At 65.4% G+C, this 57264-nt stretch carries 50 protein-coding genes and 1 riboswitch (2 of these 51 only partly in view); of the genes, 33 read left to right on the plus strand and 17 right to left on the minus strand.

The window, feature by feature from the left end:
• From murC to ftsZ, 5 genes are all read left to right on the plus strand, one after another.
• Window positions 1-574: the end of a UDP-N-acetylmuramate--L-alanine ligase gene (murC, locus tag C8C94_RS22680; RefSeq protein ID WP_055399560.1), read on the plus strand. Its footprint begins 860 nt before the window's first position; the window shows 574 of its 1434 coding nt (coding positions 861-1434); the start codon falls outside the window, past its left edge; its stop codon occupies window positions 572-574.
• Complete coding sequence (locus tag C8C94_RS22685) at window positions 571-1560, plus strand: D-alanine--D-alanine ligase (protein ID WP_055399558.1); 990 nt, start codon at window positions 571-573, stop codon at window positions 1558-1560. The genes murC and C8C94_RS22685 overlap by 4 nt, the downstream gene beginning before the upstream one ends.
• A complete protein-coding gene (locus C8C94_RS22690) occupies window positions 1560-2375 on the plus strand; it encodes a cell division protein FtsQ/DivIB (RefSeq protein WP_121422313.1) in 816 nt (271 codons plus the stop codon). The genes C8C94_RS22685 and C8C94_RS22690 overlap by 1 nt, the downstream gene beginning before the upstream one ends.
• A gap of 107 nt (window positions 2376-2482) precedes the next feature.
• Window positions 2483-3712 (plus strand): cell division protein FtsA, encoded by a 1230-nt coding sequence (gene ftsA, locus C8C94_RS22695; RefSeq protein WP_008903721.1) that lies wholly within the window; start codon window positions 2483-2485, stop codon window positions 3710-3712.
• A gap of 235 nt (window positions 3713-3947) precedes the next feature.
• Window positions 3948-5189 carry a cell division protein FtsZ gene (gene ftsZ / locus C8C94_RS22705; RefSeq protein WP_055399554.1) on the plus strand — a complete coding sequence of 414 codons (1242 nt, stop codon included), beginning with the start codon at window positions 3948-3950 and terminating at the stop codon, window positions 5187-5189.
• A 122-nt stretch (window positions 5190-5311) separates the two neighbouring features.
• Here ftsZ and C8C94_RS22710 read toward each other — a convergent pair whose 3' ends face one another.
• Window positions 5312-7099 (minus strand): methyl-accepting chemotaxis protein, encoded by a 1788-nt coding sequence (locus tag C8C94_RS22710; RefSeq protein ID WP_121422315.1) that lies wholly within the window; start codon window positions 7097-7099, stop codon window positions 5312-5314.
• 215 nt (window positions 7100-7314) lie between these two features.
• Between C8C94_RS22710 and lpxC the strand changes: the two genes are divergently transcribed.
• The 4 genes from lpxC (at window position 7315) to C8C94_RS22725 (ending at window position 12442) form a co-directional block, all read left to right on the plus strand.
• A complete protein-coding gene (gene lpxC / locus C8C94_RS22715) occupies window positions 7315-8238 on the plus strand; it encodes a UDP-3-O-acyl-N-acetylglucosamine deacetylase (RefSeq protein WP_121422316.1) in 924 nt (307 codons plus the stop codon).
• Between the two features lie 7 nt (window positions 8239-8245).
• On the plus strand, window positions 8246-8422 hold the full coding sequence (locus tag C8C94_RS25770) for a hypothetical protein (RefSeq protein WP_176888338.1): 177 nt from the start codon (window positions 8246-8248) through the stop codon (window positions 8420-8422).
• Between the two features lie 42 nt (window positions 8423-8464).
• A riboswitch (TPP riboswitch) is annotated at window positions 8465-8588 on the plus strand.
• Between the two features lie 108 nt (window positions 8589-8696).
• Entirely contained in the window at window positions 8697-10589 is a 1893-nt protein-coding gene (thiC, locus tag C8C94_RS22720) for a phosphomethylpyrimidine synthase ThiC (protein WP_121422317.1), read from the plus strand.
• A gap of 197 nt (window positions 10590-10786) precedes the next feature.
• Window positions 10787-12442: a methyl-accepting chemotaxis protein gene (locus tag C8C94_RS22725; RefSeq protein ID WP_055398550.1), complete on the plus strand. Its 1656-nt coding sequence runs from the start codon at window positions 10787-10789 to the stop codon at window positions 12440-12442.
• Between the two features lie 249 nt (window positions 12443-12691).
• Here C8C94_RS22725 and C8C94_RS22730 read toward each other — a convergent pair whose 3' ends face one another.
• The 10 genes from C8C94_RS22730 to gspG form a co-directional block, all read right to left on the minus strand.
• Window positions 12692-14080, minus strand: coding sequence for a GspE/PulE family protein (locus tag C8C94_RS22730; RefSeq protein WP_121422318.1), 1389 nt, complete (start codon window positions 14078-14080; stop codon window positions 12692-12694).
• Window positions 14081-14093: 13 nt separating this feature from the next.
• Entirely contained in the window at window positions 14094-16706 is a 2613-nt protein-coding gene (gspD, locus tag C8C94_RS22735; protein WP_158603840.1) for a type II secretion system secretin GspD, read from the minus strand.
• 4 nt (window positions 16707-16710) lie between these two features.
• Entirely contained in the window at window positions 16711-17520 is an 810-nt protein-coding gene (gene gspN / locus C8C94_RS22740; RefSeq protein WP_121422320.1) for a type II secretion system protein N, read from the minus strand.
• Between the two features lie 28 nt (window positions 17521-17548).
• Window positions 17549-18106: a type II secretion system protein GspM gene (gene gspM / locus C8C94_RS22745; protein ID WP_121422321.1), complete on the minus strand. Its 558-nt coding sequence runs from the start codon at window positions 18104-18106 to the stop codon at window positions 17549-17551.
• Window positions 18103-19371, minus strand: coding sequence for a type II secretion system protein GspL (gspL, locus tag C8C94_RS22750; protein ID WP_121422322.1), 1269 nt, complete (start codon window positions 19369-19371; stop codon window positions 18103-18105). Before gspL ends, gspM begins: the two co-directional genes overlap by 4 nt.
• An 82-nt stretch (window positions 19372-19453) precedes the next feature.
• A complete protein-coding gene (gene gspK, locus C8C94_RS22755; protein ID WP_121422323.1) occupies window positions 19454-20440 on the minus strand; it encodes a type II secretion system minor pseudopilin GspK in 987 nt (328 codons plus the stop codon).
• 128 nt (window positions 20441-20568) lie between these two features.
• Entirely contained in the window at window positions 20569-21246 is a 678-nt protein-coding gene (locus tag C8C94_RS22760; protein ID WP_233573549.1) for a type II secretion system protein J, read from the minus strand.
• An 82-nt stretch (window positions 21247-21328) separates the two neighbouring features.
• Entirely contained in the window at window positions 21329-21715 is a 387-nt protein-coding gene (gene gspI / locus C8C94_RS22765) for a type II secretion system minor pseudopilin GspI (RefSeq protein ID WP_055398542.1), read from the minus strand.
• Window positions 21712-22227: a prepilin-type N-terminal cleavage/methylation domain-containing protein gene (locus tag C8C94_RS22770; protein WP_233573550.1), complete on the minus strand. Its 516-nt coding sequence runs from the start codon at window positions 22225-22227 to the stop codon at window positions 21712-21714. Before C8C94_RS22770 ends, gspI begins: the two co-directional genes overlap by 4 nt.
• 31 nt (window positions 22228-22258) lie before the next feature.
• Window positions 22259-22699, minus strand: a complete 441-nt coding sequence (gspG, locus tag C8C94_RS22775; RefSeq protein WP_121422325.1) for a type II secretion system major pseudopilin GspG — start codon at window positions 22697-22699, stop codon at window positions 22259-22261.
• 72 nt (window positions 22700-22771) lie between these two features.
• Between gspG and C8C94_RS22780 the strand changes: the two genes are divergently transcribed.
• A complete protein-coding gene (locus tag C8C94_RS22780; RefSeq protein ID WP_121422326.1) occupies window positions 22772-23227 on the plus strand; it encodes a type II secretion system protein N in 456 nt (151 codons plus the stop codon).
• A gap of 31 nt (window positions 23228-23258) precedes the next feature.
• Here the strand turns inward: C8C94_RS22780 and C8C94_RS22785 are convergent, their stop codons facing one another.
• From C8C94_RS22785 to ilvA, 3 genes are all read right to left on the minus strand, one after another.
• Window positions 23259-23840, minus strand: a complete 582-nt coding sequence (locus tag C8C94_RS22785; protein ID WP_370449770.1) for a histidine phosphatase family protein — start codon at window positions 23838-23840, stop codon at window positions 23259-23261.
• Window positions 23831-24637: an adenosylcobinamide-GDP ribazoletransferase gene (gene cobS, locus C8C94_RS22790; RefSeq protein WP_121422328.1), complete on the minus strand. Its 807-nt coding sequence runs from the start codon at window positions 24635-24637 to the stop codon at window positions 23831-23833. The genes C8C94_RS22785 and cobS overlap by 10 nt, the downstream gene beginning before the upstream one ends.
• An 83-nt stretch (window positions 24638-24720) precedes the next feature.
• Window positions 24721-26283 (minus strand): threonine ammonia-lyase, biosynthetic, encoded by a 1563-nt coding sequence (gene ilvA / locus C8C94_RS22795; protein ID WP_121422329.1) that lies wholly within the window; start codon window positions 26281-26283, stop codon window positions 24721-24723.
• Between the two features lie 356 nt (window positions 26284-26639).
• Here ilvA and C8C94_RS22800 point away from each other — a divergent pair, with 356 nt between their 5' ends.
• Window positions 26640-27089, plus strand: a complete 450-nt coding sequence (locus C8C94_RS22800; protein WP_055398537.1) for an OsmC family protein — start codon at window positions 26640-26642, stop codon at window positions 27087-27089.
• Between the two features lie 191 nt (window positions 27090-27280).
• Here C8C94_RS22800 and coq7 read toward each other — a convergent pair whose 3' ends face one another.
• Window positions 27281-27898, minus strand: a complete 618-nt coding sequence (gene coq7 / locus C8C94_RS22805; RefSeq protein WP_121422330.1) for a 2-polyprenyl-3-methyl-6-methoxy-1,4-benzoquinone monooxygenase — start codon at window positions 27896-27898, stop codon at window positions 27281-27283.
• Window positions 27899-28213: 315 nt separating this feature from the next.
• Here coq7 and C8C94_RS22810 point away from each other — a divergent pair, with 315 nt between their 5' ends.
• The 8 genes from C8C94_RS22810 (at window position 28214) to C8C94_RS22845 (ending at window position 38437) form a co-directional block, all read left to right on the plus strand.
• Window positions 28214-29266: a porin gene (locus C8C94_RS22810; protein ID WP_121422331.1), complete on the plus strand. Its 1053-nt coding sequence runs from the start codon at window positions 28214-28216 to the stop codon at window positions 29264-29266.
• 362 nt (window positions 29267-29628) lie between these two features.
• A complete protein-coding gene (locus C8C94_RS22815) occupies window positions 29629-31209 on the plus strand; it encodes an ABC transporter substrate-binding protein (protein WP_121422332.1) in 1581 nt (526 codons plus the stop codon).
• 152 nt (window positions 31210-31361) lie between these two features.
• Window positions 31362-32342: an ABC transporter permease gene (locus C8C94_RS22820; RefSeq protein WP_121422333.1), complete on the plus strand. Its 981-nt coding sequence runs from the start codon at window positions 31362-31364 to the stop codon at window positions 32340-32342.
• A gap of 148 nt (window positions 32343-32490) precedes the next feature.
• Window positions 32491-33708: a M20 aminoacylase family protein gene (locus tag C8C94_RS22825; RefSeq protein WP_121422334.1), complete on the plus strand. Its 1218-nt coding sequence runs from the start codon at window positions 32491-32493 to the stop codon at window positions 33706-33708.
• Window positions 33709-33793: 85 nt separating this feature from the next.
• A complete protein-coding gene (locus C8C94_RS22830) occupies window positions 33794-35374 on the plus strand; it encodes an ABC transporter substrate-binding protein (protein WP_029413932.1) in 1581 nt (526 codons plus the stop codon).
• Window positions 35375-35505: 131 nt separating this feature from the next.
• Entirely contained in the window at window positions 35506-36417 is a 912-nt protein-coding gene (locus C8C94_RS22835; RefSeq protein ID WP_055398531.1) for an ABC transporter permease, read from the plus strand.
• A 26-nt stretch (window positions 36418-36443) separates the two neighbouring features.
• A complete protein-coding gene (locus C8C94_RS22840; protein WP_121422335.1) occupies window positions 36444-37430 on the plus strand; it encodes an ABC transporter ATP-binding protein in 987 nt (328 codons plus the stop codon).
• A complete protein-coding gene (locus C8C94_RS22845; RefSeq protein WP_121422336.1) occupies window positions 37427-38437 on the plus strand; it encodes an ABC transporter ATP-binding protein in 1011 nt (336 codons plus the stop codon). The genes C8C94_RS22840 and C8C94_RS22845 overlap by 4 nt, the downstream gene beginning before the upstream one ends.
• Before the next feature lie 153 nt (window positions 38438-38590).
• Here the strand turns inward: C8C94_RS22845 and C8C94_RS22850 are convergent, their stop codons facing one another.
• Window positions 38591-39511, minus strand: coding sequence for a LysR family transcriptional regulator (locus C8C94_RS22850; protein ID WP_056745237.1), 921 nt, complete (start codon window positions 39509-39511; stop codon window positions 38591-38593).
• Between the two features lie 161 nt (window positions 39512-39672).
• Here C8C94_RS22850 and C8C94_RS22855 point away from each other — a divergent pair, with 161 nt between their 5' ends.
• The 12 genes from C8C94_RS22855 to C8C94_RS22910 all read left to right on the plus strand — a co-directional run bounded on the left by C8C94_RS22855 (window position 39673) and on the right by C8C94_RS22910 (window position 54592).
• Complete coding sequence (locus tag C8C94_RS22855; protein WP_121422337.1) at window positions 39673-41799, plus strand: 3-hydroxyacyl-CoA dehydrogenase NAD-binding domain-containing protein; 2127 nt, start codon at window positions 39673-39675, stop codon at window positions 41797-41799.
• A 102-nt stretch (window positions 41800-41901) separates the two neighbouring features.
• Window positions 41902-43077 carry an acetyl-CoA C-acyltransferase gene (locus C8C94_RS22860; protein ID WP_121422338.1) on the plus strand — a complete coding sequence of 392 codons (1176 nt, stop codon included), beginning with the start codon at window positions 41902-41904 and terminating at the stop codon, window positions 43075-43077.
• A gap of 44 nt (window positions 43078-43121) precedes the next feature.
• On the plus strand, window positions 43122-44330 hold the full coding sequence (locus C8C94_RS22865) for an acyl-CoA dehydrogenase family protein (protein ID WP_121422339.1): 1209 nt from the start codon (window positions 43122-43124) through the stop codon (window positions 44328-44330).
• Between the two features lie 10 nt (window positions 44331-44340).
• Window positions 44341-45474 carry an acyl-CoA dehydrogenase family protein gene (locus tag C8C94_RS22870; RefSeq protein ID WP_121422340.1) on the plus strand — a complete coding sequence of 378 codons (1134 nt, stop codon included), beginning with the start codon at window positions 44341-44343 and terminating at the stop codon, window positions 45472-45474.
• Window positions 45475-45478: 4 nt separating this feature from the next.
• Entirely contained in the window at window positions 45479-46315 is an 837-nt protein-coding gene (locus C8C94_RS22875; protein ID WP_121422341.1) for an oxepin-CoA hydrolase, alternative type, read from the plus strand.
• Window positions 46312-47559 (plus strand): CaiB/BaiF CoA-transferase family protein, encoded by a 1248-nt coding sequence (locus C8C94_RS22880; protein WP_121422342.1) that lies wholly within the window; start codon window positions 46312-46314, stop codon window positions 47557-47559. Before C8C94_RS22875 ends, C8C94_RS22880 begins: the two co-directional genes overlap by 4 nt.
• Before the next feature lie 78 nt (window positions 47560-47637).
• A complete protein-coding gene (locus tag C8C94_RS22885; RefSeq protein ID WP_121422343.1) occupies window positions 47638-48645 on the plus strand; it encodes a tripartite tricarboxylate transporter substrate binding protein in 1008 nt (335 codons plus the stop codon).
• Window positions 48646-48683: 38 nt separating this feature from the next.
• On the plus strand, window positions 48684-49688 hold the full coding sequence (locus tag C8C94_RS22890; protein ID WP_121422344.1) for a tripartite tricarboxylate transporter substrate binding protein: 1005 nt from the start codon (window positions 48684-48686) through the stop codon (window positions 49686-49688).
• A gap of 47 nt (window positions 49689-49735) precedes the next feature.
• Window positions 49736-50485 (plus strand): electron transfer flavoprotein subunit beta/FixA family protein, encoded by a 750-nt coding sequence (locus tag C8C94_RS22895; protein WP_121422345.1) that lies wholly within the window; start codon window positions 49736-49738, stop codon window positions 50483-50485.
• Window positions 50486-51418 carry an electron transfer flavoprotein subunit alpha/FixB family protein gene (locus C8C94_RS22900; RefSeq protein ID WP_121422346.1) on the plus strand — a complete coding sequence of 311 codons (933 nt, stop codon included), beginning with the start codon at window positions 50486-50488 and terminating at the stop codon, window positions 51416-51418.
• Window positions 51419-51544: 126 nt separating this feature from the next.
• Window positions 51545-52528 (plus strand): tripartite tricarboxylate transporter substrate binding protein, encoded by a 984-nt coding sequence (locus C8C94_RS22905; protein WP_121422347.1) that lies wholly within the window; start codon window positions 51545-51547, stop codon window positions 52526-52528.
• A gap of 288 nt (window positions 52529-52816) precedes the next feature.
• Entirely contained in the window at window positions 52817-54592 is a 1776-nt protein-coding gene (locus C8C94_RS22910; RefSeq protein ID WP_147433297.1) for a hypothetical protein, read from the plus strand.
• 48 nt (window positions 54593-54640) lie between these two features.
• Here C8C94_RS22910 and C8C94_RS22915 read toward each other — a convergent pair whose 3' ends face one another.
• Window positions 54641-55486: a MurR/RpiR family transcriptional regulator gene (locus C8C94_RS22915; protein ID WP_055394300.1), complete on the minus strand. Its 846-nt coding sequence runs from the start codon at window positions 55484-55486 to the stop codon at window positions 54641-54643.
• A gap of 229 nt (window positions 55487-55715) precedes the next feature.
• Between C8C94_RS22915 and C8C94_RS22920 the strand changes: the two genes are divergently transcribed.
• Both C8C94_RS22920 and C8C94_RS22925 read left to right on the plus strand, forming a co-directional pair.
• Window positions 55716-56744 carry an ABC transporter substrate-binding protein gene (locus C8C94_RS22920; RefSeq protein ID WP_121422349.1) on the plus strand — a complete coding sequence of 343 codons (1029 nt, stop codon included), beginning with the start codon at window positions 55716-55718 and terminating at the stop codon, window positions 56742-56744.
• A gap of 99 nt (window positions 56745-56843) precedes the next feature.
• Window positions 56844-57264 carry the 5' end (the start) of an ABC transporter permease gene (locus C8C94_RS22925; protein WP_370449771.1) on the plus strand. It continues 1718 nt past the right edge of the window, so only the first 421 of its 2139 coding nucleotides appear in the window; its start codon is at window positions 56844-56846; its stop codon lies off the right edge, out of view.

The raw sequence follows: 57264 nt of genomic DNA on the forward strand, positions 1-57264 counted from the left end.
GTCGGCCATTGCCGTGGCCGTGGAGCTGAACATTCCGGACGAAGCCGTACAGCGTGCGCTGGCGGGCTTCAAGGGCGTGGGCCGGCGCTTCCAGCGTTATGGCGACCTGCCCGCCAAGGACGGCGGCCAGTTCACCGTGATCGACGACTACGGCCACCACCCGGTGGAGATGGCGGCCACCTTGGCTGCCGCACGGGGTGCCTTCCCGGGGCGCCGCCTGGTGCTGGCTTTCCAGCCGCACCGCTACAGCCGCACGCGCGATTGCTTCGAGGATTTTGTGAAGGTTATTGGCAATGCCGATGCCGTGCTGCTCACCGAGGTGTATGCCGCTGGGGAGGCGCCTGTGGTGGCCGCCGATGGTCGATCGCTGGCCCGTGCGCTGCGCGTGGCGGGCCGCGTGGAGCCGGTGTTCATCGACAACGTGGCCGACCTGCCGCAAGCCATTGCCGACAACGCGAAGGACGGCGACGTGGTGATGTGCATGGGCGCAGGGTCGATTGGCGCCGTACCTGGCAAGGTGGTGGAGATGCTACAAAATAGTGAGCTTTCAGCGCTTGAAGGGAGCGCGCTATGACCGTTTTTGATTCCAATTTTGATGTGAAATCGCTGGGCAAGGTTGCCGTACTGATGGGCGGCGACTCGGCCGAGCGCGAGGTCTCGCTGATGTCTGGCAGCGGCGTGCTGCAAGCGCTGCGTTCGCGCGGGGTGGATGCCCATGCCTTCGACCCCGCGCAGAACGCACTGGGTGACCTGAAGCGCGACGGCTATGCGCGCTGTTTCATCGCGCTGCACGGCCGTCATGGCGAGGACGGTACGGTGCAGGGCGCACTGGAGCTGCTGCGCATCCCGTACACCGGCCCCGGCGTGATGGCCTCGGCCATCGCGATGGACAAGGTCATGACCAAGCGCGTGTGGCTGGCCGAGGGCCTGCCCACACCGCGTTATGTGTGGCTGGCGCCCGACCGCCAGCAGCGCGAGGTGGTGCGCACCGTGCCCGATGAGCTGGGCCTGCCCCTCATCGTGAAGCCGCCGCGCGAAGGCTCCTCCATCGGCGTGACCAAGGTGCGTGGCTACTCGGACATGCAGGAGGCCGTGCAGCTGTCTGCCCAGTACGACCCCGATGTGTTGTGCGAAGAGTTCATCGAAGGCGAAGAAGTGACCTGCCCCGTGCTGGGCCAGGGCGCCAGTGCCCGTGCGCTGCCAGTGATCCGCATCGTGGCGCCCGATGGCGCCTACGACTACCAGAACAAGTATTTCACCGATGACGTGAAGTACCAGTGCCCGAGCGGCCTGCCCGAGGCTGAGGAGCGCGAGATCCAGCGCATCGTGCTGGAGGCTTACCGCACCCTGGGCTGCCGGGGCTGGGGCCGTGCCGACCTGATGATCCGCGCCAGCGATCGCAAGCCCTTCCTGCTGGAGATGAACACGTCCCCCGGCATGACCGGGCATTCGCTGGTGCCCATGTCCGCACGGGCTTCGGGCATCAGCTACGAAGAGCTGTGCCTGCGCATCCTGGCCGATGCCGCCTTGGACACACCGACAAGGTCGAAGGCCGACTGATGACCCAAACGTTGCCCGCACCGCTGGACGTCAAGCTCATGAACCTGACCGCATCGGTCTTGTTCGTGGGCTGTGTCCTGCTTGTGTTGGCGGCGGGGGCCTGGTGGGTGCTGCGCTACCCCGGTTTTGCGATTGCGCGCATCGTGGTGCAGGGCGAGCTGGTGCACAACAACGCGGTGACCTTGCGGGCCAATGTCGCGCCGCACCTGGTGGGCAATTTCTTCACGGTGGATTTGCGTGCCGCGCGCGAGGCTTTCGAGCAGGTGCCCTGGGTGCGCCGCGCCCAGGTGCGGCGGGTGTACCCCGGCAGCCTGCGCGTGGAACTGCAGGAGCATGACGCGGTGGCGTACTGGGGGCCGGACACCGGCTCTGCACTGGTCAACAGCCAGGGCGAAGTGTTCGAGGCCAACGTGGGTGATGTGGAACAGGACGGCCTGCCGCGCCTGCTGGGACCTGCGGGCAGCTCCCCCGAGGTGCTGCAGATGTTTGGACTGCTGCAGCCGGTGTTCAAACCGCTCGGGCTGGAGGTGGAAACGCTGGAGCTGACGGGGCGGGGCGGTTGGCGGGCCACGCTGGACAGCGACGCCGTGGTGGAGCTGGGCGGCGGCACACCGCAGGAGGTGGTGCAGCGCACGCAACGCTTCACGCGCACCCTGACACAGGTGGCTGCGCAGTACGGGCGGCGTGTGGATGCCCTGGAGTCCGCCGACCTGCGGCATGCCGGGGGCTACGCCCTGCGCATGCGCGGTGTGACCACGGTGGTGACCGATACCGCAGCGGCGGCTGCTTCGGCCAGTGCCGTGCGCAGGAGGTAATGGCATGCAGCAACAGCAACAGCGCTGGTATGTGGAGCGGGACGCAGGTGGGTTCGTGAATGGGGCCGTGGGGCGGCGGGACAGAACAGAGAAGGGCAGAGACTGATATGGCAAGAGAATACAAAGACGTTGTGGTGGGGCTGGATATCGGCACCGCCAAGGTCATGGCCGTGGTGGCCGAGGTCCTGCCCAATGGCGAGCTCAAGCTTGCAGGCTTGGGCGTGGCCCCGAGCAATGGCCTCAAGCGCGGCGTGGTGGTGAACATCGACGCTACCGTGCAAAGCATCCAGCAGGCCCTGAAAGAGGCCGAGCTGATGGCCGACTGCAAGATCCAGCGTGTGTACACAGGCATCACCGGCAGCCATATCCGGGGGCTCAACTCCAGCGGCATGGTGGCCGTGAAGGACAAGGAAGTCACCTCTGCCGACGTGGCGCGCGTGGTCGAGACGGCCAAAGCCATCAACATCAGCAGCGACCAGCGCCTCTTGCTGGTGGAGCCGCAAGAGTTTGTGATCGACGGGCAGGATGTGAAAGAGCCCATCGGCATGAGCGGCATCCGCCTGGAGGCCAAGATCCACATCGTGACCGGTGCGCAGAGCGCGGCCGAAAACATCATCAAGTGCGTACGCCGTTGCGGCCTGGAGGTCGAGCAGCTCATGCTGAACCCGCTGGCCAGCAGCCAGGCGGTGCTGACCGACGATGAGCGCGAGCTGGGTGTGGTGGTGGTGGACATCGGCGCGGGCACGACGGATGTGGCCATCTTCACCGGTGGCGCGATCCGCCACACCGCAGTGATTCCGATTGCGGGCGACCTCATCACCAGCGACATCGCGATGGCGCTGCGTACTCCCACCAAGGACGCTGAAGACATCAAGGTGGAAAGCGGCTACGCCAAACAACTGCTGGCCGACCCCGAGGCGCAGGTGGAAGTGCCGGGCCTGGGCGACCGCAGCCCGCGCATGCTGAGCAAGCAGGCGCTGGCCGGTGTGATCGAGCCGCGGGTGGAAGAAATTTTCTCGCTCGTGCAGCAGGTGGTGCGCGAGTCGGGCTATGAAGAAGTGCTGTCGTCGGGCATCGTGCTCACAGGCGGCAGCTCGGTGATGCCCGGCATGATCGAGCTGGGCGAAGACATCTTCCTCAAGCCCGTGCGCCGAGGCATTCCCAAGTATTCCAGCGCGTTGTCTGACATGGTGGCCCAGCCCCGTGCTGCTACCGTCATGGGCCTTCTCGAAGAGGCCCGGCTGGCCCGTTTGCGCGGCTTCAAGGTGGCGCAAAAGAGCGGGTCCATGAAGACGGCGTTCGGCCGTTTCAAAGATTTCATCGTGGGGAATTTTTGACCATGAAATACCCAGGAATGAGCGCCGCCGGGCCGCCTCAAGGCGCGAAGGCCCCCTTGGGGGGCAGCGCAGCACACGCAGTGGCAAGCGTGGGGGCCTTGTGGTTAGCCCGTGGTAGCCCGCACGGCACTGCGCGAGAGCGATGGCGATGTACAGGACCGCCTCGTTCTCCAGCCACCAGTACCCCCTTCCCCATATGGCAATTGCCTACGAATTTAGAAACAGGAGCTCCAAGATGACCATCGAAATGATCGAAGCCGAAGAATTCAACCAGGGCACCCAGATCAAGGTGATCGGTGTGGGCGGTGGCGGCAGCAATGCCGTCGAGCACATGATTTCCCGCAGCGTGCAGGGCGTGGAGTTTGTCAGCGCCAATACCGACGCGCAGGCGCTCACGCGCAGTTCGGCCCACCGTGTCATCCAGCTGGGTGGCAGTGGTCTGGGGGCAGGCGGCAAGCCTGAAAAGGCGCGCGATGCAGCCGAAGCGGCAGTTGAAGACATCCGCGACGCCATCCAGGGCGCGCACATGCTGTTCATCACGGCCGGCATGGGCGGCGGCACGGGCACGGGGGCTGCCCCGGTGATCGCGCGCATCGCCAAGGAGATGGGTATTCTGACCGTGGGTGTGGTGACCAAGCCTTTCGACTGGGAAGGTGGCCGCCGCATGAAGAACGCCGACGAAGGCCTGGCCGAGCTGGAAGCCAATGTGGATTCGCTGATCGTGGTGCTCAACGAAAAGCTGCTCGATGTGCTGGGCGATGACATCACCCAGGACGAAGCCTTTGCACACGCCAACGATGTGCTCAAGAACGCCGTGGGCGGTATCGCTGAAATCATCAACGAGTACGGCCAGGTGAACGTGGACTTCGAAGACGTGCGCACCGTGATGGGCGAGCCCGGCAAGGCCATGATGGGCACTGCCACTGCCAGCGGCCCCGACCGCGCCCGCATCGCTGCCGAGCAGGCCATTGCCTGCCCGCTGCTCGAAGGCATCGACCTGTCGGGAGCCAAGGGCGTGCTGGTGCTGGTCACCGCGAGCAAGGGCAGCCTCAAGCTGTCCGAGTCGCGCCAGGCCATGAACACCATCAATGCCTACGCATCGACCGACGCTCATGTGATCTTCGGCGCTGCCTACGACGAAACCCTGGGCGACGAGATCCGCGTGACCGTGGTGGCCACAGGCCTGTCGCGTGCCAACGCACGCCGCCAGCCCATCTCGGTGGTGCAAGGTGGCCTGCGCACGGGCACGGACAATATGGCCTACCAGATGCCCATGGCCGGTGTGGGAACGCTGGGGGGGGCTGTGGGTGTGCAAGGCGGCCACACGGGCAGCGCGCAAGCCGACTACGGCAGCATGTCGGTGCCCAGCGTGTGGCGCACCAACCGCACCCAGGCTGCGGCCCGTGTGGACGCGCTGTCCTCGGGTGGCATGGATGACCTGGAGATCCCGGCCTTCCTGCGCAAGCAAGCCGACTGATCGACAACAGGCTCTTCCATGGGCCGCAAGACAAGAAGCCCTGCCAGCACAAGCTGGCAGGGCTTCTTTTTTTGCAGCGAGGTTTGCTTGCGCTGTGCTTGTGCTGCTTCAGGTCCTTGTGGTCAGAAGGACTCCCAGTCGTCGTTGTTGTTGTCCGCTGCAGGTTTGGGGCTGCTGGCCTTGGGCGGCAGCGCCGCTGCCGGGGCCTTGGCGGGCGACGCAGGGCGGGGTGCAGCGGCCTTGGCCAGTGCGGGGCGTGGTGCGGCAGCGCGTACGGGAGCGGGTGTGGGGCGGGGTGTGGCCGCAGGGGCGGGCCGGCTTGCCGGGGACGGCGCTGGGGCATTGCTGCCATTGACCCGGAACAGCGCGACCACCTGGGTGAGCTTCATGGCCTGCTCGCGCAGACTGTCTGCGGCGGCAGTGGATTGCTCCACCAAGGCAGAGTTCTGCTGCGTCATCTGGTCGAGCTGGTTCATGGCCGTGTTGACCTGGGCAATGCCCTGGCTCTGCTCGGACGTGGCTGAGCGGATTTCGCCAATGATGTCGGTCACGCGCTGAACGCTTTCCACGATCTCGGTCATGGTGGCGCCCGCATTGCCCACCAGCTGCGTGCCCGATTCCACCTTTTCGACCGACGCGCCAATCAGGGCCTTGATCTCCTTGGCGGCTTCGGCACTGCGTCCGGCCAGGCTGCGCACCTCGCTGGCCACCACGGCAAAGCCCCGGCCTTGCTCGCCCGCGCGGGCCGCCTCGACGGCGGCATTCAAGGCCAGGATATTGGTCTGGAAGGCGATGCCATCGATCACGCCGATGATGTCGCTGATCTTGTTGCTGCTGGCGTTGATGTCCTGCATGGTGGCCACCACCCGCGACACCACTTCGCCCCCACGCGCCGCGACCGCAGCGGCCGATGTGGCCATCTGGTTGGCCGTCTGGGCGGAGTCCGAGGTCTGCTTGACGGTACTGGTCAGCTCCTCCATGCTGCTGGCCGTGCTTTGCAGGTTGCTGGCGGTGTCTTCGGTGCGGTGGGCCAGGTCGTTGTTGCCCTGCGCGATTTCGCTCGACGCGGTGGCGATGCTGTCGGTGGCGGCGCGGACGTCGGTGACCAGCTTGCGCAGCGAAGTGACCATGTGGGCGAGCCCGTCGAGCATCGAGCCGGGGTGGGCCGTGGGGATGTGTGTATCGAGATTGCCTTCGGCCACTTCCGACATGATCGCGATGGCGTCAGTAGGCTCTCCCCCGATCTGGCGCAGCACGGAGCGCGATACGAACAGGCCGATGGCCCCCACCACAAGAATCACCACCACCACCATGGCCAGGCTCGACAGCAGGGCCTTGCGCAGCAGCATGTCCACGTCATCGGTATACAGCCCCGAGCCCACCATCCAGTTCCACCCGTCTACACGGACGATGTACTGGAGCTTGGGCACCGGGGTGGTCTGGTTGGGGCGGGCAAACATGGTGGGGACAAACGCCTTGCCATCCTTGCTGCTGCGCATGCCGTTCACCAGCAGGGCGATGATGTCCACCCCCGAGCCGTCCTTGACCTTGCCCAGCATGTTCTGCCCATCCCACTCGGGTTTGAAGGGGTGCATCACCCCCACGCCCTCGGTGGTCCAGATGTAGAAATACTCGGTCTTGCCCTCGGGGCCACCATAGCGCGCAATGCGCAGGGCGTCCTTGGCGGCCTTTTGGGCCTCCTCCTGGGGCATGGCGCCGCTGGCGGCCTTGGCCTGGTAGGCGGCCACTATGCTGTGGGCGGACTGGACGGCGGTGGTCAGCAGCTCTTTTCGGGACTCGGTGATGAGTCGTCGCTCCTGCAGGAGGGAGGTGACGGCCATGATCAGCAGCGCGACAAGCGCAGTGCCGATCATGAGCATGATTTTCATTTTGAAGCTGAGCTTGCTCATGGGAGTCTCCTGGGGGGCATTTGTGGTGTGTTCATGTTGTATCTTTTCAAGGCCCTCTGGCCCCAAATTGTGCGGCGAACCCGGTGGCCTGCGCAGTAGGTGAAAACGCGGCGGTAGCTCTACGTACGGGCCCCAAGCGCTCCGGGCATGGCGTCTGCAAGGCGGGCAAGACCTCAACCCGTGCGGGACAGGGCGCCAGAAACTAAAATGGAGGGATGCTCCAGCAACGCACCCTCAAGACACTGACCCGCGCCGTAGGCGTCGGGCTGCACAGCGGCCAGCGGGTCGAGTTGACGCTGCGGCCCGCGCAGCCGGACACGGGGATTGTCTTTCGGCGGGTGGATCTGCCACAGCCCGTGGACATCCCGATCCGCGCCGAGGCCGTGACGGACACCCGGCTGGCATCCACCATCGCGGTCGGCAATGCCAAGGTGCACACGGTGGAACACCTGATGTCGGCCTGTGCCGGGCTGGGGCTGGATAACCTTTATGTGGACATCACGGCCGAAGAGGTGCCTATCCTCGACGGATCTTCCGCATCTTTCGTTTTCCTGCTCCAGAGCGCAGGGGTCGAGCTGCAAAACGCGCCCAAGCGCTTCATCCGCGTCCTGCGGCCGGTGGAGGTCCGCGAGGGCGAGGGAGCCAATGCCAAATGGGCACGTTTGACGCCTTACCACGGCTACAAGCTCAGTTTCGAGATCGACTTTGACCACCCGGCTGTGGACTCCACCGGCCAGCGTGTGGAGTTTGACCTGGGGCAAGGCAACTACAGCCGCGACATTGCCCGCGCCCGCACCTTCGGCTTTACCCGCGATGTGGAGATGATGCGCTCCAACGGACTGGCGCTGGGCGGCGGGCTGGACAACGCCATCGTGATGGACGACTACAAGGTGCTCAACAGCGACGGCCTGCGCTACGACGACGAGTTCGTGAAGCACAAGATCCTGGATGCCATGGGCGACCTTTACCTCATTGGCAAGCCCCTGTTGGCTGCGTACAGCGCTTTCCGCTCGGGCCACGCCATGAACAACCTCTTGCTGCGCGAGCTGCTGGCCCAGCGCGATGCCTGGGAGGTGGTCACGTTCGAGGATGAGCGCCAGGCCCCCACCGGCTTCGCTCAGCCCGCGCGCGCCTGGTAGCACGCACATGTTGATCTTTCGCTGGCTGGCCATGCTGCTGCTTCTGGCGGCTGCCGTGTCGTTTGCGTTTTATGCCGGTACGGGGCAGGCGCGCTACAAGCGCCTGGGGCTCATCATCCTCAAGTGGACGGTGATTGCCGCCGTCTTTTTCTTTGCGGTGATCCTCATTGGCCGACTCGCGTGATGCGCGGGCTCTGCAACGCAGTTTTTTCTCTGGCCTATACTCGCGCCTGCTCCGGGGTGTGCTGATGCGCTGAGATGCAAGAGGCCTGAAGAAATTCAGGCCAGCTTGCGAACCCGACGAACTTGATCCGGTTCATACCGGCGGAAGAAGAGCCGACCTCCTTGTCCCCGTGCCCGCAGTCCCTGTGGGCACGTCATGCCCCAGGCGCTGCCGCCCCTGGAGGGCGCACAGGTCCATTCCGGAGCAGACCCCACCGGAACCAGGAGACCTGCCCATGAACGCCCCCGATCCCCTCGCTCGCGAGAAATTTGCTGAATTGCTGGCGCTGACGCGCGAGCCCTTCCCCGCATCGCGCAAAGCCTATATTCCCGGCCAACTGCACACCGACCTGCGTGTGCCCGTGCGCGACATCGCGTTGACCAACGGCGAGCTGGTCAGCGTGTACGACACCTCCGGCCCTTACACCGACCCTGAAGCCGTGGTCGACGTGCGCAAGGGCCTGGCCAGTGTGCGCGGGGGCTGGATCACCGGCCGTGGCGATGTGGAGCACTACGAAGGCCGCGCGCCCGTGGCGCTGGACGATGGGCAAAAGAGCGAAGACGCCACGCGCCTGGCCCAGCTGCGCGCCGAGGCCGCCGCCCTGCAACGCAAGCCCCTGCGCGCCAAGGCCGGTGCCAATGTCACGCAGATGCACTACGCCAAGAAAGGCATCATCACGCCCGAGATGGAATACGTGGCCATCCGCGAAAACGGCAAGCGCGAGTGGATGGAGCAGTACATGGCTGACGCAGGCCGCGAGCAGCGCCTGATGGGCAACCCGATGGGCGCGAGCATCCCGCGCATCATCACCCCCGAATTCGTGCGCGACGAAGTGGCGCGCGGCCGCGCCATCATCCCCGCCAACATCAACCACCCCGAAGTGGAGCCGATGGCAATCGGCCGCAATTTGCTGGTCAAGATCAACGCCAACATCGGCAACTCGGCCGTCACGTCGAGCATTGAAGAAGAAGTGGAAAAGCTTGTGTGGGCGATCCGCTGGGGTGCCGACAACGTGATGGATCTGTCCACCGGCAAGAACATCCACACCACACGCGACTGGATCGTGCGCAACTCGCCGGTGCCGATTGGCACGGTGCCGATCTACCAGGCGCTGGAAAAGGTGGGCGGCGTGGCCGAAGACCTGACCTGGGAAATCTTCCGCGACACGCTGATCGAGCAGGCCGAGCAGGGCGTGGATTACTTCACCATCCACGCCGGTGTGCGCCTGGCCTACATCCACCTCACGGCGCAACGGCGCACGGGCATCGTCTCGCGCGGCGGCTCCATCATGGCCAAGTGGTGCATGGCACACCACCGCGAGAGCTTCCTGTACGAGCACTTCGAGGACATCTGCGACATCATGAAGGCGTACGACGTCTCGTTCAGCCTGGGCGATGGCCTGCGTCCCGGCTGCGCGTCTGACGCCAATGACGAAGCGCAATTCGCCGAGCTGCACACGCTGGGCGAACTCACGCAAGTGGCTTGGAAGCATGACGTGCAGACCATGATCGAAGGCCCCGGCCATGTGCCCATGCACATGATCCAGGCCAACATGACCGAGCAGCTCAAGACCTGCCACGAAGCGCCGTTCTACACCCTGGGCCCGTTGACCATCGACATCGCACCGGGCTATGACCACATTGCCAGCGCGATTGGCGCGGCCATGATCGGCTGGATGGGCACGGCCATGCTGTGCTACGTGACGCCCAAGGAGCACCTGGGCCTGCCCGACCGAGATGACGTGAAGCAGGGCATCATTGCCTACAAGATCGCCGCCCACGCGGCCGACGTGGCCAAGGGGCACCCGGGCGCCCGCTCGCGCGACGATGCGCTGAGCCAGGCGCGCTTCGACTTCCGCTGGCAGGACCAGTTCAACCTGGGCCTGGACCCGGAAACAGCGAAGGAGTACCACGACGAAACCCTGCCCAAGGACTCGGCAAAGGTGGCGCATTTCTGCTCGATGTGCGGCCCCAAGTTCTGCTCGATGAAGATCACGCAGGAAGTGCGTGACTTTGCAAAGCAAAAGGGTGTGGCCGAGGCTGAAGCCCTGGCCCAGGGCATGCAGACCAAGGCGGCAGAGTTTCAGAAGGGCGGGGGCGAGTTGTACATCCCCCTGAAGCCCGTTTGAGAACAGTGCAATAAGCGCAGCTACTGGCCCCGAGGATTCCCTGAAGCAGGGCCTCGGGGCCGTGCTTACCCTGTGCGGTGGATAGCCCCGCCCGGCATATAGTCCCGCCCACCCCCGGTTCAGAAGACCGGGAGGAAGGGCGTGTGGCACTAAATTTGCTATGCTGAGTTATCTGTTAAAAAATGTAAGGAAGAGCCATGAATGCTCTCGGCCGCTTCTCTATCCGCACACGTCTTTACTTCGGAACCGTTTTTTCGCTGATTCTTCTGATCGTCATTGGCGCCATGGGCTATGTGGCCCTGGACCGCACCCGGGGCACATTGCAGGAGCTGTTTTCGCAGCGGGTGCAAACCCTGACCGATATGTCCGACCTGCGCACGACCCTGGGTGACCTGCGCCGGACCGAAAAAGACATCATCATCAATTTCAACAACTCGGTCGAGGTCTCTGCCCTGCGCGAGTCCTGGGCCAAGACCCTGGCTGCCCTGCGCAAGAGCCTGGCCGAGGTGCGCCAGGTGCAGTCGGGCGATGCAGAGTTTGTGGCCTCCATCGACAAATCCCTGGACGAGATCAAGCAGTACGAAACCGGCATTGCCCCCATCTTCGAGAAGATCGAGGGCGCGCAGCTCGATGGTGCGGGGGGCGGTGCCTACGCCGACCGCCTGAAGGTCCACATGGAGGCCACCGACAAGCTGTTCTCCAGCCTGGCCAGCGCGGCCCGCTCGCAGATGGACGAGGCCCGTGCGGGGGTTGAATCGCGCACTTCCACCATGTCGGCGTTGATTGGCATCGGGCTGGTGCTGGGGTTGGCGGTGCTGATTCCGCTCACCTTCTTCAGCGTGCGCTCCATCACCAAGTCGCTGGGGCAGGCGCAGGAACTGGCCGACCGCATTGCCAGTGGTGACCTCTCTCGCGATGTGGCGGCCATGAACCAGGACGAGGTGGGCCAGTTGGTGTCAGCCATGGGCCGCATGCAGGACGCCTTGCGGGGCCTGGTGCGCCAGGTGCAGGACGCGGCAGGCAACATCACCACCGCCAGTTCCGAGATCGCCAGCGGCAACCATGACCTGAGCCACCGCACCGAGCAGACCGCGGCCAATCTGGAGGAAACCGCTTCGTCCATGGAGCTGCTGACCAGCACCGTGCAGCAAAGCGCCCAGTCCTCCCGCCAGGCCAGCGACTTCGCTTCGTCGGCCGCCGAAGTGGCCGCACGCGGTGGTGCCGTGGTGTCGCAGGTGGTGACCACCATGGACCAGATCACCACCAGCTCGCGCAAGATTGCCGACATCACCGGTGTCATCGACTCCATTGCCTTCCAGACCAACATCCTCGCGCTCAACGCGGCCGTGGAAGCCGCGCGCGCCGGTGAACAGGGCCGGGGCTTTGCCGTGGTGGCCAGCGAGGTGCGCAACCTGGCGCAGCGCAGCGCCGAAGCGGCCAAGGAGATCAAAGGCCTGATCGGTTCGTCGGTGGAACGCGTCGAAGACGGCTCGCGCCTGGTAAGCCAGGCCGGCCAGACCATGACCGAGATTGTGAGCAGCGTGCGGCGCGTGTCCGACATCATTGCGGAGATCACCGCTTCGTCGGCCGAGCAAAGTGACAACATCGGCCAGATCAGCCAGTCCGTGAGCCAGCTCGACCAGATGACGCAGCAGAACGCCGCGCTGGTGGAAGAGTCCACCGCTGCCTCTGAATCGCTGCGCGAACAGGCGCTGCACCTGAGCAGTGCGGTCAGCCAGTTCAAGCTGCAGGACGGCGGGGCTCCTGCACCCTCAGTCTTCAGCGCGGCAGCGGCGCCCGCTGCGCCAGCCGTGGCCCAGGCGCAGCGCAGGCCTGCGCTGCGCATACGTTAATTTTGAACATTTTTTGACCGCTAGGGACCCTCTGCACGAATCACCGCGCCGTGTGCATCTGCGGTCTCGGGCGGTCTGCGGCGTTGCAAAACCTCGCAATAGCTACGGCTATTGCTGCGTTTTGCGCCTTGCAGCCCATCACGATCCGCAGCGCACACTTGCCGCTCGATTCGTGCAGAGGATCCCTAGCGCTTATCTATTAAGCGCTAGTTGCTATTAAAATAATATCAAACTGGCCTCTGCGGCTGGCTAGTCCCGCGTCACCCGCAGCACTTCCTCGCGGCTGGTGATGCCTGCTGCAATCAGCCGTTCCCCATCCTCGCGCATCAGCGCCATGCCGTCGGCCAGCGCGGCGGTGCGGATGTCGGCTTCGGACGCCTGGTTGTGGATTTGCGCGCGGATCGCGTCGGTGGTCACCAGCAACTCGAACACACCGGTGCGGCCCGTGTAGCCCGTCTGGCCGCAGTGCTCGCACCCGCTGCCGTGGCAATGGCTGCAGTATTTGCGCACCAGCCGCTGGGCCAGCACGCCGAGCAGGGACGACGACAACAGGAACGGCTCCACCCCCATGTCGGTCAGCCGCGTGACGGCGCTGGCTGCGTCGTTGGTGTGCAGCGTGGCCAGCACCAGGTGGCCCGTGAGTGAGGCCTGGATGGCGATCTGTGCGGTTTCGAAGTCGCGGATTTCGCCGATCATGATGATGTCCGGGTCCTGGCGCAGGATGGCGCGCAGGGCCTTGGCAAAGGTCAGCTCGATCTTGCTGTTGACCTGCGTTTGCCCCACCCCGGGCAGCTCGTACTCGATGGGATCTTCCACCGTCATGATGTTGTTGCGTGTGGCATCGAGCCGACCCAGCGCCGCATACAGCGTGGTCGTCTTGCCCGAGCCGGTGGGCCCTGTCACCAGGATGATGCCGTGCGGCTGGCTGATCAGCCCCTCGAAGCGGCGCAGCGTCTCACCCTGCATGCCCACGGCTTCCAGGCTAAGTTTGCTTTCGCTCTTGTCCAAGAGGCGCAGCACCGCGCGTTCGCCATGGGCGCTGGGCAGGGTGGAAACGCGTACGTCGATGGCGCGGGTGCCCAGGCGCAGGCTGATGCGGCCGTCCTGCGGCAGGCGTTTCTCAGAGATGTCCAGGTCGGCCATGATCTTCAGGCGCGAGATCAGCGCGGCGTGCAGTGCGCGGTTGGGTTGCACCACCTCGCGCAGGGTGCCGTCCACGCGAAAACGCACGCTGGAATGGCGCTCGTAGGGCTCGATGTGGATGTCGCTCGCGCCGTCGCGCGCGGCCTGCGTGAGCAGGGCGTTGAGCATGCGGATGATGGGTGCGTCGCCAGCCGATTCCAGCAGGTCTTCCACGGCGGGCAGCTCCTGCATCATGCGCGAGAGGTCCGCGTCGCTCTCGACCTCGCTCACCACGGTGGCGGCGCTTGATTCGCTGTGCGAATACACGGCGCTGATGCGCTGGGCCAGGGCCGGGGCGTCCAGCGGCAGCAACTGCTGCACCGGGTGTTTGCGCAGCACTTCGGACAGCGCACCGGCGTCGGGGTGGGGGCCATGCCACAGCACCAGCTGGTGGCCGTCGTCCTCCAGCAGCAGCTGGGCGGTGCGGGCAAAGGCGTAGGGCAGGGGGTGGCGCATGGGCGTGGGTCCGTCAGAGCGCCTTGGGCGAGACCGTGGCGTTGAGTGCCAGACTGCGCACGGTGGCGGCAGCGGCGTTGGCCGCATCTTCGGTGTTGTAGGGGCCCACACGCACGCGGGTGAGCGTGCCCCGGTTGGTGTCTACCGCCTGGATGGACAGGGGCAGTGCCGTGCTGCGCAGCTTGGTCATGGCGCTGCGCGATTCCGCGTCCTTGCCGAACACGCCCACGTTCACGTAGTACAGCGGCGCGGGGACCTGCGCCTGGGCCGTGGGGCTGGACTGCTCCACAGGCGCGCTGCTTTGGGGAGCGGTACCCGGTGTGGGTGGGGGCGGCGCTACAGGGGTGAGCTGCTGCATGGGAACGGGCACCGGCGCGGCGGGCTGCACAGGCATGGGGCTGGCGACCGAAGGCGCCCGCTCGGGCAGCGAGGGAAGGATGGGGGCGCCAGAGACCGACTTCATGACGGTGCTGGCGGCGGGCTGCGTGGCCTGCTGCAGCGCGCGGATCGCTTCGTAGCGGTCCATCATCAGTGCGTCGCTGGTGGCGTTGTCACGCACCACAATGGGGCGCAGGAAGACCATGAGATTGGTCTTGTTGCGCGAGCGGGTTTCGCTGCGGAACAGGTTGCCCACCACCGGCAGGTCGCCCATCACCGGCACCTTGTCCTGGCCTTGTTGGTAGCTGTCTTCCAGCAGGCCGCCGATCACGATGATGCTGCCGTCGTCCACCACCACGTTCGACTCGATGGAGCGCTTGCTGGTGCTAGGGCCGTTGGCATTGCTGAGGGTGGCGGTGTCGATCTTGGACACCTCCTGGTAGATCGCCATCTTCACCGTGCCGTTTTCGCTGATTTGCGGACGCACCTTGAGCATCAGGCCCACGTCCTTGCGTTCCACGGTCTGGAACGGGCTCACGGTGCTGCTGCCCGTGGTGTTGGCGTACGAGCCGGTGACGAAGGGCACGTTGTTGCCGATGATGATGCGCGCTTCCTCGTTGTCCAGCGTCATCAGGTTGGGAGTGGAGAGCACGTTGGCATCGCCGCTGTTCTGCAAAAAGTTGGCCAGTGCGCCCAGGTAGTACTGGCCGTTGATGCGTGGCGCCAGCGCCAGGTTCATGCCCTGACCCAGCGTGCCCGCCGCCGTGGCGATGCTGGATGCATTTCCTGTCGCCAGTGCCGCAGTGATGCCCAGGATGTTGGCGCCCGCCTGTCCGGAATTGGTGCCGATCACGCCCACGGTGCCATCGCCTTGTTTGCCCAGGATGCCTTGCCACTGGATGCCGAACTCGGCGAGCTTGTTGGCCGAGACTTCCACGATCAGGCTTTCCACCAGCACCTGTGCGCGGCGTCCGTCGAGTTTGTCGATCACTGCACGCAGCTGGCGGTACAGGGGCTCAGGCGCCGTGATGATGAGCGAGTTGGTGGTGGGGTCGGCCTGGATCTGGCCGCCCGTGGACGGCTGGTTGTTGTTGGTGCTGCTGGTGCCCATGCCACTGCTTCCCGAGCCCAGTCCCCCACTGCTGCCACCTGATAGACCGCTGCCTGTGGACAGCATGTTGCCGCTGGTGCCGCCACCGCCCAGGCCTCCACTGGGCGCGGCCGGTGCGGCGCTTGCGCCCGCGCTGCCACCGCCCGTGTTGCCGGTGCCGCCCATGGCTGCCATGGCGGCACGCAGCGTGGTGGCCAGCTTGGTGGCGTCGGCGTTCTTCAGGTACACCACATGGATGTTGCCGGTGGACGCACTGCTGCCGGGCGCAGGCGCCTGGTCCAGCTGTGCCACCAGCGCGCGCACCTGGGCCACACGGGCCGGGTTGGCGGCGCGCAGGATCAGCGCGTTGCTGCGCGGCTCGGCAATCAGCGTGGTCTTGAACGAGGTGTCCGCCTGCCCCTGTGCGGCGACCGGCGCGGCACCGCTGCCCCCGTCGATCAGGCGCGCCACCAGGGGTGCAAGGTCGGTGGCGACGGCGTTGCGCAGCGGGATCACTTCCACATCGCTGGCGTTGGAGACATCCATGGCCGCCACGATGCGCGCCAGGCGCTGCAAGTTGTCCGCGTAATCGGTGATCACCAGCGAGTTGTTGCCGGGGTTCACGTTGATGGTGTTGTTGGGGCTGATCAGCGGGCGCAGCACGGGCACCAGATTGGCGGCGTTTTCAAAGTTGAGCTTGAAGATCTGGGTGACGATCTGACCGCCACCGGGCGCGCTGCCAGAGCTGCCCTGCACCACGCTCACGCTGCCGCCTTGCAGCTTGGCGTCGGCCTCGGGCACCACCTTGTACAGGCCTGCAGCCTCCACCACCGTAAAGCCCTGCAGCCGCAGCGCGGCCAGGAACTGCTGGAAGGCGGCGGCGGGCGACACGGCGCGTTCGGTGACCAGGTTGAGCTGGCCCTTCACGCGCGGGTCGACCACCACGTTGCGGCCCGTGATGGTGGCCATGGTGCGGGCCACGGCTTCGATCTCGGCGTTGGCGAAGTTCAGGGTGACGGGCTCGCCGGCGCGCACGCTGCCGGTGCCGGTATCAATGGCGGTTTGGGCAATAATTTGGCCGCTCGCGCACGCCAGTAGTGCGCTAGCTGCTATTGCTTTAAGAGCAAAACCCAGACGTGGTGACAACAAGGAGTTCATAGGTTCAACCCATGGTGATGATGGAGCGCGCGCCGTTGCGCCGTCCAATGATGTTCAGAAGATTCGACAGGGCGGCTTCGCGCTCGGGGGTGGCGCTGGCCTCGCCCGCAAAGCGCAGCCGGTTGCCCACCCACTGGCCGGTGCCGTTGAGCTGCAGGTGCCCGTCCAGCGTGCTCAGCGTGAGCGTGGGCGCCTCGCCGCCCTGCACCGCAAGGCGGTAGCTGCCCATGGGGCGCAGGGTGGACAGGCGGGACGACATGGCCCGTGCATCCAGCTGCACCTGGCCTGCCAGGGACATGCGTCCGGCACTCCAGCGCATGGTGAAGCCACGGGTCTGCAGCGCCAGCTGGCCCTGGGGCTGCAGCGTGTTCCAGGGCGTGCCCAGCCCGGTCAGCACGGAGGCCGGCCACAGGCTCTCGCCGTCGATGATGGTCAGGCGCGTACCGGACCAGCCGGCACTCGCCTGCAGTCGCAGGGGTGTAGGGGTGCAGCAGCTGGCATTCAGTTGCGCGTGCAAGCCACCCCAGCCGGGGCGGATGCGCCAGTCCAGGCGGCTGGGCAGGGCGGCGCTGTCCTGGCTGGCCGAGCCCCCCGTCAGCACCAGTTGGGCCGAACCTGTCCAGACCGTACCGCGTGCCTGCAGCAACTGTACCTGTCCGCCCGTTGCGCTGGCGACGCTTTGTGCCAGCCAGTGCGCGGGTGCAAACGCCACCACGGCGGGCACTATGCCCGCCACAGCGCCGACCAGCGCCCAGCCCCATGCGCTGCGGGGAGTGCGGGGTACGGGTTTTCGGTGTCGTGAGGAGGTGGCCACGGGAGAGAGCGTCTGTGCGGGGGCTGATTCAGGGCTGGGCAGGCGGCAGGGCCAGCACCAGGGTGCCGTCCCAACGTGGCATCGCCGTGGCCGCGTTGCCCAGTTTGACCGGTGCCGGGGCGTTGGGCGCGGAGCCTGCAGGGGCAGCGCTGCGCGTCAGGCGCGCCTCCACCGGGGCGGCGCGGGCGTTGCTGCGTGCCTGGGCCAGCCATTGGGCCAGCGCATCGGCGGGAGCGCCTTTGAGCGTGACGGTGGCGCGGTCTCCCACCACATTGAGCTGGGCCGTATTGCCCAGGCGCTGTGTGAGCGCGGTACGCAGCGCACCGACGGAATCGCCGCGCGTGTTGCGCGGGGCCGACTGCAGCTGCTGCGCTTCGGCGCGCAGGCCTTGCATGCTCTGCAGCTGTGAGTCCAGCTCGGCATGGCGCGCGGGTGCGGCGCGCAACGTGGACAGGGCCGGGGCCACGGCCAGCCACCACAGCAGGGCAAACGCGACGAGGCCACCTGCGGCCAGGACCAGGGTCTGCTCACGGGGGGCCAGGGCCTGCCAGCGGGCGCGCAGGGCGGGAGAGGTGATGACAGTCATGGTGTGCCTTCAGCGCGCAGCAGCAGGCTGCCGTCGTCCAGCCGGGCCCGGTAGCCCGCAGCCTGCAGGCGGGCCGAGAGCACGGTTTCTTCATCGGGGGCCAGCGTGACGCCGCGCAGGCGCAGCTCGCCGGGGGCGTATTCGATGCCCGTGGGCTGGCGGCCGCTGGGGAGGGAGGCTCCGGCGGCGGCAAGCAGGGGCTCCAGGTCGCGGGCCGAAACGGCGCCGGCCGCCTGCCGCAGCTGGGCCAGTTCGCGCTCCATCTGCACCGGGGCATCCACCACGACTTGCACTTTGGGGAAGGTCTGCGTCAGCGTCGACCGCACGGCCGCCTGTTTGGCGGCCAGCGCCTTGCGCTCCTGCCAGGCCCAGGCATTGAGCCCCACCAGATGCGCCACCACCAGCAGTGCTGCGCCCCAGCGCGCTGCGCGCCACTGCGGGGCGTTCAGCAGTGCGCTGGCCAGGCTGCCCGCCTTGCGCAGCGCCCGGGTGCGGCCGGTGCTGGCCAGATCGAACTGGGCCAGATCCCAGTCGCCACGCGCTGAGTCCAGCGCCCGCTGGCTGGCCGTGTGCAGAGCCACGCGCTGGCCCAGCGTGCGCTCTGCCAGGGCCGCGACCGCAGGCTCGGCGCGCACCACGGGCGCATCGTCTCCGTCCGTGGCCGCATCCTGGGGGAGCCCGGCACGGGCCAGCATCACGGAGGCAATGGACAGGGGCAACACGGCCACCCCGTGGTCGGCGCCCTGCCCAGTCAGCACCACGCAGGCGTCTTCGGGGGTGCCCAGGGCGCACAGCTCGGGGCGGCCACTTTGGGTGGGGCCGGGGGCGAATTCAGGCACGACACGCGACACGCGGCGACCAGCGGCTTCCAGGGCCTGCAGGTTGTCGCGCAGCCAGGTGCGGTCGCACACCGCCACCCACACGGGTTCTCCGGGATTGGCATCCGGCTGGATGGCAAAGTGCAGCTGCGATGCGTCGTCGAGCAGGCGGTCTTCAAGCAGACCCTCCAGCACCGACCGCAGGCGCGGTGTCTGCTGGCCCGCGCCCAGTGCCAGGCCGGGCGGCAGTTGCACCCGTTGCCAGGACAGCGCCCGGGCGGGCACCACGGCCACCACTTCGCCGCCGGGGCGCGTGGGTTCGGGCAGCAGCGCGGCCGGGGCAGTGGCGTGGCGAAGGGCAGTGTGGCCGTCCGCCGTCAGCGTGTAGCTGTACTCGGTGGCCGGCCCCGGACGGGCCGGCGGCAGGAAAAGGATGAGGGTGCTCATGGACAGGTTTTGCGGGCCATTTTAGGGGGCGGGCTTGACAGTGCGGGCCGAACCTGCGGATGTGTTGCAGATGTGTCAGATTTCAGCGCTGCGCCTCCCGAGCGCCCGGGGCGGTTTCGCGGTCAAAAGCACCCCGTTCGCGCCACAGTGTGGTGACCTCGATGCCCTGTTTGCGCACCAGGGATCGCTCGTCCACCATGGCATCGCCCAGGCGCAGGCGGCCGCGCACCTCAAAGTACGAAGAGGCCACGGCATGGGCGCCTTCATTGATGTCGATGCTGGCACCCAGCAGGTCGCGCACCTCGCTGAGCGTGCGGAAATGCCGGGCCTCGCGGGCCTGCAGCATCTTTTGGGCGCTGGCCATGTCCAGGCCGTCGATGGCGGCCAGCAGCACGTCGATGTCGGCGGTGTTGAGGTTGACCGGCGCGCGCACGGGCAGCAGCGTCACGTGGGACGCCAGGCGGGCCACGGTGGTGGGCGCCAGGCCCAGCCAGCCCAGTTGCGACATGGTGGGGGGCAGCAGCGGGGCGTTCGTGCTGTCGGTGCCGGTGGTGGCCTGCGCGCGCCGCAGGGCGTCGGTGAGCAGGCTCAGCTCCTGCAGCGGCAGGCCCAGGCGCTCGAACAGCCGCGTGAACTGCCGCAGTGCCAAGGTCTGAACATTGCCGTTGTCGACCAGGTTGGTCAGATTCAGGCGGCCCTGCATGTCCGAGATCTGCCCCGACAAAAAGGCCTCGGTGGTGTCGGTGGTGGCGTCGTCCACCTGGCTGACGTTCTTGTCGGCCGCGAGAAAGGTGGACAGCCGTGCCTCCTGCAGCGGCACGGCCCAGGGCTCGGCCAGGTGGTCCGCACCGCCCGAGCGCCCGTCTTCGCGCAGGATCAGGCGAGACCAGTCGAGCGCGCCGACCAGAATCCAGGTGGACTGCACGCGGCCGCGCTCGGCCGTCTCGACCTCGACCGCGCGCCATTGCTGCCACATGGACGCCGCTGCAAAGGTCGCCACGAGGGTGACCGTGAGCATGGCCAGCAGCAGCGCCGCACCGCGTTCCCTGCGGACCGGGCGTGGCCCCATGTGGAATCCCCGTGGGGCGCTGTGAAACTGGCGCGGCCCAGACCAGTGCCACCGTGGAGCTGGCTTTGCCAGGCCACCGATTGCGTCTCCTTGGGGGGAGGCGGCGCAGCCGCTCAGGGGGGGGCTGATCATGTCCGACCCCCACCCAGCACGGGGTTCACCCAATCGCGTGTGAGCCGCCCCACCAGGGCCTGACCGGGCGGCAGGGTGATCTGCAGGCGCACGCCGTCGGGGATGGCCGAGGTGCCCACCGGGGTGGTGCCACTACTGGACAGCGGATTGGACCACGCACCGCCCCGGTAGTAGAAGATCTGCCAGTCCTCCAGCGGCAGCAGCGTCATCTCATGGCGCCGCTCGGCGTCGCCCGGGCTGCGCGCCCACTGCGCGGCCAGCTGCCACGCCTCCTGCCATTCGGCGCGCGTGCGCACCGGGGGCGACTGCCAGCGCATCCACTGGCCCACACCCTGGCCGCCCCGGCGCGTCCAGGCCACCACCAGGGCGCCCTCGTCGGGCACTGCGCTGGTGCGCCGCGTCAAACGCAGCACCTGGCCGTCCCAGTCGAGCGGCGTGGTGTTGGCAATGGGCAGCAGTGCATCCAGGTCCGTGCCCCACTGGCCCAGGGCAGACTGCAGCACCAGCATCTCGTCGGCCCGCTGGCGCGTGATCTCCTGCGCCCGCACCATCCCATCCAGCCCCCGCCAGCTCAGGATGGCCAGCAGGCTCATCACCGCAATGGCCAGCAGCAGCTCCACCAGCGTGAAGCCGCGCGCGCCTTTCAAATCCGGCGCGGCGCGAGGCCAGTGCACCCGTGGAACTGGCTCTGCCAGGCCACCGGGTGCGTCCCCCCCAAGGGGGGAAGGCGCGAAGCGACTCAGGGGGGACATCTGGTCAATACCTTCCGATGATGGTCGAGATGCGCAGGATCGAGTTGTCGCCATCCAGCACCTGCGCGTCCATCCGGCGAAAGCTCGGGTTGGGCGTGGGCCGCACGATCAGGGCCACGGTGAGTTGGCGCCCGGCCTGTTCGCAGGTGACCTGGCTGTCGCCCACGCTGGGCATCTGGCGCGACAGGCGCGCATAGACCAGTTCGTTCTCGGCGCACAACTGGGCCAGCACGATGTCTGACTGGCGCAGCGCGTTGCGTGTGAGCGCCGTGGTGGCCTGCAGCCCTGCCATCAGTGCAATAGCCACGATGCTGAGCGCCACCAGCACCTCCACCAGCGTGAAGCCGCGCTGCCGCCTGCAACGGCGTTGGGGGGGCAGGGTGGACTTCATTGGACGGTCTCGACGGTGAAGGGGCGCACCCCGTCGGTGGCAATGCGCAGCGTGCGCTCGGGATAGACCTGGTGGGTGATCAGCACCTGCTGGGGGCCAATGAGGGGCTCTGGCCCCAGCACCAGCAGCGTGGGCGCGCGCACCGTGGTGCCCGCATCCAGCCACTGGCCGGGCATCGCCGCCAGTGCGCTGGGCGGCAGGCCCTCGAACCGGAACCCTCCGGCATCGGCACGCCAGCGCACGGGCATTCCCCCGGCGCGCGACTGCGCACGCGCAGATTCCAGCAACGCCGCCAGCCGGGCTGCCTCGCGCTCGACCAGCGTCTGCCCGCTGTCGCGCATGGCGATGCTCACACCGGCGGTGGCCAGGGCAATGATGCTGATGACCACCAGCAACTCAAGGAGGGTGAAGCCCCCCTGAGCCGCCGCGCGGCTTCCCTTCGGGGGGGAGATGCCGAGGGCCTGGCGAAGCCAGTTCCACGACATCCCTGGCCGAGGGAGCGCCAGCTTCATGGAGCAGGGGTCTGTCGCGAAGAGCCGGTCGTCATTGCCAACTGCCAATATCAGCATCCTTGCCTTCACCGCCCGACTGCCCATCGGCGCCGAACGACATCACGTCGATCTCGCCCTTGATGCCAGGGTTCAGGTACTGGTACGGACGGCCCCAGGGGTCGTTGGGCAGTTTTTCGAGGTACAGCTTCCAGTTGTTGGGCACGGGGCCCGAGCTGGGCTTGACGATCAGCGATTGCAGGCCTTGCTCGGCCGTGGGGTAGCGCTGGTTGTCCAGGCGGTACAGCTTGAGCGCCTGCATGATGTTGGTGATGTCGGTGCGGGCAGCGGTCACGCGGGCGTCGTCGGCGCGTTCCAGCACATTGGGCACGATGAGGGCGGCCAGCACGCCGATGATGACGAGCACCACCATCAGCTCGATGAGGGTGAAGCCACGGGCCACGTTCGTGGCCAGGCGGTGGCGGGCGGAGCGCAAGAGGAGGGGGAAAGAAGTGTTCACTGCTGGCGGTCTCTCGGATGGTCGAATCGCGTGAATCATAATCCCCGCATGGTGACCAATACGTACAGCAAATGGGGCGTCCGCCTGGGGACTCTGGCGCTATGGGCCGCCGCAGGCGCCAGCGTGGTTTTTTGGGGGCTGCGCCTGTCGGCCCCTGCGGCCGGAGCGGCTGCGCCCGTGGTGCTGCCACCCCCCGTGGCGCCCGATGCGCAGGCTCTGGCCCGGCTGCTGGGGGCTGCGCCCGCTGCCCCGGGGGTGGTCGCAGCCGCCCCGGTGGCAACACTGGCCAGCCGCTTCTCTCTGATCGGGGTGCTCTCGGGCCGCAACAGCGGGGGCGGCGCCGCGCTGATCGCGGTGGATGGCAAACCCGCCAAGCCGTTCCGCGTGGGTGCCGCGGTGGATGACGGGCTGGTGCTGCAGGCGCTGGGTCCGCGCCAGGCGCAGCTGGGGCGCGATGCTGATGGCCCCGCCACGCTGACGCTGGACATGCCGCTCAAGCGTTGATGCTTGATGCCGGGGCAGGGGGCTCCGGCTCCTATCCCAGTTCGATCCTCTCCCACTGGCCCCAGCCCGGCGCGGCAACGGGCCATTCTTCCGAGCGCGGCAGCACGCCGTTGCCGTGCGCCTTCAGCCACGCCACGCTGCGGATGACCCCGGCGTGGGTGATCCACACCACATCCTGTGTGGCCCCGGGGTCGTGGTCCTGCAGCGCAGCCGCCACGCGGGCCAGCACCGCCGTCAGGTTTTCCCCCAGGCCAGGGCGGTAGCTCGCGAAGGCGGCCGTCCAGGCGTCGATGTCGCTGCGGGCAATGGACTCCCAGGCCTGCCCCTCCCAGCTGCCAAAGTCCATTTCGCGCAGGCGGGCGTCGGGTTTTGATGCCAAATCGGGCCGCAGCGCTTGAAGCTCTTGCGCAAGCTGCTCGCATCTTTGTAGCGTGGAGTGAATCACCCGCGCCTGGGGTGGCACCGCGGCGGCCAGGTGTTCTGCGGCAGCGCGCGTGGCGGCGGGGTCGGCGGGGATGTCCAGCGCCCCATAGCAGGTGCCGGGTGCCACCAGCGGCTGGGCGTGGCGCACCAGCCAAAGGCGAGTTTTGGGGGGGGCGCCGGTCACATCCAGCGCAAGGCCAGCGCCGCGCCCAGGTAAAAGCCGATTTCGCTGACCTGCTGCGTGGCACCCAGGCAGTCGCCGGTAAAACCCTGCAGCCTGCGCGCGAACCAGCGGGCCATCCAGGCGGCGGCAAGGGCGCTGCAGAGTACAGATGCTATAAAATAGATAGCTGATTGCGCTTGATAGACAAGCGCTAGCGGCATAAAACACCACAAAAATGCCGCCAGCAGCGCGCCGCCCGAAATCTGGTCGGCCAGCGGTTTGCTTTTGGACCGGGCGGTGTCGCCCACATGCGGCAGGCTGCGCACGATGAGCAGCGGCCAGAAACGCGACAGCACATGCGCCCCCACCAGCGCGGCCACGGCAGCCAGCAGGCTGTGGGCCCCCAGCAGCGCCAGCAGGCTGAGCTTGGCCAGCAGCGCCAGCACCAGCGCCATGGCCCCGAAGGCGCCGATGCGCGAGTCCTTCATGATGTCGAGTGCCCGCTCGCGATCTGCGCTGCCGCCCAGGCCATCGGCCACATCGGCAAGCCCATCCTCGTGAAAGCCGCCGGTCATCAGCACCGTGGCGATGGTGCAGAACACGGAAGCCACGGCCGGGGCCAGCGGGTTGGGCGCCAGGGCCCAGTGCAATGCGGCATAGACGCCCGTGGACAGCAGCGCGGCCAGCCAGCCAATGCCCGGAAAGTGCGCCGCGCTGGCCCGCAGCATGGCGGGGCTGTAGCCGACCCAGTCTGCCAGCCGACCAGTGACCGGGATTCGGGTGAAAAACTGCACGGCCAGCAGATAGTGGCGCAGGGCTTGCATGGGTTGGCTGGGGCTATGTCAGATTTGATAGCTGCCAGCGCTTGATGGATAAGCGCTGGAGGCCAATTTGGCCCATATTCTGGTTACTTGGATCGCAGGAACAGCCGGTAGGCCGGGTTCAGCGTCTCTTCCACATACGGATAGCCCAGCGTGGCCAGGAAGGCGTCGAACGTGGCGGCGTCTTCGGGCGGCACCTGCATGCCCACGAGGATGCGGCCATAGTCGGCGCCCTGGTTGCGGTAGTGGAACAGGCTGATGTTCCAGGTCGGCTGCATCAGGCTCAAAAACTTGAGCAGCGCGCCGGGCCGCTCGGGGAAGGTGAAGCGCATCAGGCGCTCGTCCTGCGCGAGCGCCGAATGCCCGCCCACCAGGTGGCGCAGATGCTCCTTGGCCAGTTCGTCGTGCGTCAGGTCCAGTGCCTCGAAGCCGTGGCGGCCGAAGTTCTTGGCGATTTTCTCCGACTCGCCCTTGCCATTGGTGGTGATGCCCACGAACACATGGGCCTGGGCGGCATCGCTGATGCGGTAGTTGAACTCGGTCACGTTGCGCGGGCCACCCGGCAGGCCGCCCACCACCTCGCAAAAGCGGCGGAAGCTGCCGCGTTCTTCGGGGATGGTGACGGCCAGAAGCGCCTCGCGCTCCTCGCCCACTTCGGCGCGCTCGGCCACAAAACGCAGGCGGTCGAAGTTCATGTTGGCGCCGCACAGGATGGCGGCATAGGTTTCGCCCTTGGTTTTCTTTTCAGCAACGTACTGCTTGATGGCCGCCACGGCGAGAGCCCCTGCGGGTTCGACGATGCTGCGCGTATCCACAAAGATGTCCTTGATGGCGGCGCAAACGGCGTCGGTGTCCACCGTGATGAATTCGTCCACCAGGCCGCTGTGGGCGATGCGGAAGGTCTCCTCGCCCACCAGCTTGACGGCGGTGCCGTCCGAGAACAAACCCACGTCGGCCAGCGTCACGCGCTCGTGCGCCTTGACGGACTGGATCATGGCGTCCGAGTCGTTCATCTGCACGCCGATCACCTTGATCTCGGGCCGCACGGCCTTGATGTAGTTGGCCACGCCTGAGATGAGCCCGCCGCCGCCAATGGCCACGAACACGGCGTCGAGCTGGTTGCTGCCCAGGCTTTGCAGCTGGCGCAGGACCTCCATGGCGATGGTGCCCTGGCCGGCAATGACGTCCGGGTCGTCGAACGGGTGCACGAAGGTCAGGCCCTGTTCCTTCTCCAGCTTCACCGAATGGCCGTAGGCATCGGAATAGCTCTCGCCAAACAGCACGACCTCGCCGCCCAGAGTCTTCACGGCGTCGATCTTGAGCTGCGGCGTGGTGGTGGGCATCACGATGACGGCGCGCGTGCCCAGCTTGTGGGCGCTCATGGCCACGCCTTGCGCGTGGTTGCCGGCCGAGGCGCAGATCACCCCGCGTGCCAACTGCTCGGGCGTGAGGTGCGCCATCTTGTTGTAGGCACCCCGCAGCTTGAAGCTGAACACGGGCTGCTGGTCTTCGCGCTTCAGGAGTACCTTGTTGTGCAGGCGGCGGCTGAGGTTCTTGGCGGGCTCCAGCGCCGACTCCACCGCCACGTCGTACACGCGGGCAGTCAGGATTTTCTTGAGGTAGTCGGCGGGGGTGAGGTGCTGGGTCATGGCAGGGCAGGTGGGCCGCCACGGGGCAGCGGCGGGGGTCCACATCATAGGGCGTCGGTTTTTTGGGGGGCGATGCGCCGCTGAGGGAAGCTATCGAGGCCAGTTCAGCCAAAAAAAAGCCCCAAGCCGTGAGGCCTGGGGCTAATCCATCCTTTGAGGAGATGGAGGAGACAATCGGTGCGGGACAAGTGCCGAAAACCGGGCTTCTTGCCATCTGCCTTTTCCATCCAGAAAAAGCAGCGCTTAGTGGAAGTTTAGCGCGAGTCTTGTTGCATTGCAGCAAAATCAACACCAAATTTTTATTTCGCCGGGCCATTCCGTGCGAAAAAAACCACGCACCAAAAAGGAGATACACCATGGAATGCACAGTCAGCTGGACCGGAGGCACAGGAACCCGTTCTGGGATGGGTTTTGTGGCAGAAACCGGCAGCGGCCACGTTTTGACTATGGACGGCGCGCCCGATGCCGCCAATCCGGCCAACGGCGGGCTGAACCTGGCGCCCCGGCCCATGGAGACCGTGCTGGCCGGCACAGGCGGCTGCACGGCCTACGACGTGGTGCTCATCCTCAAGCGGGGCCGTCACGATGTGCGCGGCTGCAGCGTCAAGCTGACCACCGAACGCGCCCAGACGGACCCCAAGGTGTTCACCAAGATCCATATGCATTTCACCGTGACCGGCAAGGGTATCCCGCCCGCTGCGGTAGAGCGCGCGATCGCCATGAGCCATGACAAATACTGCTCGGCCAGCATCATGCTGGGCAAGACGGCGGAGATCACCACCGGGTTTGAAGTGGTCGAAGCATGAGGTAGACCTCCCCCTGAGTCGCCTGCGGCGCCTTCCCCCCCTCTCGCTGTGCGGGAGGGGGCCGCACCCGGTGGCCTGGCAAGGCCAGTTCCACGGCGTCTGCTGGCTTGGGCTGCGCCAGTTTTTGAGGTCGTCGCGCGCGCGATGCACCCTGGCGCACGCGGTCAGTGCGTGCGCAGTGCGGCCAGTGCTCAGAGGTAGTGCGCGGTGGTGGTCATCACCTTGGCTGCTACCTTCATCGCCGCCCGGGCCGGGGGCGGCAGTTCCAGCGCTCCGGATGCCCGTGCCTGGGCGGCATGGCGCTCCTCGTCGTCCTTCATTCGGGCCACCACGGCCCGTGAGGGCAGGTCTTGTGCGGGAAGCCGTGCGAGGTGGCTTTGAAGGTGCGCCGCCACCTGATTTTCCGTTTCCGCCACAAAACCCAGACTTGCCCGGTCGCTGACCTTGGCAGCGACCAGCCCCAGCGCGAAGGCGCCCGCAAACCACAGGGGGTTCAGCAGGCTGGGCCGGGCGCCCAGCGCGTCCAGGCGCTGCTGGGTCCAGGCGAGATGGTCTGTTTCTTCGCGGGCGGCCTCCAGCAGGTGGGCTTGGAGCGCGGGGTCGCGCGTGATGGCTGCCTGCGCGGTGTACAGGGCTTGTGCGCAGACTTCGCCCACGTGGTTGACACGCATCAGCGCCCCCGCCAGCTTCTTCTGGGTGGGGTCGAGCGCTCCTTCGTCCATGCCGCGCGCCGGCGTGGGCTCGGATGCACGGGGTGTCGCAAAAAGTGTGCGCAGTGCGGTGTCAGCCGCAATTAGCAAAGAGTCCATGGAGGCTTTCAGGTTGGCAAGAGCGCAGAAACACAATTTTCACTTGGATACAAATCTCAGGCGCTGGCAGGAGCTGCTACAGGGCGCAGCAGATCGATTTTGCCGGGGTTCATGGAAATGTTGCAACACTGCAACGATTTTTCCCTTTCGGGTCGATTGTGGGTGAATTCCTTTGCGAAACCTGGCCGGGTCTGGTGCAATAAGAGCAACTTCCCCACCAGGAGGTTGGCCCGGGGAACCGGCGGGACTGTGCAGGTGCTTTCACCATAGACCCCCCGTACCGGAGCCCGATGTTTAACCTTGGAGTAACTCGCAATGAAAAAATCCCTGATTGCCCTGGCTGTGCTGGCTGCTTCCGGCGCTGCAATGGCTCAATCGTCCGTAACCCTGTTCGGTATCGTTGACGCTACCTACGCATACGGTTCCGGCAGCGTCGCCAACAAGTCCCAACTGACGAACTCCGGCTACAACAGCAGCCGTCTGGGCTTCCGCGGTGTTGAAGATCTGGGTGGCGGCATGTCCGCTTCGTTCTGGCTCGAAGCTGGCGTGAACAACGACAACGGTTCCGGTGGCACCACCAGCACCAACAACCAAGGCGCAAGCGGCGTCACCGGCGGTGGCGGCTTGACCTTCAACCGTCGTTCGACCGTCAGCCTGAACGGCGGCTTCGGTGAAGTGCGTCTGGGCCGTGACTACACGCCCCAATTCTGGAACCTGACCGTGTTCGATCCGTTCGGCACGAACGGTGTTGGCACGACCCAAACCCTGAACTCCAGCCTGGGTGGCCCAACCACCGTGCGCGCTTCGAACTCCATCGGCTACTTCCTGCCTGGCAACCTGGGCGGTTTCTACGGCCAAGCCCAGTACTACATGGGTGAAAACCTGAGCAACGCAGCCAACAAGAAGGACGGCAACGGCCTGGCTCTGCGCGCTGGTTACGCCAATGGCCCCATCAACGTGGCTCTGGCTTTCTCTGACACCAAGTTCCTGTCGGGCAACATCAAGGCTGTGAACCTGGGCGGTCAATACGACCTGGGCGTGGCCAAGATCATGGCTCACTACAACCAAGACGACGTCAAGGGCGGCGCTGAAGGTAAGGGCTTCCTGATCGGTGGTCTGGTGCCCGTGGGCGCTGGCGAAATCCGTCTGGCTTACTCCACCTACAAGATCGACCAAGTTGGTGCTGACCCACGTTCGAACAAGATCGCTCTGGGCTACGTGCACAACCTGTCCAAGCGCACGGCTCTGTACGCTACGTACGCTCACGTGAGCAACAAGAACGGCGCTGCTCAGTCCCTGAACGGTTCCGTGACTGCTGCTGGCGACAACTCCAACGGCTACGACTTCGGTATCCGTCACAGCTTCTAATATCGAGACTGGCTTCTGGCCAGTTACCGGTATCAAAGCTAAAAAAGCCGCCTTCGGGCGGCTTTTTTTTTGTCTGCTGATTTGTGCTTGGTGGTTGGTTGTGCGGACTTCCTGCATGTAACTCCGGGTACATCCGCCCTACGGATCGGTCGGTTGATGTCGGGCAATGGCGTCCTTCGCACTGTCTCCGAGGTTTCTTCCTCTTGTTTGCTTTGGTGCAGATTCTTGGCACCATCCTTGCGTGCTGCTTCCCTACAAAATCAGCCCTTAGAGGCCCTTCGTAGTGCCCGGGATTCAGGGATTTCCCGTTGGCTATAGAGCAACCTTTACTGCATAGTAAAACTTTTATTCAAGAGGGTTCCATGAAACTCAAATACAGTCTTTTGTCGGTGGCTGCGGCCGCTGCACTGCTTGCAGCGCCAGCCCTGCATGCCAAGCCCTTCAAATGGGCAAGCCAGGGGGAAATCGCGACCTGGGATATCCATTCCCAGAACAACGCGCTCCAGAATGGCATCCATGCGAATGTGTATGAAAGCCTGGTTTACTACAACAGCAAGACCTTTGACGTAGAACCCGTGCTGGCAACGGCCTGGAAAGAAATCAGCCCCACGCAGGTGCGTTTCACCCTGCGCCAAGGCGTGAAGTTCCATGATGGCTCGGCCTTCACCGCCGACGATGCGGTGTATTCGCTGCAGCGCGCGATGGCCAAGACATCGAATTTCACCCCCTACATCCAGGGCATCAGCAAGATCAACAAGGTGGATGCGCAAACCATCGACGTCATCCTGACCGCACCCAACCCTGTGCTGCTGCGCCAGATGACCGAACTGCGCATGATGAGTAAGGCCTGGGCGGAAAAGAACAAGTCGGTCGAGCCCAAAGACATCAAGGGCACCGACGAAAACTTTGCCCACCGCAATGCCATGGGCACCGGTCCTTACACGCTGGAATCGTGGCAGCCTGATGTGAAGATGGTGTTCAAGCGCAACCCCAACTGGTGGGGCAAGATGGACGGGAACGTGACCGAAATCGTCTACACCCCGATCAAGTCTGCTGCCACACGCATTGCAGCCCTGCTGTCGGGCGAAGTGGACATGGTGCTCGACCCCACTCCCCAGGATCTGGGCCGCTTGCGCGCCAGCCCCGACCTCAAGGTGATTGACGGCATTGAGAACCGCACCATCTTCCTGGGCATGGATCAATTCCGCGACGAACTGCCAGGCTCCAACATCAAGGGCAAAAATCCGCTCAAGGACGTGCGCGTGCGCAAGGCCCTGTACCAGGCGATTGACGCAGAAACCATTTCCCGCAACATCATGCGCGGCCTGGGCAAGCCCACGGGCACCATCGTGGCCCCACAGGTGGCGGGTTATACCGAGGCCGTTGGCAAGCGGTTCCCCTATAGCGTTGAAGCCTCCAAGAAGTTGCTGGCCGAGGCTGGTTACCCCGATGGTTTTGAGGTGGACTTTGCCTGCCCCAACAACCGCTACATCAATGACGAAGCCATCTGCCAGGCCGTGACCGCCATGTGGTCGCGCGTGGGCGTGAAGGCCAAGCTGCGCACGCTGCCCCTGGTCAATTACTTCCCGATGATCCAGCGCTACGAAGCCAGCATCTACATGCTGGGCTGGGGAGTGCCGACCTTCGATGCGCTGTACAGCCTGCAATCGCTGGTCCGCACTGTGGGCCAAGGTGGTGACGGCAACTACAACGTGGGCCGCTACAGCAACCAGCGCATGGACTATCTGGTGGACCGCATCAAGGCAGAAACCGATGCACCCGTGCGCGCCCGCATGCTGACGGAAGCGCTGCAATTGTCCAACGACACCGTGTCCCACATTCCTCTGCATGACCAAGTGATCCCATGGGCCGTGAAGAAGAACATTGAACTGGTTCACCGCGCGGATAACCGCGTGGACATGCGCACCGTCAAGGTGAATTGACCGGTGCGTGACACACTGAGAGCAAGGGCCCCGAGGCCCTTGCTTTCTTTGTTTTGCTTTCTGGTCCGGTTTGACGACCGCATATTGCCTGCCAGCGCCCTGCCATCAAAAGTGGCTGTGGCGTTCCCATCGAACACTCAATCGACTCTCCGATGCTCGCCTTTATATTGCGCCGCCTGATACAGGCTGTGATTGTCATGGTCACGGTGGCCTTCATCTCCTTCATGCTGTTCCAGTACGTGGGAGACCCTGTGGTGTTCCTGCTGGGCCAGGACGCCACCCCCGAGCAGATCCGCGAACTGCGCGCCTCGCTCGGTCTGGACAAGCCCTTTTTCGTGCAGTTCTGGCATTTTTTGGTCAACGCAGCCCAGGGCGAATTCGGCCTGAGCCTGCGCCAGGGTGCCAAGGTTTCGCGACTGATTGCAGAGCGCTTTCCCGCCACACTGGAGCTGGCTTTGGTGGCTGCTTTCCTGGCCCTGGTCATTGGCGTGCCCATGGGCGTGTATGCAGCCCTCAAGCGCGGCACCTTCACAAGCCAGCTGTTCATGACCATCTCACTGCTGGGCGTGTCGCTGCCAACGTTCCTGATCGGCATCCTGCTGATCCTGGTGTTCGCTGTCACCCTGGGCTGGTTCCCCAGCTTCGGGCGCGGTGAAGTGGTACAGATGGGATGGTGGAGCACGGGCCTGCTCAAGGCCAAGGGCTGGCACCACATCACGCTGCCTGCCATCACGCTGGCGATTTTCCAGCTCACGCTGATCATGCGGCTGGTGCGCGCAGAAATGCTGGAGGTGCTGCGCACCGACTACATCAAGTTCGCACGCGCCCGGGGCCTGTCCAATCGCGCCATTCACTTCGGCCATGCGCTCAAGAACACGCTGGTGCCCGTGATGACCATCACCGGCCTGCAGCTGGGTGGTCTGATTGCCTTCGCCATCATCACCGAGACCGTGTTCCAGTGGCCCGGCATGGGCCTGCTGTTCATCCAGGCCGTGACCTTTGCCGACATTCCGGTGATGGCCGCCTACCTGTGCCTGATCGCCTTGATCTTTGTGGTGATCAATCTGGTGGTGGACCTGTTGTATTTTGCGGTCGACCCTCGCCTGCGCGTAGGCAAGGCAGGAGGGCATTGAATGAACTCCCCCCTGAGTCGCTTCGCGCCATCCCCCCAAAGGGGGGACGCTCCCAGCGCGGCGGGGCGGCCCTTGCGCGGGAGCGCTGGCCTGGGCCGCGCCGGTTTTGCCGGCTGCTGGCGCTGCACGAGCTTTCGGGGCGCCTGACATGCAGTCGCTTCGATACAAAGCCGGAGGCCGGGCGTTTGCGCACATTGCGCAGTACCACCCCGAGCTGACCGCACTGCGCCGGGACCTGCATGCCCACCCTGAGCTGGGTTTCGAGGAGATCTACACCAGCACGCGCGTCAAAGAGGCTCTGAAGCTCTGCGGCGTGGACGAGATCCACGACGGCATTGGCCGCACGGGAGTCGTGGGCGTGATCCGCGGCCGCAGCACCTCCAGTGGCAGCATGGTCGGCCTGCGTGCCGACATGGATGCGCTGCCGCTGGCCGAGCACAACGATTTCTCCTGGAAGTCGTGCAAGCCCGGCCTCATGCATGGCTGTGGCCACGACGGCCACACCGCCATGCTGGTGGGGGCTGCGCGCTACATGGCCGAGACCCGCAACTTCGACGGCACAGCCGTGCTCGTGTTTCAGCCGGGCGAAGAAGGTTTTGCTGGCGCCCGCGTCATGATGGAAGACGGGCTGTTTGACCGCTTCCCGGTGCAGTCCATCTACGCCATGCACAACTGGCCCGCGATGAAGCCCGGCACCGTGGGTATCAACTCCGGCCCCATGATGGCTGCGGCGGATCGCTTCACCATCGAGATCACGGGACGCGGAGGCCACGGTGCCCATGCCTACCAGACGGTGGACGTGCTGGTTGTGGCCGCGCACATCATTACGGCCGCGCAAAGCATTGTCTCGCGCAATGTGCGCCCCATTGAAAGCGCCGTGGTCAGCATCTGCGCCGCACAGGCTGGCGACCTGGGGGCCTTCAGTGTGCTGCCGGGCTCTGCCACCCTGGTGGGCACCGTGCGGACATTTGATCCGGTCGTGCAGGAGATGGTGGAAAAACGCCTCAAGGAGCTGTGCAACGCCATCGCCCTGGGCTTTGGCGCCACGGCCACGGTGCACTACGAGCGCATCTACCCGGCCACGATCAACAGCGAAAGCGAAGCCATCTTTGCTGGCGACGTGGCCGAATCCCTGCTGGGTGCCGACCATGTGGTGCGTGACCTAGAGCCCAGTATGGGCGCCGAGGACTTCGCCTTCATGCTCCAGACCCGCCCCGGTGCCTATCTGCGCATCGGCCAGGGCACAGGGGCCAGTGGCAGCGCCTTGCACAACAGCCGCTACGACTTCAACGACGACATCCTGCCCCTGGGCTCAGCGCTGCACGCAAGCCTTATCGAGCAGGCCATGCCTTTGGCGGCAGCTTGAAGCACCGTCCAGCCAGCCTGCCCATTTGCACTACCGCGCCACGGCCCAACCCTTTCACCCCGCTTTCCCCAACCTGGAGGTTTCCATGAAATTCCATAAAAAAATCGCTCTGACCGCTCTCTTTACCGCGTTGGCGGCGGCGAGCCTGGTGGCCCAAGCTCAGACCATCCGCATCGCCAACCAGGGTGACTCGCTGTCGATGGACCCCCACTCGCTCAATGAGTCGCTGCAGCTGAGCGTCACCGGCAACGTCTATGAGCCGCTGGTCGGCCGCAACAAGGATCTGAGCCTGGCGCCTGCCCTGGCGACGAGCTGGAAGCAGACGTCGCCCACCGTGTGGCGTTTCGAGTTGCGCAAGGGCGTGCAATTCCACGACGGCACCCCTTTCACGGCCGATGACGTGGTGTTCAGCTTCGGGCGCACCCAGGTGGAAGGCTCGGACATGAAGAGCTACACCAACGACTTCAAGGAAGTGCGCAAGATCGACGACCACACGGTCGAAATCGAAACCAAGACCCCCTTCCCGATCCTGCCGGATGTGATCTCGCTCGTGTACATGATGAGCAAGAAGTGGTGCGAGACCAACCAGGCCCTGGGCCCGGTGGACCGCCGCAAGGGCATCGAGAACGCCGCCTCGTTCCGTGCCAACGGCACGGGCCCCTTCCGCCTGCGTGAGCGCCAGCCCAACGTGCGCTCGGTGTTTACACGCAACGGCAGCTACTGGGGCAAGATCGAAGGCAACGTCAGCGAAGTCGTTTTCACCCCCATCGGCAACGATGCGACCCGTGTGGCCGCCCTGCTTTCGGGCGAGGTGGACGTGATGGAACCCGTACCCGTGCAGGACATCGAACGCGTGAACGGCAGCGCCAACACCCGTGCCATCACCGGCCCCGAACTGCGCACCATCTTCCTGGGCATGGACCAAAAGCGTGACGAACTGCTGTACTCCAACGTCAAGGGCAAGAACCCCTTCAAGGACAAGCGTGTGCGCCAGGCCTTCTACCAGGCCATCGACATCGAAGGGATCAAGAAGACCGTGATGCGTGGTGCATCCAACCCCTCGGCCCTGCTCGTGGGTCCCGGCATCAATGGCTTCCAGCCTGACGCGAAGCGCCTTCCCTACGACGTCGAAGCTGCCAAGAAGCTGATGGCCGAAGCCGGCTATCCCAACGGCTTCGAAGTGGCCATGAACTGCCCGAACGATCGCTACGTGAATGATGGCCGCATCTGCCAGACAGTGGCCGCCAACCTCTCGCGCATCAACGTCAAGATCAACCTGCAGGCCGAAACCAAGGGCACCTACTTCCCCAAGGTGCTGCGCCGCGACACCAGCTTTTACATGCTGGGCTGGACGCCCGCCACCTACGACTCGCACAACGCGCTCAACGCCCTCATGCGCTGCGTGGATGACAAGGGGTCCGGCCAGTTCAACCTGGGCGCCTACTGCAACCCCAAGGTCGATGAGCTGACACTCAAGATCCAGGCCGAGACCGACAAGGTCAAGCGCAACGCGATGATCAAGGAAGTCTTCGATCTGCACGCGGCCGATGTAGGCCACATTCCCCTGCACCAGCAAGCGCTGGCCTGGGGCGTGGGCAAGAACGTCAAGCTCGTGCAGCTGGCCGACAACTTCATGCACTTCAAGTGGATGAGCATCACCAAGTAAGAAGGGGCGCAGAAGTCCCTACGTTAGTCGATCGCAGAGAAAAGAGAGAACGACCGGTTCTTTGAAAGTCCACACCAACGCATGGCCGCTACCCGGGCTCTGCGTTGGTGCTTGTTTACTGGTTTCCCACAATGAAAACAACCCTTGCCCGCTGGTTTGACAGCGATGTTGGCTACAGCTTCCGCACATCGCCCATGGCGATGGTGGCCGCTGCCATCGCGCTGATCTGTGTGTTCTGTTCGGTATTTGCCGGATGGGTCGCGCCCCATAACCCCTTTGACCTGGCCACGCTCGAACTCAGCGACGCGCGGCTGCCCCCGGCCTGGAGCGCCGAAGGCTCCATGAAGTACCCCCTGGGCACCGACGACCAGGGCCGGGACATTCTTTCCGCCCTCATCTATGGCGCGCGCATATCCCTTGTGGTGGGCCTCGCATCGGTGGTGCTCTCCGTGGTGGTGGGCGTGGCGTTTGGACTGCTGGCCGGCTTTCGCGGTGGCTGGATCGATGCCGTGCTCATGCGCCTGTGCGACGTGATGCTGTCGTTCCCCGCCATCCTGGTGGCGCTGCTGATTGCGGGTGTGGGCCGTGCGCTGTTTCCCAACGCGCACGAGTCGCTGGCATTTGGTGTGCTGATCATCTCCATCTCGCTCACGGGCTGGGTGCAGTACGCGCGCACGGTGCGCGGCTCCACCCTGGTCGAGCGCAACAAGGAATACGTGCAGGCTGCCCGCGTGACGGGCGTTTCGCCGCTGCGCATCATGCGCAAGCACGTGCTGCCCAACGTCATGGGCCCTGTGATGGTGCTGGCCACCATCCAGGTGGCCACGGCCATCATCACCGAGGCCACATTGTCCTTCCTGGGCGTGGGCGCACCGCCCACCTCGCCTTCGCTGGGCACGCTGATCCGCATCGGCAACGACTACCTGTTCTCCGGCGAATGGTGGATCACCGTGTTCCCCGGTGCCATGCTGGTGCTGATCGCCCTGAGTGTGAACTTGCTCGGCGACTGGTTGCGTGATGCCCTCAATCCGCGCCTGCGCTGAACAAGAACAAGAAAAGCGATATCCCCATGAGTCTCCTAGAAGTCAAAAACCTCGTTGTCGAATTCCCGGGCCGTCGCGGTACCCTGCGCGCCCTGGACGACATTTCCTTCTCCATTGCACCCGGCGAGATCCTGGGGGTGGTGGGGGAGTCCGGCGCGGGCAAATCGCTCACTGGCGCTGCCATCATCGGCCTGCTGGAGCCCCCGGGCCGCGTGGCATCTGGCCAGATCCTGCTCGAAGGCCAGCGCATCGACAACCTGAGCAATGAGGAAATGCGCCACATCCGTGGCCGCCGCATCGGCGCGATCTTTCAAGACCCGCTGACCTCGCTGAACCCGCTGTACACCGTGGGCCGACAGCTCACCGAAACCATCCTGGCCCACCTGCCGGTCACGCCCGCCGAGGCGCGCCAGCGTGCCATTGCGCTGCTGCAAGACACCGGCATTCCGGCCGCTGCAGAGCGCATCGACCACTACCCGCACCAGTTCTCCGGTGGCATGCGCCAGCGCGTGGTGATTGCCCTGGCCCTGGCGGCCGAGCCCAAGCTCATCGTGGCCGATGAGCCCACCACGGCGCTCGACGTGTCCATCCAGGCGCAGATCATCACGCTGCTGAAAAACATCTGCAAATCGCGCGGTGCCGCGGTGATGCTGATCACCCACGACATGGGCGTGATCGCCGAGACCTGCGACCGCGTGGCCGTGCTGTATGCCGGGCGCGTGGCCGAGATCGGCCCCGTGCACGACGTCATCAACAAGCCCTCGCACCCGTACACCAGCGGCCTCATGGCCTCCATCCCCGACATGACGGTGGACCGTGAACGCCTGAACCAGATCGACGGCGCCATGCCCCGTCTGAACGCCATTCCCCAGGGCTGTGCCTACAACCCGCGCTGCCCCCAGACTTTTGACCGCTGCATGACTGATCGCCCCGACCTGATGGACGCAGGCTCCACCCGCGCCGCCTGCTGGCTGCACGCTGGTGCCACGACAAAAACCGAGGTGACCGCATGAGCGCAGCAATGAAAAGCAAGGCTTTGGTGCAGGCGCACGACCTGGCCAAGACTTTTGACGTGTCCGCCCCCTGGCTCAACCGCGTGATCGAGCGCAAGCCCCGCACGCTGCTGCATGCGGTGGACGGCGTGAGTTTCGAGATCGAAAAAGGCAAGACCCTGGCCCTGGTGGGTGAGTCCGGCTGCGGCAAAAGCACCGTGGCGCGCCTGCTGGTGGGTTTGTACGAGCCCACACGCGGCGGCCTCACGTTTGACAACCAGGATGCGCACGCCGCCTTCAAGGGCAACGACGCCAAGGCCATGCGCCGCCGCATCCAGATGATCTTCCAGGACCCGTATGCCAGCCTGAACCCCCGCTGGCTGGTCGAAGACATCATTGGCGAGCCGCTCAAGGAGCATGGCCTCATCACCGACAAGGCTGAGCTCAAGCAGCGCGTGGGTGAACTGCTCAAGTCCGTGGGCCTGTCGCCGCTGGACATGGTGAAATACCCGCACCAGTTCTCCGGCGGCCAGCGTCAGCGCATCTCCATCGCGCGCGCCTTGGCCACCGAGCCCGAGTTCCTGGTGTGCGACGAGCCGACGAGTGCGCTTGACGTGTCGGTGCAGGCCCAGGTGCTCAACATCATGAAGGACCTGCAGCGCGAAAGGCACCTCACCTACCTGTTCATCAGCCACAACCTGGCCGTGGTGCGCCACGTCAGCGACCAGGTCGGCGTGATGTACTTGGGCCGCCTGGTGGAGCTGGCCGACAAACACACGCTGTTCGACACACCGCGTCACCCCTACACCCGCATGCTGCTCGATGCCATCCCCAAGATGCACGACACCGGCAAGGCCCGCACCCCCGTGCAGGGCGAGGTGCCCAACCCGCTGAACCCACCACCCGGTTGCGCCTTCAACCCCCGCTGCCCGCATGTGAACGACCGCTGCCGCACCGAGCGCCCCCAGCTCAAGAGCATTGGTGGCATCCGCATTGCGTGCCATGCGGTGGAGGAAGGGCGGATCTGATGCCAGCCGCCACGCGGGTTTGCTGACGCGCGGCGGAGGGACTCATCCGGCATTGCTACTGTCGCAGTAGCGATTGCTATTAATAAAATAGCTGCTAGCGCAATGAATACCTGCGCTTGCGGCTATTTTTTCTTGTAAACGCGCAGAAGATGCTCATCCTGGCTCCGCAGTCACTCCTTGGCCGGCTGCCGGCAGGGCCCGCCCCAGCAGGTAGTCAATGCAGGTGCGCACCGCACGCGTCTGGTGGCGGTTGGGCATGTAGAGCATGAACATCTGGGTGCCAAAAATGCTCAACCGCCAGTCGTCCAGCGTGGTCAGCACTTCCCCACTGGACACGGCGTCCTGCACCACGTAATCCGGTACCAGCCCTACGCCCAGCCCTGCCAGGATGCCTTGGCGCAGAAACGGAAAGTGCTCCGAAATGAGGGTGGGCTCCAGCAGGGCTTCCTGGCGCTGGTCACCCCGGTACCCGCGCAGGCGCAGCTGCTTGCCCACCACCCCTGCGGTGATCACCGGCGCGGCCTGCAGCGCTTCAAAGCTTTGGGGCAGCCCGTGCGCCTCGGCGTACCCCCGCGATGCGCAGGCGATGTAGCGCACGCTGCCTAGGTCGCGCGCCACCAGCGTGGGTGGGGGCTCGGGCATCACGCGGATGGCGATGTCCACCTCATCGCGAATGAGGTCGTCCACCCGATTTTCAAAGCGCACATCCAGCACGATGCCAGGGTACAGCCGCTTGAAGTCGATCAGCCAGTCTGACATCACCATCTGCCCGTAGCCACTGGGCACGCTCAGGCCCACGCGGCCCTGCAGGCCCTGGCCCAGCGTGGCAATGGTCTCGCGCGCGGCCAACATCTCGTTCTGAATGGCGCGGCCATGGGCATACAGGCGCAGGCCCACCTCGGTGGGCTCCACCCGGCGCGTGGTGCGGCGCACCAGCTGCACACCCACTGACTTTTCGAGCTGGTGCAGGTGGTAGCTGACGTTGGCACGGGACATCTTCAGGTTGCGGGCGGCCTGGCTGAGGTTGCCGGCATCGAGGATGTCGACCAGCACGGTGAGGGAGGTGAGTTCCATTGAACAGGGAGGTGGCGCGGGATGCCGTTGCGGGGGTGTTTGTCAAAAGGCGTTTGACAGTCTGTCAACGGGCTATGTAATTGTCAAGATAACTTCACGCATCAACAATCACCGAGTCATTCACAGGCAGTCAATAGCCATCGACCAGGAGACTTTCCAGCATGGGCGCCGCCATTCCCGCATCTTCCGTTGTCACCACCGCGCTGCAGGGCGATGTGCTTGTCGTCACCATCGACAACCCACCCGTCAACGCCCTGGGCGCCGCCGTGCGCCAGGGCCTGTTGGCCGCCATGCAGCAGGCGCAGGCCGACGCCGCAGTGGCGGCCGTGCTGCTGGTGGGCGCTGGCAAGGCCTTCATTGCCGGGGCGGATATCCGCGAATTCGGCAAGCCACCGGTTGCCCCCATCCTGCCCGAGGTCTGCCGCGCCATCGAAAACCTGAACAAGCCCGTGGTGGCCGTGCTGCACGGTGCGGCGCTGGGCGGCGGTCTCGAAGTGGCTCTGTCAGCCCATTACCGCCTGGCATTGCCTGCCGCTACGCTGGGCCTGCCCGAGGTGAACCTGGGCCTGCTGCCCGGCTCGGGAGGCACCCAGCGCGCCCCGCGCTTGATGGGCGTGCAGGCCGCCACCACCCTCATGCTCAGCGGCCAGCCCCTCAAGGCCCAGGCCGCGCTGCAGGCCGGGCTGGTGGACAAGCTGGTGGAAGGCACCGACCCGCTGGCCGCAGGCCTGGCCTACTTGCGCGAACTGCTGGCTGCCAATGCCCCCGTGCGCCGCACGCGTGACCTGGCCATTGCCGAGCCGCAGGCTGCACTGGCCTGGCTGGACGCACAGAAGGCTGAGACCGCCAAAAAGTCGCGCGGCCTGTTCTCACCCCTCAAGATCATCGAATGCGTGCAGGCCGCCGTGCAGCTCCCGTTTGACGGAGGCTTAGCGCGCGAACGCGCCCTGTTCATGGAATGCATCGACAGCCCGCAGCGCGCCGGTCTCATCCACGCCTTTTTTGCCGAACGCGAGGTCGTCAAGGTGCCCGAAGCCCAGGCCACACAGCCGCGCCCCGTGGCCAGCATTGCCGTCATCGGCGGTGGCACCATGGGCGCGGGCATTGCAGTGGCAGCCCTCGATGCCGGCTTGCCGGTGACCATGATCGAGCGCGATGCCGAGTCCATTGCCCGGGGCCGCGCCAATGTTGAAAAGGTCTACAACGCCCTGGTTGCCAAGGGCCGCATGACCGATGCCGCCCAGGCCGCCGTGATGGCGCGCTACACCGGCAGCACCGACTACGCCGACATCGCCCAGGTGGACCTGGTGATCGAGGCCGTGTTTGAAGACATCGAAGTCAAGAAGGCCGTGTTCCGCGAGCTGGACCGCGTGTGCAAGCCCGGTGCCGTGCTGGCCACCAACACGTCCTACCTCGACATCGACGCCATTGCCGCTGCCACCGGCCGCCCGCAGGATGTGATCGGCCTGCACTTCTTCAGCCCCGCCAACATCATGAAGCTGCTGGAGATCGTGGTGCCCGCCAAGGTGGCGCCCGATGTGGTGGCCACGGCGTTCGAGCTGGCCCGCAAGCTGAAAAAGGTGCCTGTGCGCGCGGGCGTGTGCGACGGCTTTATCGGCAACCGCATCCTGGCCGTGTACAAGCAGGCCGCTGACTACCTGCTGGAAGACGGCGCAAGCCCCTACGAGATCGACGCTGCCGTGCGCGGCTTTGGTTTTGCCATGGGCCCATTCCAGGTGACAGACCTGGCCGGTGGAGACATTGGCTGGGCCACCCGCAAGCGCCGCGCTGCCACGCGCGACCCCAAGGCCCGGTACGTGGAGATTGCCGACCGTATCTGCGAACGCGGCTGGTTTGGTCAGAAGACCGGGCGCGGGTTCTACCTGTACCCCGACGGTGCCCGCACGGGCCAGCCCGACCCGGAAGTGCTGGCCATAGTGGATGCCGAGCGCGCCAAGAAGGGCGTCACCCCCCAAAGCTTTACCGCCGACGAGATCATGCGCCGCTACATGGCCGCCATGGTCAACGAAGGCGCCAAAGTGGTGGCCGAAGGCATTGCCCTGCGCCCGCTGGATGTGGACGTGACCTTTGTCGCGGGCTACGGCTTTCCGCGCCACCGTGGCGGCCCCATGAAGTGGGCCGACATGACGGGGCTGGACAAGGTGCTGGCCGACATCGAGGCCTTTGCCAAGGAAGACCCGCTGTTCTGGAAACCCTCGCCTTTGCTGGTGCAACTGGTGCGGGAAGGGCGCAACTTTGACAGCCTGAACCAGGCTGAAAAGAGCTGAGCCTGCCTCGCGATTCGATTTTCAGATTCATCAAATTCAAATCATTTTGGCCTCTAGCGCTTGATTAATAAGCGCAAGCAGCTATTAAATCAGGAGCAAATCATGCGTGAAGCCGTCATCGTTTCCACCGCCCGCACCCCGCTGACCAAGTCGCACCGGGGCGAGTTCAACGCCACGCCCGGCCCGCAGCTGGCGGCCTTTTCCGTCAAGGCGGCGGTCGAGCGCTCGGGCATCGACCCCGAGCTGATCGAAGACCTGGTGATGGGCTGCGGCTACCCCGAGGGCATCACGGGTAAGAACATTGGTCGTCAGACGGCACTGCGCGCCGGCTTGCCGCTGTCGGTGGCGGGCATGGTGGCCAGCCGGTTTTGCGCATCGGGTCTGCAGTCGGTGGCGATTGCCGCAGGCCGCATCGTGGCCGAGGGCGTACCCGCCATGGTGGCCGGTGGGGTGGAAAGCATCTCGGCCATCCGCGCAGGCAACCCGGCAGACATCGACCCCTGGCTGCAAGAGCACAAGCCCGACCTCTACATGGCCATGATCGATACCGCCGACATCGTGGCCCACCGCTACGGCATCAGCCGCGAAAACCAGGACCTGTTCTCGCTGCAAAGCCAGCAACGCACCGCCGCCGCACAGCAAGGCGGCGTGTTCGCCGACGAGATCGTGCCCTGCACCACGCGCATGATGGAAAAGAACAAGGAGACCGGCGAGGTCACCTACCGCGAGGTGACGGCCACGCACGACAACTGCAATCGCGCCAGCACCACGCTGGAAGGCCTTGCCAAGCTGGAGCCGGTGAAAGGTCCGGGCCAGTTCATCACCGCAGGCAACGCCTCGCAGCTGTCCGACGGCTCCAGCGCCTGCGTGCTCATGGAAGCGAAAGAAGCCGAGCGCCGGGGCCTGCAGCCCCTGGGCGCGTTCCGTGGCTTTGCGGTGGCCGGTTGCGAGCCCGACGAAATGGGCATTGGCCCCGTGTTTGCCGTGCCCAAGCTGCTGGCGCGCCACGGCCTCACGGTGCAGGACATTGACCTGTGGGAGATGAACGAAGCCTTTGCCTCGCAGGCCCTGTACTGCCAGCGCCGCCTGGGCATTCCGTCCGAGCGGCTGAACGTGAACGGCGGAGCGATTGCCATTGGCCACCCCTTCGGCATGACCGGCGCGCGCCTGGTGGGCCACCTGCTGCTCGAAGGCCGCCGCCGCAAGGCCAAGTACGGCGTGGTGACGATGTGCATTGCCGGTGGCATGGGCGCTGCAGGCCTCTTCGAAATCTTCTGACCGTGCGCCACACCACCGAACTCTGAAACTGCAAGCGACCCGATATGGACCTGAATTTCACTCCCCAAGAGGAAGCCTTCCGCGCCGAGGTGCAGGCTTTCTTGAAAGCCAAGCTGCCCGAACGCATCGCCACCAAGGTCAAGGCCGGGCAGCGCCTGTCCAAGGCCGACCAGGATGAGTGGCACGCCATCCTGAACGAGCGCGGCTGGCTTGCCAACCACTGGCCCGAAGCCTATGGCGGCCCCGGCTGGGGCGCGGTCGAGAAGTTCATTTTCGACACCGAATGCGCGCTGGCCGGTGGCCCGCGCATCGTGCCCTTTGGCGTGAACATGCTGGGCCCGGTGCTGATCAAGTTTGGCAACGAAGCGCAGAAGCAATACTGGCTGCCGCGCATCCTGAGTGGTGAGGACTGGTGGTGCCAGGGCTACTCCGAGCCCGGCGCGGGCTCGGACCTGGCTTCCGTGAAGACCACGGCAGTGCGAGTCACGGACGAAACAGGTGACCACTACATCGTCAACGGCCAGAAGACCTGGACCACCCAGGGCCAGCACGCCAACATGATCTTCTGCCTGGTGCGCACCGACCGCGAGGCCAAGGCGCAATCGGGTATCAGCTTCTTGCTGGTGGACATGCAATCGCCCGGCGTGGAGCTGCGTCCCATCCGCACCCTCGATGGCGACAAGGAAGTCAACGAAGTGTTCTTCACCGACGTGAAGGTGCCCGTCGAAAACCTGGTGGGCGAGGAAAACAAGGGCTGGACGTATGCCAAGTACCTGCTGACCTACGAGCGCACCGGCATCGCAGGCGTGGGCTTCTGCATTGCCGCACTGGCCAAGCTCAAGGTGGTGGCCGCCAAGGTGATGAAGAACGGCCAGCCGCTGGACCAGGACCCGCTGTTTGCCGCCCGCATGGCCCAGGTCGAGATTGACCTGGAGAACATGAAGACCACCAACCTGCGCGTGATTGCCGCCGTGGCAGGTGGCGGAGTGCCGGGGGCTGAAAGCTCCATGCTCAAGATCCGTGGCACCGAGATCCGCCAGGAGATTTTGTCGCTCATCCGCCGCGCTGTGGGCCCGTATGCGCTGCCGTTCATCGAAGAAGCGCAGTACGAGGGCCATGCCGATGAACCCGTGGGCCCGAAGGAGGCAGCGACGGCCGCCGCCAACTACTTCAACTACCGCAAGCTGTCGATCTTTGGCGGCTCCAATGAAATTCAGAAGAACATCATTTCCAAAATGATCCTTGGTTTGTGAGGTTGCCGCGATGAACTTTGAACATACCGAAGACCGCCGCATGCTGGCGGACACCCTGAACCGTTTTGTGGCCGAGCAGTACGGGATCGAAATCCGCAACCACATCGCCTACGGCGACAGCGGCATGGACGCAGCGCTGTGGGGACGCTTTGCGGAGCTGGGTGCGATTGGCGCGCTTTTCCCCGAGGCCGATGGCGGCTTTGGCGGTGCGGGCTTTGATGTGGCCGTGGTGTTTGAAGCCCTGGGCAGTGGCCTGGTGGTCGAGCCGTTTGTGGGTGCACTCATGGTGGGCCGGGCATTGGGCCTGGCGGGCAGCGCTGCGCAAAAGGAACACATCGCCAGCATCATCGACGGCAGCACCGTGGTGACCCTGGCGCACGAGGAAGCCGGCGCGCACTACGCACTGAACCGCGTGACCACCCGCGCCGTGCGCAATGGCGACGGCTGGTTGCTCACCGGCCACAAGGCCGTGGTGCTGCATGGCGACCAGGCTCAACTGCTGTTGGTCAGTGCCCGCACAGCGGGCGCCGTGGACGATGAAGAGGGTATCTCGCTGTTCCTGGTGCCCGCCGATGCCGCGGGCCTGAGCCGCCGTGGCATGGGCCGTGTTGACGGAGGGCGTATGGCTGAAATCACGCTGCAAAACGTGCAAGTCGGCGCCGGCGCGCTGGTGGGCTCGGAAGGCCAAGGTTTTGCCACACTGGAACATGCCGCGGGCTGGGGCATTCTGGCCGTGTGCGCCGAGGCGCTGGGAGCCATGGATGTGGCCAAGAAGCAAACGCTGGAATACCTGCAAACGCGCAAGCAATTTGGCGTGCCCATCGGCAGCTTTCAGGCCCTGCAGCACCGCATGGCCGACCTGCTGCTGGAAGTGGAGCAGGCACGCTCTGCCGTCATCAATGCGGCTGCAGCCATGGACAGCACCGACCGCACCGAGCGCGAACGTGCGCTGTCCGCCGCCAAGGTCACGATGGGCCGCATTGGAGCGCTGGTGGCTGAGGAAAGCATCCAGCTGCACGGCGGCATTGGCATGACGTGGGAGCTGCCGCTGTCGCACTACGCCAAGCGCCTCGTCATGGTGGACCACCAGTTTGGCGATGAAGACCACCACCTGGCGCGCTTTATCGCGCTGGGCCGGAGCTGAAGCCATGGAGCAGCCACTGCCTCTGCTGCAACGCCGTGAGGGCGCGGTGCTCGTGCTCTCCAACAACAACCCTGCCGCGCGCAATGCGCTGTCGCCCGCGTTCTATGCAGCGCTGACCGAGGCACTGGCACAGGCCGAGGCCGACCCCACAGTGGGCGCCATCGTGCTCACGGGTGAAGGCGGGCACTTTTGCGCGGGCGGCGACCTGCGCCAACTGGCCAGGCGGCGCGAGCTGCCCGTGGAAGAGCGCCGCGCCAAGCTCGAAGGCCTGCACGACCTGATCCGCACCGTGCGCGATTGCCGCAAGCCGGTCATTGCCGCGGTGGAGGGCGCTGCGGCGGGCGCCGGCCTGTCGTTGGCGCTGGCCTGCGACATGCTGGTGGCTGCGCGTAACGCCGTGTTTTCGGTCGCGTATGTGAAAGTGGGTCTCACGCCCGACGGCGGTGCTACCGCCTTCCTGGCCGAGTTCGTCTCGCGTCAGGTGTTGACCGAGCTGTGCCTCACGGGCGAACGCATCTCCGGCGAGCGGCTGCATGCGCTCGGCCCCGTCAACCGTCTGGCCGAGCCGGGCGAGGCACTCGCCCAGGCCGTGGCCCTGGCTGCGCAAGTTGCCACCGGGCCTGACACCGCGATGGCGAACATCAAGGCCCTGTGCCGCAGCGCCTATGTGCAGTCGCTGGCTGACCAGCTGGAGCTGGAGGCACAGCTGATGGTGATGTCACAGGCCACCGAAGAATCCCGCGAAGGCATCGCTGCGTTTCTGGAAAAGCGCCCCGCCGATTTCGCACGCTTGCGCCAAGCCGCTGCCACTGCCGCTACCCAACCCGACACTACGAAATGACCACTACAACACCGACACCCCCGCTGCCCGAGGGCATGGACTTCCCGCTCGACGGCGTGCGCGTGCTCGACCTCTCGCGCGTGTTTGCCGGGCCGCTGTGCGGCCAGGTGCTGGCCGACTTTGGCGCTGACGTCATCAAGGTGGAGCACCCCGGCCGGGGCGACGACACCCGCGACTGGGGCATGCGCATCGGCAAGACCGAGACCACCTACTACAACAGCATGAACCGCAACAAGCGGTCCATCACGGTGGATTTGCAGACGCCCGAAGGCGTGAAGATCATCCGCGATTTGCTGCCGCAGTGCGATGTGGTGATCCAGAACTTCAAGACCGGTGGTGCCGAGAAGCTGGGCCTGGGCTACGAGCAGCTCAAGGCCATCAAGCCCGACCTCATCTACTGCTCGGTGGCGGGCTACGACAGTTCCGGCCCCGAGGCCAAGCGACCCGGCTACGACCTGGTGATTCAAGGCGAGGCCGGGCTGATGGCGCTGAACGGCGAGGCCAGCCAGCCACCGCTGAAGTTCGGCGTGGCTGCCGTGGACATGATGACCGGCATGTACGCGGCGCAGGCCGTGCTGGCCGCGCTGTTTCGCCGCAGCACTACGGGCAAGGGCCGCCACATCGAAATGGCGCTGTACGACTGCGGCCTGATGATCACCGGCTACTACGGGCTCGACGCCATGCTGCTGGGCCACGACCCGCAGCGCTACGGCAATGCCCACCCGTCCATCGTGCCCTACGGCATGTTCGAGGCACAGGATGGTCCGCTCATCATCGCCGTGGGCAACAACAGCCAGTTCGACAAGTTCTGCCGCCAGGTGGTGATGCGCCCGGATATCGTCGAAGACCCACGTTACGCCACCAACGTCGAGCGTGCCCGCAATCGACTGACCCTGTTGCCCCAGATGAAGGCGCTGATCGCCAGCTTCCCGCGTGATGTGCTTCTCGAACGCCTGAGCGCTGCTGGCATCCCTTGCGGCAGGGTGGCCGGCCTGCACGAGGCGCTGACCAGCGAGCGTACGCGCCGCGGCGGCCTGCTGCAGGAAATGCCCCACCCCGTGGCGGGCACTACGCATGTGTTCGCGCCGCCTTATCGACTCGATGGGCAGCGCCTGCCCATCCGCAACGCCCCGCCCACGCTGGGCGCCGCCACGCGGGAGGTGCTGCAGCAACTGCTGCAGCTGCCCGAGGCAGAGCTTGAAGCCCTGCGCGACAAGGGCGTGCTCACGCTTCCATCGCTCTAAATACTATAAAAATAATAGCTTTAATCGCTTGTTGGGTAAGCGCTGGAGCAAATTTTCAATCTCAACCAGGAGACAAACATGAAGTTCAATCACCTTCACCGCCGCTGCGTCCTGCAGGGCTTGGCCGCCTTGGCCAGCACCGGCCTGCTGGGTTCCGCCCTGGCCCAGTCGGGCAAGGAGGCCTGGCCCAGCAAGCCCATCAAGCTGATCGTGCCCTACCAGGCCGGTGGCGCCACCGACATCACCGCCCGCACGCTGGGCGAGAAGCTCTCGGCCCGCCTGGGCCAGCCCGTGCTGGTAGACAACCGTGGCGGCGCCGGCGGTGTGACCGGCACCGACCAGGCGCTCAAGTCACCGGCCGACGGCTACACGCTGCTGGTGTCGCTGGGCACCACCATGCTGATCAACCAGTACCTGTACGAGCGCCTGCCGTACCAGCCGCAAAAGGACCAGGCCCTCATCACGCAGATCGCCCTGGCTCCGGTGGTGCTGCTGGTGCATCCGCAGCTGCCGGTGTCCACCGCGGCCGAGCTGATGAGCTATATCGACCGCAACAAGGGCAAGGTCGCCTACGGCTCGTGGGGCATGGGCTCGTATGCCCACCTGGCTGGCGCCTGGCTGTCCGACAAGCACAAGGCCGACATGAATCATGTGGCCTACAGGGGCGAGGCGCCCATGCTGCAGGACCTGGTGGGCGGGCAGTTGCAAATGGCATTTGCCAGCCTGCAGTCGGCCCGGCCGTACATTGATTCCGGCCGCCTCAAGCCGCTGGCCGTGACGGGCACCCAGCGCATGGATGCGCTTCCCAAGCTGGCCACCATGGCCGAGCAGGGCATCAAGGACGAGGTGTTCCAGGTGACAGGCTGGTTGGGCATGAGCGCCCCGGCCAACACCCCGCCGGAGGTCGTGGCCCGCCTGGGCCGTGAGCTGCAGGCCGTGATTGCGCTGCCTGAGGTGCGTGAGCGCATCCAGCAGATGGGTTTCATCCCCGTCGGCAGCAGCCCCGAACAGTTCGGCGCCCAGTTCAAAAAAGATGCACCCGTCTGGGAGCGCGTGGTCAAGGTGTCCGGCGCCAAGCTGGACTGATGCAACCCCTCCAACAACCTGAGCCCGTTTTGACCCCAATGTTTGTCTCTCGCACCTTCGCAGCCCGCCGCGCCGTGCTGGCCGTGTCTGCCGCTCTGGCGGCCAGCGTCCTGTGGGGCACGGCCCCGGCACACGCCCAAGCCTGGCCCAGCAGGATGATCAAGCTGGTGGTGCCCTTCCCGGCAGGCGGCCCTACCGATACTGCCTCGCGCATCGTGGGCCAACGCCTGGCCGAACGGCTGGGCCAGCCCGTGGTGGTGGAAAACCGTGCAGGTGCTTCGGGCTCCATCGCTGCCGCCCAGGTGGCCAAGAGCCCGGCCGACGGCTACACGCTGATGATGCTGGCCACGCCCACGCTGCTAGCGCCGCATCTGTACAAGAAGGCGGGCTACGACACGGTGAAAGACTTCACGCCCGTGGCCACGGTGTACGACCTGCCCATCGTCGTGGTGGTCAATCCTGCCCAGATGCCTTCTGTGACCGACCTGCAAAAGCTCATTACCCATGCCAAGGCCCGTCCAGGTCAGCTCAACTACACCAGCTCAGGTGCGGGCAGCTTTGGCCATTTGAGCATGGAGCTGCTCAAGCAGATGGGGGGCTTTGAAATGCAGCACATTCCCTACAAAGGGGGCGTGCCCGCCATTACCGACACCATCGGCGGCCAGGTGCCGCTGATGTACGCCGATCTGGTGGCTGCGCTGCCGCACATCCAGACGGGGAAGCTGCGCGCCATCGCAGTAGGATCACCCCAGCGCGTGGCCATGCTGCCCGATGTCAAGACCATCGCCGAGCAGGGCTTCAAGGGCTACGAGGCCGTCTCGTGGGGTGGTCTGCTGGCGCCGCCCGGTACGCCCAAAGCCGTGGTGGACCGCATCGCAACCGAGGTGCAGCAAATCCTGGCCGAGAAGGACACGCAGGACAAGTTGTTGACTGCAGGCGCCATCGCTGCATACCAAGCGCCCGACAAGATGGCCCGCCGCATTCAGCAGGACTACGTCAAGTGGGGTACTGTGATCCGCGACAAGGGCATCTCGAACGAGTAAGCCTGCGCACCCGCACTCCTACAACAAAAATCAAGGAAAACAATCCCATGAAAATCCTCGTCCCTGTCAAGCGCGTGGTGGACTACAACGTGAAGGTCCGCGTGAAGTCGGACAACACGGGTGTGGACATCGCCAACGTGAAGATGAGCATGAACCCCTTTGACGAAATCGCCGTTGAAGAGGCCGTGCGCCTGAAAGAAAAAGGCCTGGTGACCGAAGTCATCGCAGTTTCCTGCGGCGTGGCCCAGTGCCAGGAAACCCTGCGCACTGCCATGGCCATCGGTGCAGACCGCGCCATCCTGGTGGAAACCGACGTCGAGCTGCAGCCCCTGGCCGTGGCCAAGATCCTCAAGGCCCTGGTGGACAAAGAGCAGCCCGGTCTCATCATCCTGGGCAAACAAGCCATCGACGACGACGCCAACCAGACCGGCCAGATGCTCGCGGCCCTGGCAGACCTGCCCCAGGCCACGTTCGCCAACAAGGTCGAACTGTCGGCCGACAAGGTCAGCGTGACGCGTGAAGTGGACGGCGGCCTGGAAACCCTGCAGCTGTCGCTGCCAGCGGTCATCACCACCGACCTGCGCCTGAACGAGCCCCGCTACGTCACCTTGCCCAACATCATGAAGGCCAAGAAAAAGCAGCTCGATACCGTCAAGCCCGAAGACCTCGGCGTGGACGTGGCTCCGCGCCTGAAGACCCTCAAGGTGACCGAGCCCGCCAAGCGCGGTGCTGGCATCAAGGTGGCGGACGTAGCGGCACTCGTTGAAAAACTCAAGAACGAAGCGAAGGTGATCTAAATGTCGGTACTCGTTATTGCTGAACACAACAACGCGTCCATCAAGGGCGCCACGCTGAACACCGTGACGGCCGCTGTGGCCTGCGGTGGCGACGTGCACGTGCTGGTGGCCGGCCACAACGCCGGTGCAGCCGCCGCCGCAGCCGCCCAGATCGCCGGTGTCGCCAAGGTCATCCACGCAGACGCCCCTGGCCTGGAACACGGCTTGGCCGAGAACGTGGCCGCGCAAGTGCTCGCCATCGCAGGCAACTACAGCCACATCCTGTTCCCCGCCACCGCCAGCGGCCGCAACGTGGCCCCCCGCGTGGCCGCCAAGCTGGACGTGGCGCAGGTCAGTGACATCACCAAGGTGATTTCTGCCGACACCTTCGAGCGCCCCATCTACGCCGGCAACGCCATTGCCACCGTGCAAAGCGCCGACAGTGTAAAGGTCATCACCGTGCGCGCCACGGGCTTTGACGCCGCAGCCGCCACGGGCGGTTCCGCAGCCGTTGAAACCGCCGCAGCCACCGCAGACGCTGGCAAGAGCAGCTTCATGGGCAGCGAAATCGCCAAGAGCGACCGCCCCGAACTCACGGCCGCCAAGATCATCGTCTCCGGTGGCCGAGCCCTCGGCAGCAAGGAAAAGTTCGATGAAGTGATGACCCCGCTGGCCGACAAGCTGGGCGCCGCTTTGGGTGCCAGCCGCGCCGCAGTGGACGCAGGCTACGCCCCCAACGACTGGCAAGTGGGCCAGACCGGCAAGATCGTGGCGCCGCAGCTGTACATCGCAGCGGGTATCTCGGGCGCCATCCAGCATTTGGCGGGCATGAAGGACTCCAAGGTGATCGTGGCGATCAACAAGGACCCTGAGGCACCGATCTTCAGCGTGGCCGACTATGGGCTGGAGGCCGATCTGTTTGCGGCCGTGCCGGAACTGGTCAAGGCGCTCTGACCCATCGACGTTCGCCACCAGCGACCCGCCCTCACATGCTGGACGCTACTGAAAAAATAGCTGCAAGCGCCTTTCCAACAAGCGCTGCAGCTATTTTTCATTCATAACCACACAGGAGACAAAACCATGAATGCCACCTTTTCCCGCCGCCGCATCGTGCAAGCCACCGGCGCAGCGCTGGCCAGTGCCGCGCTGCCCGCGCTGGCACAAACGGCTTGGCCAAGCAAGCCGATCAAGATCATCGTGCCCTACACGGCGGGTGGCTTCACCGACCAGATGGCGCGCCTGCTGCAGGTGGGCCTGCAAAAGGCGCTTGGCCAGCCCATCGTGATCGACAACAAGCCGGGTGCCAACAGCATCATCGGCGTGGATGCGGTGGCCAAGGCGGCGCCTGACGGGCACACCTTCGGCGTGGTGATCGCCGCCTATGCGGCCAACACCAGCCTGTACCCCAAGCTGCCCTACAACCCGCGCAAGGATCTGGTGGGTGTGTCGCTCATGGGCGTGTCGCCGCTGCTGGCCGCCGTGCCCAACAACGCGCCATTCAAGAACACCAACGAACTGGTGGCGTACGCCAAGGCCAACCCGGGCAAGATCAGCTTTGGCTCATCGGGCACCGGCTCTGCAGCGCACCTGACCAGCGAGCTGATGAAGGCGCTGACGCAGACGTACATGCTGCACATTCCCTACCGCGGCGCTGCGCCGGCCTTCACCGACCTGCTGGGCGGCCAGATCCAGCTGTTCTTTGACGCGCCCACCGGCCTGATCCAGGCCGGCAAGGCGGGCCGCGTGCGCCTGATCGGCGTTTCGGGCGAAAAGCGGTTGCCTGCGGTGCCCGATGTGCCTACGTTCATCGAGCAGGGCATCCCCGGCCTGATTGGCAGCACGTGGGCCAGCATGATTGCTCCGTCTGGCACGCCGCGCGACATCGTCAAGCGCATGTCGGACGCCGTGAACGCGATCATCCAAAGCGAAGAGACCAAGGCCAAGCTGGAAGCCATGGGCACCTTCCCCGAAGGCACCACGCCCGAGGCCTGCGATGCCTTCATCGAGGCCGAGACGGTGAAATGGGGCAGGGTGATCAGGAACGCGGGCGTGGCGCTGGACTGACGCGCAAACACCGCCGGCGAGGCGCCGCGGCACGGACCACGGCCGCATGCCGGCACCCACCTTGCACCGCCGCAACGCGGTGCCAAAAGATGCTTGGCGCCCTGCGCGCGCATTTGTATGATGCGCCGCTACCAAGAATGCCGCTGGTGTGGGGCGCGGATGCAGATGTGCTGCGCCTCTTGCCGCAGCGGTCTGCCAACCCTTTGCCTTCCCGCCTTCATGCCTTCTCTTGCGCTTGCGATGCGCTCGCTGGTTTCGCGTTGCCTTCGTTTCCTTGCGGAATTCCTCTTGCTTTCACCTGTTGGCGCGGTGCGCTCTGCCGCCCGCAGGGCGCTTTTCTTGGCGTGGACACTGTGGATGCTGGTGGGCGCCACCGCTGCGCATGCCGCAACCGAGCTGCGCACCCTGATCGACAGCGACGGCAATCCGGCCACTGGTTGCACCGTAGTCACCGCTGCGGGCACCTTCAATGGCGTGGACTTGGCGGCGCTCACGCGAATTGATCTGTCGGCCAGCGAGCCGGTGGGTGATGTCTCGCGCGAGATTTGCCAGGGCGGGGTGCTGGTGGCCGACACCGGTTTCGCGCCCCTGGCGCCGCTGCGCTGGCCTGTGGGCGTGGCGGCCGCGGGCGAGCAACTTGACGTGGTGGAAAGCTACACCCGGCTGCTGGCGCCCGTTGGGGCTCTGCGGCTTGGCTTCGTGGCGAACACCACGGACGGGAGCATCGCGCCTGCGGCCTTGCTCACACGCAACGGCGCACCGGGTGGTGGGGCCATTCAGCTGTCAGCGTCGCCGGTGGCCGCGGTGCCCGCGCTGGGCACGGTGGGCTTCGCGCTGCTGGTGGGCCTGCTGCTCGCCGCCACCTACCGCTACGCTCGGGTGCGCCAGTTTGCGGCCAGCGGTGCCGCGCTGTGTCTGGTGTTCGTGGTCGGTCTGGCCTGGGCGGCCATGGTTCGCGATGGCGACCCGTCCGACTGGAGTGGCGCATCGCCGGTGGCCACGGTATCCACGTCGGCGCCGCTGCAGTTCGCGGCGGTCTATGCGCGTGTCGAAGGCAGCATGCTGCATCTGCGCTACGACCTGGACCTGGGCCTGCGCGACGGCACCGTGCGCGACGATGACTACAGCGCCACCGAGGGAGCGGCGCTGGTCGTTGCCGCCCCCGGCCTGCTGGCCAACGACGCCTTGGGGTCGCCCGCCATGCAGGTCAATGAATTTCGTGTCCAGGGAAGCCCGACCGCCACACCCGCGGGCGCCGCCGTGCCTTTCGCGGGCAGCACGCTGCAGGTGAACGCCGACGGAGGCTTTGTCGTGGATGCGCCCACGGAGCCTGGTCTTTTCCGCTTTGAATACCGCGCGCGCAACCGTTTCTTTGCGGGGAAGTGGGGGGTGGCCACGGTGCAGGTGGCTGCGGGAGCGTTCTGTGGCAACGGTGCCGTCAACGCGGGCGAAGCGTGTGACGACGGCAACACCGTCACCGAAGTGGCCTGCAGTTACGGCACGGCCGCCTGTACCGGTTGCAACGCGACCTGCACCGGGGTGGTGAACCTCACGGGATCGTACTGCGGCGACAGCGCCGTCAACGGCCCCGAAGTGTGCGATGACGGGAACACCACCACGGAAACCAGCTGCCCCTATGGCACGCCAACCTGCACCCGCTGCAACGCGACCTGCTCCGCTACAGCGCAACTGACGGGCGGCTACTGCGGTGACAGCATGGTCAGCGGGCCGGAGGTGTGCGATGACGGGAACAACACCACGGAAAGCAGTTGCCCCTATGGCACGCAAAACTGCACCCGGTGCAACGCGACCTGCACGGCAGAGTTACCACTGACGGGCGGCTACTGCGGTGACAGCATGGTCAACGGGCCAGAGGTGTGCGATGACGGAAACATCGGCACCGAAACAAGCTGCCCCTACGGGGTTGCACATTGCACAGCTTGCAACGCCTCCTGTTCCCAGGCGCTTAACCTCACAGGTGCGTTCTGTGGCGACGGTATCGTTAACGGCGGCGAAGTGTGTGATGGCACGCCGGGCTGCACGAACGTCTGTACGCTGCAGTAGCAGGTGGTGGGTGGCGGGCGGGCGCAGCGGCCGAGTGCGCCCGCAAGCTCACGCGTAGCGCTTGGCCCGCAGGTTCTCTTTCATCTGCTGCAGGATCGGCTGCAGCGAGCTGCCAATGCGCAGCGCCACGCAGGTGGCCAGCACGTCGATGATGAGCAGGTGCATCAGCCGCGACACCATGGGGCTGTAGCGGTCGTAGCCCTCGGGGTGGTCGGCGGCCAGGTGGATCTGGCAGGTGCTGGCCAGGGGCGAGCCGCTGGCGGTGATGGCGATGGTGGTGGCGCCGTTTTTGCGGGCGATGTCGGCTGCGTCCATCAAATCGCGGGTGCGGCCCGAGTTGGAGATGATCACCGCGCAATCGCCCGGGCCGAGCAAGGTCGCGCTCATCACCTGCATGTGCCCGTCGCTGGTGGCAATGGACGTGACGCCCAGGCGGAAGAACTTGTGCTGCGCGTCCTGTGCCACGATGCCCGAGTTGCCCACGCCGTAGAACTCGATGCGTTTGCCGGTTTTCCAGGTGGCTGCAATCGCCTCGGCCGCACGCTCCAGCGCCACGGTGCTGGCGGCATTGCGGTATTGCAAAAAGGCCGCCACGGCGTTGTCCACCACCTTCACCAGCACGTCGCCGGTCTTGTCGTCGGCGTCCACGCTGCGGTGGATGAAGGGCACGCCTTCGCTCACGCTGCCTGCCAGCTTGAGCTTGAAATCTGCCAGTCCGTCATACCCCATGCTGCGGCAAAAGCGCACCACAGTGGGCTTGCTCACGTGCGCGCGTTCGGCCAATTCACGCACGGGCAGGCGTGCAAAAGTGCGTGGGTCGGTCAGCACCAGCCGGGCAACGCGCTGTTCGGCGGGGGCCAGGGAGGGCAGGGAGGCGGTGATGCGGTCGAGCATGTCTCGGTCAGGGTGTGCAGCGCGGGCTGCTCAGGTGAGGCCTTCGAACAGGTTTGGGGGAACCATTCTTAATGTAACTTGGTTCCCAAGGCGGCGGGGAGGGCGCCATCCCTGCCTTTCAACCTGCTTGCACCCGGTCTGGGAGTTTCCCCCCTGACCCTGGCCTGCCTGCAGGACTAGCATCCTTGCATCGCGTTAATCACGTTATCCAGATACTGAGGAGACTCCCATGCGCAAACCTTTGCTGACGAAACTTCTGGCCGGTGCGGCCCTGGTGGCGGCCGCTTCCGGCAGCTGGGCCCAGGGCCAGGTCAACATCATCTGTTCGGTGCAAGCCGAGTGGTGCAACCTGATGTCCACGGTGTACGCCAAGACCACAGGCACCAAGGTCAACATGACAGCCAAGGGCTCAGGCGAGGCCCTGGCGCAGCTCAACGCCGAGCGCGCCAACCCCAAGACCGACATCTGGTTTGGCGGCACAGGCGACCCGCACCTGCAGGCGGCCGAGCAGGGCCTCACGCTCGAATACAAATCGCCCCAGTTGCCGCAGCTGTACCCCTGGGCGCAAAAGCAGGCGGCGGATTCCAAGTACCGCACGGTGGGCGTGTACCTGGGCCCGCTGGGCTTTGGCTACAACAAGGAGCTGCTGGCCAAGCGCAAGCTCAACCCGCCGCAGTCGTGGGCCGACCTGCTCAAGCCCGAGTTCAAGGGCGAAGTGCAGATGGCCAACCCCGCATCCAGCGGCACGGCCTACACCATGATCGCCACGCTGGTGCAGATCATGGGCGAGGAGAAGGCGTTTGAATACCTCAAGGCCCTGCACCCCAACGTGAGCACCTACACGCGTTCGGGCACGGCGCCTGTCAAGGCGGCAGCCCGGGGCGAGACCACGGTGTCGGTGAGTTTCGTGCACGACGTGACCACCGAGGCGGTCAACGGCTTCCCTGTGGGCTCGGTCACGCCTTCGGAAGGCACGGGCGCCGAGGTGGGCTCCATGAGCATCGTCAAGAACGGCCCCAACACCGAGGCCGCCAAGAAGTTCTACGAATGGGCACTCACGCCCGGCGGCCAGCAGTTTGGCCTGGCGGCCAAGCAGTTCCAGCTGCCCAGCAACACGCAGGTGCCCAAGGACCCGCGCATGACCGACCCTTCCAAGATGAAGCTCATCAACTACGACTACGCCAAATACGGCGCCAGCGCCGAGCGTCGCCGCCTGATTGCGCGCTGGGAAAAAGACGTGCAGAACGCGGCGCGCTAAGGGGTGGTGGTGTCGGCAGCAGCAGCGGCGGCGCACGCAACCCTCCGAACCACAGCACCCAGCGCCTCGGTCAACCGGCCCTTGTGGGTCTGGCTGGTCGTGGGCGTGCTGGGTTATCTCGTGTTCCCCTGGTATGCGCAGCAGGATGCCAATGGCCTGCTCGCGGTGGGCCAGGTTTTCAGCGGCGAACAGGCGGCCAACGGGCTCATGCAGGCGGCATTGTTTGGTCGGCCCTGGCTCTGGCTAGGCCTGGCCGGTCTGGCCGTGGCGGGGCTGGGCGCCTGCCTGCCTGCGGGACGCAAGCAGGGCGCCGTGCTTGCGGCGGGGGGCGCGCTGGGGCTTGTGGCCTTGTTGCTCAGTGGCTTTGCGATTGGCGCACGCGGCTGGGCCTTTGAGTGGATGAACACCAGCCTGGGCGAGCTGGGTGCGCGCCAGCCCGGCATGGGCTGGGGCGGGTTTGTGGTGTTGTCAGCGCTGCTGGTGCTGCTGTCGTTTGGCGTGGCACGGCGAGGATTTTTCA

Source organism: Acidovorax sp. 94, assembly GCF_003634645.1.
GTDB lineage: Bacteria > Pseudomonadota > Gammaproteobacteria > Burkholderiales > Burkholderiaceae_C > Acidovorax > Acidovorax facilis.

What these genes read in the sequence shown, in the direction of transcription:
- C8C94_RS22685 (WP_055399558.1), top strand. Translation starts at nt 571, where the DNA reads ATGACCGTTTTTGATTCCAATTTTGATGTGAAATCGCTGGGCAAGGTT.
- C8C94_RS22690 (WP_121422313.1), top strand. Translation starts at nt 1,560, where the DNA reads ATGACCCAAACGTTGCCCGCACCGCTGGACGTCAAGCTCATGAACCTG.
- ftsA (WP_008903721.1), top strand. Translation starts at nt 2,483, where the DNA reads ATGGCAAGAGAATACAAAGACGTTGTGGTGGGGCTGGATATCGGCACC.
- ftsZ (WP_055399554.1), top strand. Translation starts at nt 3,948, where the DNA reads ATGACCATCGAAATGATCGAAGCCGAAGAATTCAACCAGGGCACCCAG.
- C8C94_RS22710 (WP_121422315.1), bottom strand. Translation starts at nt 7,099, where the DNA reads ATGAGCAAGCTCAGCTTCAAAATGAAAATCATGCTCATGATCGGCACT.
- lpxC (WP_121422316.1), top strand. Translation starts at nt 7,315, where the DNA reads ATGCTCCAGCAACGCACCCTCAAGACACTGACCCGCGCCGTAGGCGTC.
- C8C94_RS25770 (WP_176888338.1), top strand. Translation starts at nt 8,246, where the DNA reads ATGTTGATCTTTCGCTGGCTGGCCATGCTGCTGCTTCTGGCGGCTGCC.
- thiC (WP_121422317.1), top strand. Translation starts at nt 8,697, where the DNA reads ATGAACGCCCCCGATCCCCTCGCTCGCGAGAAATTTGCTGAATTGCTG.
- C8C94_RS22725 (WP_055398550.1), top strand. Translation starts at nt 10,787, where the DNA reads ATGAATGCTCTCGGCCGCTTCTCTATCCGCACACGTCTTTACTTCGGA.
- C8C94_RS22730 (WP_121422318.1), bottom strand. Translation starts at nt 14,080, where the DNA reads ATGCGCCACCCCCTGCCCTACGCCTTTGCCCGCACCGCCCAGCTGCTG.
- gspD (WP_158603840.1), bottom strand. Translation starts at nt 16,706, where the DNA reads ATGAACTCCTTGTTGTCACCACGTCTGGGTTTTGCTCTTAAAGCAATA.
- gspM (WP_121422321.1), bottom strand. Translation starts at nt 18,106, where the DNA reads ATGACTGTCATCACCTCTCCCGCCCTGCGCGCCCGCTGGCAGGCCCTG.
- gspL (WP_121422322.1), bottom strand. Translation starts at nt 19,371, where the DNA reads ATGAGCACCCTCATCCTTTTCCTGCCGCCGGCCCGTCCGGGGCCGGCC.
- gspK (WP_121422323.1), bottom strand. Translation starts at nt 20,440, where the DNA reads ATGGGGCCACGCCCGGTCCGCAGGGAACGCGGTGCGGCGCTGCTGCTG.
- gspI (WP_055398542.1), bottom strand. Translation starts at nt 21,715, where the DNA reads ATGAAGTCCACCCTGCCCCCCCAACGCCGTTGCAGGCGGCAGCGCGGC.
- C8C94_RS22770 (WP_233573550.1), bottom strand. Translation starts at nt 22,227, where the DNA reads ATGAAGCTGGCGCTCCCTCGGCCAGGGATGTCGTGGAACTGGCTTCGC.
- C8C94_RS22780 (WP_121422326.1), top strand. Translation starts at nt 22,772, where the DNA reads ATGGTGACCAATACGTACAGCAAATGGGGCGTCCGCCTGGGGACTCTG.
- cobS (WP_121422328.1), bottom strand. Translation starts at nt 24,637, where the DNA reads ATGCAAGCCCTGCGCCACTATCTGCTGGCCGTGCAGTTTTTCACCCGA.
- ilvA (WP_121422329.1), bottom strand. Translation starts at nt 26,283, where the DNA reads ATGACCCAGCACCTCACCCCCGCCGACTACCTCAAGAAAATCCTGACT.
- C8C94_RS22800 (WP_055398537.1), top strand. Translation starts at nt 26,640, where the DNA reads ATGGAATGCACAGTCAGCTGGACCGGAGGCACAGGAACCCGTTCTGGG.
- coq7 (WP_121422330.1), bottom strand. Translation starts at nt 27,898, where the DNA reads ATGGACTCTTTGCTAATTGCGGCTGACACCGCACTGCGCACACTTTTT.
- C8C94_RS22810 (WP_121422331.1), top strand. Translation starts at nt 28,214, where the DNA reads ATGAAAAAATCCCTGATTGCCCTGGCTGTGCTGGCTGCTTCCGGCGCT.
- C8C94_RS22815 (WP_121422332.1), top strand. Translation starts at nt 29,629, where the DNA reads ATGAAACTCAAATACAGTCTTTTGTCGGTGGCTGCGGCCGCTGCACTG.
- C8C94_RS22820 (WP_121422333.1), top strand. Translation starts at nt 31,362, where the DNA reads ATGCTCGCCTTTATATTGCGCCGCCTGATACAGGCTGTGATTGTCATG.
- C8C94_RS22825 (WP_121422334.1), top strand. Translation starts at nt 32,491, where the DNA reads ATGCAGTCGCTTCGATACAAAGCCGGAGGCCGGGCGTTTGCGCACATT.
- C8C94_RS22830 (WP_029413932.1), top strand. Translation starts at nt 33,794, where the DNA reads ATGAAATTCCATAAAAAAATCGCTCTGACCGCTCTCTTTACCGCGTTG.
- C8C94_RS22835 (WP_055398531.1), top strand. Translation starts at nt 35,506, where the DNA reads ATGAAAACAACCCTTGCCCGCTGGTTTGACAGCGATGTTGGCTACAGC.
- C8C94_RS22840 (WP_121422335.1), top strand. Translation starts at nt 36,444, where the DNA reads ATGAGTCTCCTAGAAGTCAAAAACCTCGTTGTCGAATTCCCGGGCCGT.
- C8C94_RS22845 (WP_121422336.1), top strand. Translation starts at nt 37,427, where the DNA reads ATGAGCGCAGCAATGAAAAGCAAGGCTTTGGTGCAGGCGCACGACCTG.
- C8C94_RS22850 (WP_056745237.1), bottom strand. Translation starts at nt 39,511, where the DNA reads ATGGAACTCACCTCCCTCACCGTGCTGGTCGACATCCTCGATGCCGGC.
- C8C94_RS22855 (WP_121422337.1), top strand. Translation starts at nt 39,673, where the DNA reads ATGGGCGCCGCCATTCCCGCATCTTCCGTTGTCACCACCGCGCTGCAG.
- C8C94_RS22860 (WP_121422338.1), top strand. Translation starts at nt 41,902, where the DNA reads ATGCGTGAAGCCGTCATCGTTTCCACCGCCCGCACCCCGCTGACCAAG.
- C8C94_RS22865 (WP_121422339.1), top strand. Translation starts at nt 43,122, where the DNA reads ATGGACCTGAATTTCACTCCCCAAGAGGAAGCCTTCCGCGCCGAGGTG.
- C8C94_RS22870 (WP_121422340.1), top strand. Translation starts at nt 44,341, where the DNA reads ATGAACTTTGAACATACCGAAGACCGCCGCATGCTGGCGGACACCCTG.
- C8C94_RS22875 (WP_121422341.1), top strand. Translation starts at nt 45,479, where the DNA reads ATGGAGCAGCCACTGCCTCTGCTGCAACGCCGTGAGGGCGCGGTGCTC.
- C8C94_RS22880 (WP_121422342.1), top strand. Translation starts at nt 46,312, where the DNA reads ATGACCACTACAACACCGACACCCCCGCTGCCCGAGGGCATGGACTTC.
- C8C94_RS22885 (WP_121422343.1), top strand. Translation starts at nt 47,638, where the DNA reads ATGAAGTTCAATCACCTTCACCGCCGCTGCGTCCTGCAGGGCTTGGCC.
- C8C94_RS22890 (WP_121422344.1), top strand. Translation starts at nt 48,684, where the DNA reads ATGTTTGTCTCTCGCACCTTCGCAGCCCGCCGCGCCGTGCTGGCCGTG.
- C8C94_RS22895 (WP_121422345.1), top strand. Translation starts at nt 49,736, where the DNA reads ATGAAAATCCTCGTCCCTGTCAAGCGCGTGGTGGACTACAACGTGAAG.
- C8C94_RS22900 (WP_121422346.1), top strand. Translation starts at nt 50,486, where the DNA reads ATGTCGGTACTCGTTATTGCTGAACACAACAACGCGTCCATCAAGGGC.
- C8C94_RS22905 (WP_121422347.1), top strand. Translation starts at nt 51,545, where the DNA reads ATGAATGCCACCTTTTCCCGCCGCCGCATCGTGCAAGCCACCGGCGCA.
- C8C94_RS22915 (WP_055394300.1), bottom strand. Translation starts at nt 55,486, where the DNA reads ATGCTCGACCGCATCACCGCCTCCCTGCCCTCCCTGGCCCCCGCCGAA.
- C8C94_RS22920 (WP_121422349.1), top strand. Translation starts at nt 55,716, where the DNA reads ATGCGCAAACCTTTGCTGACGAAACTTCTGGCCGGTGCGGCCCTGGTG.